Genomic DNA, 50,416 nt, shown 5'->3' on the forward strand with positions numbered 1-50,416 from the left:
GCGCGGGACTGACGGTTCGGGCTGGTCGGGGCTGGCGCGGGACTGACGGTTCGGGCTGGTCGGGGGCGGGCACCGGGGGCGTCGGTGCGCAGCCGATAGCCTTCCGGCGTGACCCCAACCCTCATCTGGATCCTCGTCGTCCTCGTCGCGAGCGGCGTGTACCTCAGCTGGACGGCCGGGCGGCTGGACCGGCTGCACGTGCGGATGGACGCCGCGCGGGCCGCCCTGGACGCCCAGTTGCTGCGGCGGGCCTCCGTGACGCAGGAGCTGGCCACCTCCGGTGTGCTGGACCCGGCCGCCTCGATCGTGCTGTACGAGGCGGCGCACGCGTCCCGGCAGGCCGAGGAGGAACAGCGCGAGGTCGCGGAGAGCGAGCTGAGCCAGGCGCTGCGCGCGGTCTTCGCCGACCCGGCCCAGGTGGAGGCCGTACGGGAGGCCCCGGGCGGCGAGGCGGCGGCCCATGAGCTGGCCGAGGCCGTGCGCCGGGTCCCGATGGCCCGCCGCTTCCACAACGATGCCGTGGGCGCCGCGCGCAGGCTCCGCGAGCACCGCAAGGTCCGCTGGTTCCGCCTCGCCGGCCACGCCCCGTTCCCGCTGGCCTTCGAGATGGACGACGAGCCGCCCGCGGCCCTCGTGGAGCGCGATGCCTGAGCACGTCCGCTGAACCCCGGGTGAACCAAAAGGATCCACCGGCTCCCCATTGGCCCTTGCTGTGGCCTGGTCCATTCGCGTTTCCTCGGTGGGGCAGTCACCCTCTTCCCTTCAGTGAGGTCACCCGTGTCCACCACCGAGAACCAGGCTCCCGAGACCGGCACCGCGCGCGTGAAGCGCGGCATGGCCGAGCAGCTCAAGGGCGGCGTGATCATGGACGTCGTCACGCCGGAGCAGGCGAAGATCGCCGAGGACGCGGGCGCGGTCGCCGTCATGGCGCTGGAGCGGGTCCCGGCCGACATCCGCAAGGACGGCGGCGTGGCCCGCATGTCCGACCCGGACATGATCGAGGGCATCATCGACGCCGTCTCCATCCCGGTCATGGCCAAGTCCCGCATCGGTCACTTCGTCGAGGCCCAGGTCCTCCAGTCCCTCGGCGTCGACTACATCGACGAGTCCGAGGTCCTGACCCCGGCCGACGAGGTCAACCACTCCGACAAGTGGGCCTTCACGACCCCGTTCGTCTGTGGCGCCACCAACCTGGGCGAGGCCCTGCGCCGCATCGCCGAGGGTGCCGCGATGATCCGCTCCAAGGGCGAGGCCGGCACCGGCAACGTCGTCGAGGCCGTCCGCCACCTGCGCCAGATCAAGGGCGAGATCGCCAAGCTGCGCGGCTGCGACAACAACGAGATCTACGCCGCCGCCAAGGAGCTGCGCGCCCCGTTCGAGCTGGTCAAGGAGGTTGCCGAGCTCGGCAAGCTCCCGGTGGTCCTCTTCTCCGCCGGCGGCGTGGCCACCCCGGCCGACGCGGCCCTGATGCGCCAGCTCGGCGCCGAGGGCGTCTTCGTCGGCTCCGGCATCTTCAAGTCCGGCGACCCGGCCAAGCGCGCCGCCGCCATCGTGAAGGCCACGACCTTCTACGACGACCCGAAGATCATCGCGGACGCCTCCCGCAACCTCGGCGAGGCCATGGTCGGCATCAACTGCGACACCCTTCCCGAGGCCGAGCGCTACGCCAACCGCGGCTGGTAAGGCACCGACACACATGAACACCCCCGTCATAGGCGTCCTGGCACTCCAGGGCGACGTACGGGAGCACCTCATCGCCCTGGCCGCGGCAGACGCCGTGGCCAGGCCGGTGCGGCGCCCCGAGGAACTCGCCGAGGTGGACGGTCTCGTGCTGCCCGGCGGCGAGTCCACCACCATCTCCAAGCTGGCCGTCCTCTTCGGAGTGATGGAGCCCCTCCGCGCGCGCGTGCGGGACGGCATGCCCGTCTACGGCACCTGCGCGGGCATGATCATGCTCGCCGACAAGATCCTCGACCCGCGCTCGGGCCAGGAGACCGTCGGCGGCATCGACATGATCGTGCGCCGCAACGCCTTCGGCCGCCAGAACGAGTCCTTCGAGGCCGCGGTCGACGTGCGGGGCGTCGCGGGCGATCCTGTGGAGGGCGTCTTCATCCGCGCTCCCTGGGTGGAGTCGGTGGGCGCCGGAGCCGAGGTGCTCGCCGAGCACGACGGTCACATCGTCGCCGTCCGCCAGGGCAACGTGCTCGCCACGTCGTTCCACCCGGAACTGACCGGAGACCACCGCGTGCACTCCCTGTTCGTGGACATGGTGCGCGCGAACCGCACGGCCGAGTCCTTGTAGGATCTCTGGCGTTCGTTATGTAGAGGGTTACGCGAAGGAGACAGGCAGATGTCCGGCCACTCTAAATGGGCTACGACGAAGCACAAGAAGGCCGTGATCGACGCCAAGCGCGGCAAGCTCTTCGCGAAGCTGATCAAGAACATCGAGGTCGCCGCGCGTATGGGCGGCGTCGACCTCGACGGCAACCCGACGCTCTACGACGCCGTCCAGAAGGCGAAGAAGCAGTCGGTCCCGAACAAGAACATCGACTCCGCGATCAAGCGCGGTGGCGGTCTCGAGGCCGGCGGTGCCGACTACGAGACGATCATGTACGAGGGCTACGGCCCGAACGGCGTCGCGGTGCTCATCGAGTGCCTCACCGACAACCGCAACCGCGCCGCCTCCGACGTCCGCGTCGCCATGACCCGCAACGGCGGCAACATGGCCGACCCCGGCTCGGTGTCGTACCTGTTCAACCGCAAGGGTGTCGTGATCGTCCCCAAGGGCGAGCTGACCGAGGACGACGTGCTCGGCGCCGTCCTGGACGCGGGCGCCGAGGAGGTCAACGACCTCGGCGAGTCCTTCGAGGTGCTCAGCGAGGCCACCGACCTGGTCGCGGTCCGCACCGCCCTCCAGGAGGCCGGGATCGACTACGACTCCGCCGAGGCCAACTTCGTCCCGACCATGCAGGTCGAGCTGGACGAGGACGGTGCCAAGAAGATCTTCAAGCTGATCGACGCGCTGGAGGACAGCGACGACGTGCAGAACGTCTTCGCCAACTTCGACGTCAGCGACGAGGTCATGGAGAAGGTCGACGCGTAACGCGGTCGCGGACCGAGCGGATCCGGCGGGCTGGTGGGACACGACCCACCAGCCCGCCGCCGTTGTCGGTGGCACCGGATAGCCTGCACAAACTGGGGGCACCGCCCAGCGGTAGCTGGGGGAGACCGAAGGGAGGGGGCACGTGCGCGTACTGGGGGTCGACCCCGGGCTGACCCGATGCGGTGTCGGGGTCGTCGAGGGCGTCGCCGGGCGGCCGCTCACCATGGTCGGCGTGGGGGTCGTACGGACACCGGCGGATGCCGAACTCGGCCGGCGTCTGGTCGCCATCGAGCAGGGCATCGAGCAGTGGCTGGACGAGCACCGGCCCGAATGCGTCGCCGTGGAGCGCGTGTTCAGCCAGCACAACGTACGGACCGTGATGGGCACCGCCCAGGCCAGCGCCGTCGCCATGCTGTGCGCCGCCCGCCGCGGCATCCCCGTCGCCCTGCACACACCCAGCGAGGTCAAGGCCGCTGTCACCGGCAGCGGACGGGCTGACAAGGCGCAGGTCGGCGCCATGGTCACCCGGCTGCTCCGGCTCGCCGCCCCGCCCAGGCCCGCCGACGCCGCCGACGCCCTCGCGCTCGCCATCTGCCACATCTGGCGCGCCCCCGCCCAGAACCGACTCCAGCAGGCCGTCGCCCTGCACGCAGCCAACGCAACGAAAGGCCGTACGGCATGATCGCCTTCGTCAGCGGCCCGGTCGCCGCCCTCGCCCCGGACTCCGCGGTCGTCGAGGTGGGCGGGATCGGCGTCGCCGTCCAGTGCAGCCCGAACACCCTGTCCGGGCTGCGCACGGGCCAGCACACCAAGCTCGCCACCTCGCTGGTCGTGCGCGAGGACTCGCTCACCCTGTACGGCTTCGTGGACGACGACGAGCGCCAGGTCTTCGAGCTGCTCCAGACCGCGAGCGGTGTCGGCCCGCGGCTCGCCCAGGCGATGCTCGCCGTGCACAGCCCGGACGCGCTGCGCCGCGCGGTCGCCACGGGAGACGAGAAGGCGCTCATCGCCGTGCCCGGCATCGGCAAGAAGGGCGCGCAGAAGCTGCTGCTCGAACTGAAGGACCGGCTCGGCGAGCCCATCGGCGCGCCCGCGGTCGGCGCCCCGGTCAGCCAGGGCTGGCGCGACCAGCTGCACGCGGCCCTGATCGGCCTCGGCTACGCCACCCGCGAGGCCGACGAGGCCGTCACCGCCGTGGCCCCGCAGGCCGAGGCGGCGGGCGGCACCCCGCAGGTCGGCCAGCTCCTGAAGGCCGCTCTCCAGACCCTCAACCGCGCCCGCTGACCCCACCACCGCTGAGGCACATCACTTATGAACTGGGACGACCCGACCGACACCGGCGCCGACGCGGAGCGGCTGGTGGGCGCCGTAGCCGACCGTGAGGACCAGGCCGTCGAAGCCGCCCTGCGCCCGAAGGACCTCGGCGAGTTCATCGGCCAGGAGAAGGTCCGCGAACAGCTCGACCTCGTGCTCCGCGCCGCACGCGCGCGCGGAGCCACCGCCGACCACGTGCTGCTCTCCGGCGCCCCCGGCCTCGGCAAGACCACGCTGTCGATGATCATCGCGGCCGAGATGGGCGCCCCCATCCGCATCACCTCGGGTCCCGCCATCCAGCACGCCGGCGACCTCGCGGCGATCCTCTCCTCCCTCCAGGAGGGCGAGGTCCTCTTCCTCGACGAGATCCACCGCATGTCCCGGCCCGCCGAGGAGATGCTGTACATGGCGATGGAGGACTTCCGCGTCGACGTCATCGTCGGCAAGGGCCCCGGCGCCACCGCCATCCCGCTCGAACTGCCCCCGTTCACCCTGGTCGGCGCAACCACGCGCGCGGGCCTGCTGCCACCCCCGCTTCGCGACCGCTTCGGTTTCACCGCGCACATGGAGTTCTACGAGCCCCGCGAGCTGGAGCGCGTCGTGCACCGCTCGGCCGGACTGCTCGACGTGGAGATCGAGCCGGACGGTGCCGCCGAGATCGCCGGGCGCTCCCGCGGCACGCCCCGTATCGCCAACCGCCTGCTGCGCCGCGTCCGCGACTACGCCCAGGTCAAGGCGGACGGCCTGATCACCCGGGAGATCGCCGGGGCCGCCCTCGCCGTGTACGAGGTCGACGCGCGCGGCCTCGACCGGCTGGACCGCGCCGTGCTCGAAGCCCTGCTGAAGCTGTTCGGCGGCGGCCCGGTCGGGCTGTCCACGCTCGCCGTCGCGGTGGGGGAGGAGCGGGAGACCGTCGAAGAGGTCGCCGAGCCGTTCCTCGTCCGGGAGGGCCTGCTCGCCCGCACCCCACGGGGCCGGGTCGCCACGCCCGCCGCCTGGGCGCACCTCGGCCTGACCCCGCCGCGCGGGCCGGTAGGGGGAAAGGGACAACAGGACCTGTTCGGGACCTGACACCCCGGTGACGGCGCCGCCGGGCGCCGAAGGGGCTGTGCCACTCGGTGACGGCGGGAGCACGGCGGGAAGCACCGCGAGAGCATTGTGGCCGCGGCAGGAACCCAGGTGCCATGCTGAGCGTTGTTCCATGCACGCGGACTCGCTTAGACTCCGCCGATGCCGCCCTTGTGGGCGGCGCCGACCACACCCCCGTCAACAGGCCGCTCTCCGTCGCGGTCGCGCGAAGGAACTTCCGTCCCGTGAATGCCTTTACCCTTCTCCCCTTCATCGTGCTCATCGCGGCCATGTTCCTGATGACACGTTCGGCCAAGAAGAAGCAGCAGCAGGCCGCCAGCATGCGGAACGAGATGCAGCCCGGCTCCGGTGTCCGCACGATCGGGGGGATGTACGCGACGGTCAAGGAGGTCCACGAGGACACCGTCCTCCTCGACGCCGGTCCCGGTGTCGAGCTCCTCTTCGCCAAGAACGCGATCGGCGCCGTCCTCACCGACGACGAGTACAACCGCATCGTCCACGGCATCGAGCACGACCTGAAGTCCGACGCCGACATCGTCCCGGACGACGTGTCCTCTCTCACCGAGACCGACGAGGCCGACTCGCCCGCTGCCGCCGCCTCCGACGACAAGGCCGTCGACCTCGGTAAGAAGGACGTTGCCGAGGACGGCACCGACGCGGCCGAGGCCGCCGAGGCCAAGGCCGACGACGAGCCGAAGAAGACCGACGGCGACTCCGACGCGAAGTAGTCACGCCCCGGTGGTGCGCCACGCGGCATAATCACGCCGCGCACCACCGGGCGCGTCTGTTTCACGGGAGCCCGACACCATGTCATGGCCGACCGCGCCGACCGGGCGCGGGGCGGCCCGAGAGGGAGTACGAGAAGGTGGCAGCACCTAAGAGGGGCCGGAGCGCGAGCGCCCAGAGCAAGCCAGGGCGCTCGCTGGCCCTCATCCTGATCGCCATCGTGGCGCTCACCGGAGGCATGTTCCTCTCCGGGCACACCACTCCGCGTCTCGGCATCGACCTCGCCGGTGGTACGAGCATCACGCTCAAGGCGAAGGCCGACCAGGGGTCCGCGATCAACAAGGCCAATATGGACACCGCGGTCGACATCATGAACCGCCGCGTCAACGGCCTCGGCGTCTCCGAAGCGGAGGTGCAGACCCAGGGGAACGACAACATCATCGTCAACATCCCCAAGGGCACCAACTCCAAGGAGGCCCAGCAGCAGGTCGGCACCACGGCCAAGCTGTACTTCCGGCCGGTCCTGGCCAGCGAGCCCAGCGGCGCCACGCCGAGCCCCTCGCCGAGCACGTCCTCCAGCGGCGGCTCCTCGCCGAAGCCGGGCGCGAGCGCCAGCCCCTCCGCGAGCTCCTCGTCCAAGGAGAAGGCCTCCTCCGGCTCCTCCGCGTCCCCGACGTCCTCCGCGACCTCCCAGGGCCGCGCCGTCACCGACGCGCTGAAGGCCGGCTCCACCCCCTCGCCCAGCACGTCCGCCTCCGGCAGCCCCAAGGCGTCGGCCACTCCCTCGGCCACCCCCTCCGCCTCGGCGAGCGGCGCCGCCGCGGACGCCGCCAAGCTCCAGGCCCAGTACGCGGCGCTGAACTGCACCAAGCCCGCGGACCGCGCCAACGCCGGCAAGAACACCAAGCCCGGTGACCCCACTCTGGCCTGCGGCCAGATCCGCGGCACCTGGTACAAGTACGTGCTCGGCCCGGTCGCCGTGGACGGCACCGAGGTCTCGAAGGCGCAGGCCGTCTTCGACACCCAGGGTGCCTCCGGCTGGCAGGTCCAGATGACCTTCACCTCCAGCGGCTCCAAGAAGTTCGCGGACGTCACCGGCACGCTGGCCAAGAACCAGTCCCCGCAGAACGAGTTCGCCATCGTGCTGGACGGTGACGTCGTCTCCAGCCCGTACGTGCAGTCGGCCATCACCGGCGGCCAGGCGGAGATCTCCGGCAGCTTCACCCAGCAGGAGGCCCAGAGCCTCGCCAACATGCTGTCGTACGGCGCCCTGCCGCTGTCCTTCCAGGAGCAGTCGGTCACGACCGTCACCGCCGCCCTCGGCGGTGAGCAGCTGCACGCCGGTCTGCTCGCCGGTGCGATCGGTCTCGCGCTGGTCGTGCTCTACCTGGTGGTCTACTACCGCGGTCTGTCGCTCGTCGCGATGGCCTCGCTGCTGGTCTCCGCGATCCTCACCTACGTGATCATGTCGCTGCTCGGCCCGGCCATCCACTTCGCGCTGAACCTGCCGGCCGTCTGCGGTGCCATCGTCGCCATCGGTATCACCGCCGACTCGTTCATCGTGTTCTTCGAACGCATCAGGGACGAGATCCGCGAGGGCCGCTCGCTGCGCCCCGCCGTCGAGCGGGCCTGGCCGCGCGCCCGGCGCACCATCCTCGTCTCCGACTTCGTGTCGTTCCTCGCCGCCGCCGTCCTGTTCATCGTCACCGTCGGCAAGGTGCAGGGCTTCGCCTTCACGCTCGGCCTGACCACCGTGCTCGACGTCGTGGTGGTCTTCTTCTTCACCAAGCCGCTGATGACCCTCCTCGCGCGCCGCCCGTTCTTCGCGAGCGGTCACAAGTGGTCCGGTCTCGACCCCAAGGGCCTGGGGGCCAAGCCGCCCCTGCGCCGTACCCGCCGTCCCGCCGGTCCCGCCGCCGGCTCTGTCGACCCGAAGGAGGCCTGAGCCATGTCGAAACTCGGCAACCTCGGCGCTCGACTGCACCGCGGCGAGATCTCGTACGACTTCGTCGGCAAGCGCAAGATCTGGTACGGCGTCTCCATCCTGATCACCATCACGGCCATCCTCGGCCTGGCGGTGCGCGGGCTGAACATGAGCATCGACTTCCAGGGCGGCGCGGTCTTCACCACGCCGACCGGGATGAGCACGTCCGTCGCCCAGGCGGAGACGTACGCCCACGACGCCTCCGGACAGGAAGCAGTCGTCCAGAAGCTCGGCAACGGCAGCCTGCGCATCCAGGTCGCCGGCATCGACACCGGCAAGGCCGACCAGATCAAGACGAAGCTGGCCGACGACCTGAAGATCAACCCCGAGAAGCTCGCCGCCGACCTGGTCGGCCCGAGCTGGGGCCAGGAGATCGCCAGCAAGGCCTGGGAGGGCCTGGCGATCTTCATGGTGCTCGTGGTGATCTACCTGGCGATCGCCTTCGAGTGGCGCATGGCCGTCGCCGCCCTCGTCGCGCTGATCCACGACATCACCATCACGACCGGCATCTACGCCCTCGTCGGCTTCCAGGTCTCGCCCGGCACGGTCATCGGTCTGCTCACCATCCTCGGTTACTCGCTCTACGACACGGTCGTCGTCTTCGACAGCCTCAAGGAGCAGACGAAGGACATCACCAAGCAGACCCGCTTCACCTACAGCGACATCGCCAACCAGTCGATCAACGGCACCCTGGTCCGCTCCGTCAACACCACCGTCGTCGCCCTGCTGCCGGTCGCCGGCCTGCTGTTCATCGGCGGCGGCTTCCTCGGCGCCGGTGACCTCAACGACATCTCGCTGTCGCTGTTCGTCGGCCTCGCGGCCGGTGCCTACTCCTCGATCTTCATCGCCACGCCGCTCGTCGCCGACCTCAAGGAACGCGAGCCCGCGATGAAGGCCCTCAGGAAGCGGGTCCTGGCCAAGCGCGCCCAGGCCTCCGCCGAGGACGACCTCGCGGCCGACCGCGCCGCCGGGGTGGACGACGACTCCGAGGACGCCCCCGCCGTCGTGGGCCCCCGCAACCAGCCCGCGTCCCGCACCCGCGGCCGTGGCCGACCCTCCGGGAAGCGACGATGACCGACATCAGGGAACTGCTGCTCAGCCGCATCCGCGACGTCGCCGACTACCCCGAGCCGGGCGTGCTGTTCAAGGACATCACCCCGCTCCTCGCGGACCCGGCCGCCTTCACGGCGCTCACGGACGCGCTGGCCGAGATCGCGGCCAACACCGGCGCGACCAAGATCATCGGCCTGGAGGCCCGGGGCTTCATCCTCGGCGCCCCGGTCGCCGTCCGCGCGGGCCTCGGCTTCATCCCGGTCCGCAAGGCCGGCAAGCTGCCCGGCGCGACCCTGCGCCAGGCCTACGACCTGGAGTACGGCTCGGCCGAGATCGAGGTGCACGCCGAGGACCTGACCGCAGGCGACCGCATCCTGATCGTGGACGACGTCCTCGCGACCGGCGGTACGGCCGAGGCGGCGATCCACCTCATCCAGCGGGCCGGCGCCCAGGTCTCGGGTCTGGCCGTCCTCATGGAGCTGGGCTTCCTCGACGCCCGCGCCCGCCTGGCGCCGGCGCTCGCGGGGGCCCCGCTGGAGGCACTGCTCCAGGTCTGACAGGCCCTGTCCCGATCGCCGTACGGCCGTCCCGGTACCGCTCCGGGGCGGCCGTACGCATGCGGCGGGGGCCCGCGACGACCGCCTTCCGGTCACCCGCCGCACGCCTCCCGCACACCCGCGATCCACCTCCCGGAATCCGGCGGTGGCCTCCGGTGTTTGCCTGGTGGACGGTTCTCGCAGCGGCCTGAAGGCGATGACCAGCCGCAGGATCGCTACCATGGGATCTCCGGAGCCTGACCGGGGGACCCGGATCGCGCACGAGGAGCCCTCTTGCCAGACGAGGCCCAGCCACTGACCGCCGCCAAGCCCGAGCCCGCCTCGGCGCCCGCGGCCAAGCCCGCGCCGAACGCGTCCGACGCGAAGAACGACACCCGCGGGCCGATCGAGCACGCCCAGTCCGCGCCCGTCGAGAAGGCTGCCGAGGCCACCCGTCCCAAGCCGGCCCCGCCCGAGCGCCCGGTGCAGCCGCCCGTGGTGCGCCAGCCCGCCGTGCAGAGCGCGCGCACCGGCTCCTCCAACCGCGTCCGTGCCCGCCTGGCCCGCCTCGGCGTCCAGCGCGCCAACCCGTACAACCCGGTCCTGGAGCCGCTGCTGCGGATAGTGCGCAGCAACGACCCCAAGATCGAGAACGCCACGCTGCGCCAGATCGAGCGCGCCTACCAGGTCGCCGAGCGCTGGCACCGCGGCCAGAAGCGCAAGAGCGGCGACCCGTACATCACGCACCCCCTCGCCGTGACCACGATCCTCGCCGAGCTGGGCATGGACCCGGCCACGCTCATGGCCGGCCTGCTGCACGACACCGTCGAGGACACCGAGTACGGCCTGGAGGACCTGCGCCGCGACTTCGGCGACGTGGTCACGCTGCTCGTCGACGGCGTGACCAAGCTGGACAAGGTCAAGTTCGGCGAAGCCGCGCAGGCCGAGACCGTGCGCAAGATGGTCGTGGCGATGGCCAAGGACCCGCGCGTCCTGGTCATCAAGCTCGCCGACCGCCTGCACAACATGCGCACCATGCGCTACCTCAAGCGCGAGAAGCAGGAGAAGAAGGCGCGCGAGACGCTGGAGATCTACGCTCCGCTCGCCCACCGCCTCGGCATGAACACCATCAAGTGGGAGCTGGAGGACCTCGCGTTCGCGATCCTCTACCCCAAGATGTACGACGAGATCGTGCGTCTGGTGGCCGAGCGGGCGCCGAAGCGCGACGAATACCTCGCGATAGTGACCGACGAGGTCCAGGCCGACCTGCGCGCCGCCCGCATCAAGGCGACCGTCACCGGCCGCCCGAAGCACTACTACAGCGTCTACCAGAAGATGATCGTCCGCGGCCGTGACTTCGCGGAGATCTACGACCTGGTGGGCATTCGTGTCCTGGTCGACACGGTCCGCGACTGCTACGCGGCCCTCGGCACCGTGCACGCGCGATGGAACCCGGTCCCGGGCCGGTTCAAGGACTACATCGCGATGCCCAAGTTCAACATGTACCAGTCGCTGCACACGACGGTCATCGGACCCAACGGCAAGCCCGTCGAGCTGCAGATCCGCACCTTCGACATGCACCGCCGCGCCGAGTACGGCATCGCCGCGCACTGGAAGTACAAGCAGGAGGCCGTGGCCGGCGCCTCCAAGGTGCGCACGGACGTGCCCAAGGCGGGCAAGGGCAAGGACGACCACCTCAACGACATGGCGTGGCTGCGGCAGTTGCTCGACTGGCAGAAGGAGACCGAGGACCCCGGCGAGTTCCTGGAGTCCCTGCGCTTCGACCTGTCCCGCAACGAGGTCTTCGTGTTCACCCCCAAGGGCGACGTCATAGCGCTCCCGGCCGGGGCCACCCCGGTCGACTTCGCGTACGCCGTCCACACCGAGGTCGGCCACCGCACCATAGGAGCACGGGTCAACGGCAGGCTCGTACCGCTCGAATCCACCCTGGACAACGGCGACTTGGTGGAGGTCTTCACCTCCAAGGCACCCGGCGCCGGGCCGTCCCGCGACTGGCTGGGCTTCGTCAAGTCGCCCCGCGCCCGCAACAAGATCCGGGCCTGGTTCTCCAAGGAGCGCCGGGACGAGGCCATCGAGCAGGGCAAGGACGCCATCGTCCGGGCGATGCGCAAGCAGAACCTGCCGATCCAGCGCATCCTCAACGGCGACTCCCTGATCACGCTCGCGCACGAGATGCGCTACTCGGACATCTCCGCGCTGTACGCGGCCATCGGCGAGGGGCATGTCTCCGCGCAGAACATCGTGCAGAAGCTCGTCCAGGCCCTCGGCGGCGAGGAGGCGGCCACCGAGGAGATCGACGAGGCGGTCCCGCCGTCCCGCACCCGCGGCCGCAAGCGCCGCTCCAGCGCCGACCCGGGTGTCGTCGTCAAGGGCGTCGACGACGTGTGGGTCAAGCTGGCCCGCTGCTGCACGCCCGTGCCCGGCGACCCGATCATCGGCTTCGTCACGCGCGGCAGCGGCGTATCGGTGCACCGCAGCGACTGCGTCAACGTCGAGTCGCTCTCGCGCGAACCGGAGCGCATCCTCGACGTCGAGTGGGCGCCCACCCAGTCCTCGGTCTTCCTGGTCGCCATACAGGTCGAGGCGCTGGACCGCTCCCGGCTGCTGTCGGACGTCACGCGCGTCCTGTCCGACCAGCACGTCAACATCCTCTCCGCGGCCGTCCAGACCTCCCGCGACCGGGTCGCCACCTCCCGGTTCACCTTCGAGATGGGGGACCCGAAGCACCTCGGCCACGTTCTGAAGGCCGTACGGGGCGTGGAGGGCGTGTACGACGTGTACCGGGTGACGTCGGGACGCAGCCGTTCGTAGCTGCGCCCGACGTCACGCCGACGGACTCACGGACAGCTGAAAGGGCCCCGTACGCGCGTACGGGGCCCTTTCGCGTCAGCAGCGGGGGATCAGCCGCCGAACTCCTGGAGGCCCTTCAGAGCCTGGTCCAGGAGTGCCTGGCGGCCCTCCAGCTCACGCTCCAGCTTGTCGGCCTTGGAGCTGTTGCCCTGGGCGCGGGCCTGCTCGATCTGCGCCTTCAGCTTGTCCACGGCGGCCTGGAGCTGACCGGTCAGCCCCGCGGCACGCGCGCGTGCCTCCGGGTTGGTCCGGCGCCACTCGGTCTCCTCGGCGTCCTGGATCGCCCGCTCGACGGCGTGCATCCGGCCCTCGACCTTCGGCCGCGCGTCCCGCGGGACGTGGCCGATGGCCTCCCAGCGCTCGTTGATCGAGCGGAACGCGGCCCGCACCGACTTCAGGTCGCCGATCGGCAGGAGCTTCTCGGCCTCCCCGGCCAGCTCCTCCTTCAGCTTCAGGTTCTCGGACTGCTCCGCGTCCCGCTCGGCGAACACCGAGCTGCGGGCGGCGAAGAAGACGTCCTGGGCGCCGCGGAAGCGGTTCCACAGATCGTCCTCGTGCTCGCGCTGGGCGCGGCCCGCGGCCTTCCACTCCGCCATCAGCTCGCGGTAGCGGGCCGCCGTCGGACCCCAGTCCGCCGACCCCGACAGCGCCTCGGCCTCGGCGACCAGCCGTTCCTTGGTCTGGCGGGCCTCCTCGCGCTGCGCGTCCAGCTGCGCGAAGTGCGCCTTGCGCCGCTTGGAGAACGCCGACCGCGCGTGCGAGAAGCGGTGCCACAGCTCGTCGTCGGACTTGCGGTCCAGACGCGGCAGCCCCTTCCAGGTGTCCACCAGGGACCGCAGCCGCTCACCGGCGGCCCGCCACTGGTCGGACTGCGCCAGCTGCTCCGCCTCGACGACCAGGTCCTCCTTGGCCTTGCGGGCCTCGTCGGACTGCTTGGCCCGCTGCTGCTTGCGCTCCTCGCGACGCGACTCGACGGTCTTCACGAGCTTGTCCAGCCGCTCGCGCAGGGCGGCCAGGTCGCCGACCGCGTGGTGCGCGTCCACCTGCTCGCGCAGGTGGTCGATCGCGGTCTGGGCGTCCTTCGCCGACAGGTCGGTGGTCTGCACTCGCTTCTCGAGGAGGCCGATCTCGACAACCAGGCCCTCGTACTTGCGCTCGAAGTAGGCAAGCGCCTCCTCAGGGGAGCCTGCCGCCCAGGAACCGACGACCTGCTCGCCGTCGGCCGTACGCACGTACACGGTCCCCGTCTCGTCGACGCGGCCCCACGGGTCGCTGCTCACAGCGCCTCCTCCACATGATGCCTGGCGGGGGGTTTCGGGCCCCGGGCATCGTCCACAGTTTCGTCACGGCCAACATAGGCGACCGGCGGGGATGCTGTCCGCATCCAGCGCGACCGAAATTTGGCGGCCGACAGGTCAGTCCTTCTTCACCGTCACGGTCTGGACCTTCACGGTCTTCTTCGGAGCACCGTCGGTCGGGCTCTGACCGCCGGCGGCCACACCGTTCTTGGCGATGTCCTCGACGGCCCTCAGCCCGGCCGCGTCCATCGTGCCGAACGGCGTGTACGACGGAGGCAGCTTGCTGTCCTTGTAGACGAGGAAGAACTGGCTGCCGCCGGTGTGGGGCTGACCGGTGTTCGCCATCGCCACGGTTCCGGCCGGGTACGTGACCGAGCCGTCCGAGCCGGCCTTGCCGAGCCCGTTCAGGTTCTCGTCCGGGATCGTGTAGCCGGGGCCGCCCGCGCCGGTGCCCTCGGGGTCGCCGCACTGCAGCACGTAGATGCCCTCGGTGGTGAGCCGGTGACACTTCGTGTTGTTGAAGAAGCCCTTGTCGGCGAGGTACTTGAACGAGTTGACGGTGTGCGGCGTCTTGGCCGCCTCCATGGCGATGTTCACATCGCCCTGGTTCGTCTTGATCGTCATCGTGTACGTGGCCTTCTTGTCGATGGCCATCTTCGGCTCGGGCTTCTCCGTGGAGGAGGCGCTCGGGCTCGGGCTCGCCGTGGAGCCCGCCGACGTGTCCTTCTTGTCGTCGCTCTTGAAGGCCCCGGCGGCGTACGCGCCACCAGCGCCCAGGACGGCCACCGCGAGCACGGAGGCGATCACGGTGTTGCGCATACGAGCCTTGCGGCGCGCCTGGGTGCGCCGCTGCTGCTGCCGCAAGAACTTCTCCCGGGCGAGCTGACGCCGCCGCTGCTCCTGGCTGACCACCGGGTTCTCTCCTCATGCGTGTCGTGTGTCGACCGGTACGCGTGCGGCTGCGTGCCTCTCGTGGGCCGACCGCCGCGTGTAGCCCCGTACCGTATATGGGTTCGCTGAGGAAACGGCAGCGCCGGTAGGCTCTGACTGCGGTTGACGCCGCCGGCAAGCCTTCCGCGAGCCGTCCGCAAGCCGTACCCCATCGACACAACGAAGGACGATCGTGCTCATTGCCGGGTTCCCCGCCGGGGCCTGGGGGACGAACTGTTATCTCGTCGCCCCCGCCCCCGGTGAGGAGTGCGTGATCATCGACCCGGGCCACCAGGCCGCCGAAGGCGTCGAGGAAGCACTGAAGAAGCATCGGCTCAAGCCCGTCGCCGTCGTCCTCACCCACGGCCACATCGATCACGTGGCCTCGGTCGTCCCGGTCTGCGGGGCCCACGACGTACCGGCCTGGATCCACCCCGAGGACCGGTTCATGATGAGCGACCCCGAGAAGGCGCTCGGCCGGTCCATCGGCATGCCGCTGATGGGCGAGCTGACCGTGGGGGAGCCGGACGACGTCCGCGAGCTGGCCGACGGCACCGCCCTCGACCTGGCCGGAATGGAGTTCTCCGTCGCGCACGCGCCGGGCCATACCAAGGGGTCGGTGACCTTCCGGATGCCCGAGACCGCCGACATCCCGTCGGTGTTCTTCTCCGGGGATCTGCTGTTCGCCGGCTCCGTCGGACGCACCGACCTGCCGGGCGGATCCACGGCGGACATGCTCGAGTCGCTGGCCCGCGTGTGCCTGCCGCTCGAGGACTCCACCGTGGTGCTGTCCGGCCACGGCCCCCAGACGACCATCGGCCAGGAGCGCGCCACCAATCCGTATCTGCGGCAGGTGGCGGCAGACCGTTCAGGTCCCGGCGCGGGTATGACTGCCGCTCCCCGACGAGGAATGTGACGAGAGAGCCTTCCGTGAGTACCTTCCAGGCCCCCAAGGGCACCTACGACCTGATTCCGCCGGAGTCCGCCAAGTACCTCGCGGTCCGCGAGGCGATCGCCGCTCCGCTGCGGAACTCCGGTTACGGCTACATCGAGACACCCGGCTTCGAGAACGTCGAGCTCTTCGCGCGCGGTGTCGGCGAGTCCACCGACATCGTCACCAAGGAGATGTACGCCTTCGAGACCAAGGGCGGGGACAAGCTCGCCCTGCGTCCCGAGGGCACGGCGTCCGTGCTGCGCGCGGCCCTGGAGGCCAACCTGCACAAGGCGGGCAACCTCCCGGTCAAGCTCTGGTACTCCGGCTCGTACTACCGCTACGAGCGTCCGCAGAAGGGCCGTTACCGTCACTTCTCGCAGGTCGGCGCCGAGGCGCTCGGCGTGGAGGACCCGGCGGTCGACGCAGAGCTGATCATCCTCGCCGACCAGGCGTACCGCTCGCTGGGCCTCAGCAACTTCCGCATCCTGCTGAACAGCCTGGGCGACAAGGAGTGCCGGCCGGTGTACCGGGGCGCGCTCCAGGACTTCCTGCGCGGCCTGGACCTCGACGAGGACACCCTGCGCCGCTCGGAGATCAACCCGCTGCGCGTCCTCGACGACAAGCGCGAGTCGGTCCAGAAGCAGCTGACGGGCGCGCCGCTGCTGCGTGACTACCTGTGCGACGCGTGCAAGGCGTACCACGAGGAGGTCCGCGAACTGCTGACCGGCGCGGGCGTGGCCTTCGAGGACGACCCGAAGCTGGTGCGCGGCCTGGACTACTACACCCGTACCACGTTCGAGTTCGTGCACGACGGTCTGGGCTCGCAGTCCGCGGTGGGCGGCGGCGGCCGCTACGACGGCCTGTCCGAGATGATCGGCGGCCCCGCGCTGCCCTCGGTCGGCTGGGCCCTGGGCGTCGACCGCACGGTTCTCGCCCTGGAGGCGGAAGGCGTGGAGTTGGCCCTGCCGTCCACCACGTCGGTCTACGCCGTCCCGCTCGGCGAGGAGGCCCGCCGACTGCTGTTCGCGAAGGTCACCGAGCTGCGCAAGTCCGGCATCTCCGCGGACTTCTCGTACGGCGGCAAGGGCCTGAAGGGCGCCATGAAGAACGCCAACCGCAGCGGCGCCCGCTACGCCCTCGTGGCCGGCGAGCGCGACCTCGCCGAGGGCGTCGTCCAGCTCAAGGACATGGAATCCGGCGAGCAGACGGCGATCGCGGTGGACGGGATCCTGGCCGAACTGCGGTCCCGCCTGGGCTAGTCGAGCGGTGAGAGGGGCGCCGGAGATCTCTCCGGCGCCCCTCTGCCTTCACTGCTCCGGCAACCCGTGCCGCAGCCCACTCGTCACCGCCGCCGCTGACCGCCGCGGGTGGTGACGGGCGAAGTGCCGCATCGTCTCGCGGATCGTCAACTCCGCGGGCGCCGATTCGTCCTGCCGGACGATTCCCGTCCGGTGGCTCCGCGCGCGCGTGCCGTCGCCGGGTCCGTGCCGAGGACGGAGACCTCGCCGCCGTCCCGGGACCGGTTGATCCGGCGGATCTCCACCGTGGTGCTCTGGCCCGCGTCGTCGGGCCCGAGCAGGCCGAACACCTTGCCGCGCAGGATTCCCAGGTCGAGAGCGTCGACGGCGGTCATGCCCCCGTACCGCTCGCGCAGCCCCCGGACGTTCACCGCGTGTTCGTTCGCCGTGCTGTCATGTCCCCGAGCATCGGCCAGAACCGAACGGTCCGTGACCGCCGTGCGTACCTCCTTATGTCCTTCGAACGGTGGACACACATGCGCGTGCGGCACAATGACCCGTGTCGGAAGATGGTCCAACTCTCAAGCGACGGAATCGGCGGATGAGTAAGACGACAGTCAACGACGTCTCCACAGAGCCCGGGTCCGAGCGTCCCGCCGACGCCCCCCGCACGGTGGGCGGCAGCCGCGCCTTCGCCCTGCTGATGGTGATCACCGGTGCGGCCGGTCTGCTGGCGGCCTGGGTCATCACGCTCGACAAGAACAAGATCCTCGAAGCGAAGATCGCGGGGAAGACGTTCACGCCGGGCTGCAGTGTCAACCCGATCGTGTCCTGCGGCAGCGTCATGGAGAGCAAGCAGGCGGCGGCCTTCGGCTTCCCGAACCCCTGGCTCGGCCTGGTCTGCTACGGCATCGTCGTCTGCGTCGGCATGAGCCTGCTGGGCCGCGCCCGCTTCCCGCGCTGGTACTGGCTGACCTTCAACTTCGGCACGCTCTTCGGTGTCTGCTTCGTCACCTGGCTCCAGTTCCAGTCCCTGTACCGGATCAACGCCCTGTGCCTGTGGTGCTCGCTCGCCTGGGTCGCCACGATCACCATGTTCTGGTACGTGACCTCGTTCAACGTCCGCAACGGCTTCCTGCCGGGGCCGGGCTGGCTCAAGCGGTTCCTCGGCGAGTTCACCTGGGTCCTCCCGGTGACCCACTGCGGCGTCATCGCCATGCTGATCCTGACCCGCTGGGGCAGCCAGCTCTGGGCCTGACCAGGCCCGATCTGCGGCCGGAGCCGGGTTGTCAGTGCGGTGATTTAGGGTTTTGGACGTGGAACCCGACCTCTTCACCGCAGCGGCGGAAGAACGCCAGGAGAAGGACCCGGCAGGCAGCCCCCTGGCGGTGCGGATGCGCCCGCGCACCCTCGACGAGGTCGTGGGCCAGCAGCATCTGCTGAAACCGGGCTCCCCGCTGCGCCGGCTGGTCGGCGAGGGCTCCGGCGGCCCCGCCGGACCCTCCTCGGTGATCCTCTGGGGCCCGCCCGGCACCGGCAAGACGACGCTGGCGTACGTCGTCTCCAAGGCGACGAACAAGCGCTTCGTGGAGCTGTCCGCGATCACCGCGGGCGTCAAGGAGGTCCGCGCGGTCATCGACGGCGCCCGCCGCGCCACCGGCGGCTTCGGCAAGGAGACCGTCCTCTTCCTGGACGAGATCCACCGCTTCAGCAAGGCCCAGCAGGACTCCCTGCTCCCGGCCGTCGAGAACCGCTGGGTGACCCTGATCGCGGCCACGACGGAGAACCCCTACTTCTCGGTGATCTCCCCGCTGCTCTCCCGCTCCCTCCTGCTCACGCTCGAACCGCTCACCGGTGACGACATCCGGGCACTGCTGGGCCGCGCCCTGAGCGACGAGCGCGGCCTGAAGGACGCCGTCGCGCTGCCCGACGACACCACGGAGCACCTGCTGCGCATCGCCGGCGGCGACGCCCGCCGCGCCCTGACCGCCCTGGAGGCCGCCGCCGGCGCCGCCCTCGACAAGGGCGAGGGCGAGATCAGCCTGCAGACGCTGGAGCAGACGGTCGACCGCGCGGCGGTGAAGTACGACCGCGACGGCGACCAGCACTACGACGTCGCCAGCGCCCTCATCAAGTCCATCCGGGGCTCCGACGTCGACGCGGCCCTGCACTACCTGGCCCGCATGGTCGAGGCCGGGGAGGACCCCCGCTTCATCGCCCGCCGCCTGATGATCTCCGCGAGCGAGGACATCGGCCTGGCCGACCCGGGTGCCCTGCCCCTCGCGGTCGCCGCCGCCCAGGCCGTCGCCATGATCGGCTTCCCCGAGGCCGCCCTCACCCTCAGCCACGCCACCATCGCCCTCGCCCTCGCCCCCAAGTCCAACGCCGCGACCACCGCGATCGGCGCCGCGATGGAGGACGTCCGGGCGGGCCTGGCCGGCCCTGTCCCGGCCCACCTGCGCGACGGGCACTACAAGGGAGCGGCCAAGCTCGGCCACGCGCAGGGGTACGTGTACCCGCACGACCTGCCCGAGGGCATCGCCGAGCAGCAGTACGCCCCGGACGCCCTGAAGGACCGCACGTACTACACCCCGACCCGGCACGGGACCGAGGCCAGATACGCCGACGCGGTCGAGTGGACCAGGAAACACCTCGGTCGCAAGCGCTCCTGAGCACCCTGTAGACTGCCCCGAAGTGCTGAGTCCCGCGCTGTCAGAGCAGGACAGTCAGCCGGAGATCCAGTCCCTCGCGGACTGACTCCAGGAGCGTCGCGCACCGTCGATCGGTGTCGCGGGCAGCCCACCACCACCCGGAGTCCCGGGACGGTCGGTGGGCCACTCGCGTGCTGCACGTATGTGCCCAGACCAGGGAAGCGGCTGCCCGGCAGGTCCCCTCGGGGATCCGGCGGGTTTTCCCGGCTGCGGATGCGACCTCCCTAACCCTGACGAGCCGAACACTACGAAAGAGATTGAGACAGTGGCGAACCAGTCCCGCCCCAAGGTCAAGAAGTCGCGTGCCCTCGGCATCGCGCTGACCCCGAAGGCCGTCAAGTACTTCGAGGCCCGCCCCTACCCGCCGGGCGAGCACGGCCGTGGCCGCAAGCAGAACTCGGACTACAAGGTCCGTCTGCTGGAGAAGCAGCGTCTGCGCGCGCAGTACGACATCTCCGAGCGCCAGCTGGTCCGCGCCTACGAGCGTGCGTCCAAGGTCCAGGGCAAGACCGGCGAGGCCCTGATCGTGGAGCTCGAGCGCCGTCTCGACGCCCTGGTCCTGCGTTCGGGCATCGCCCGCACCATCTACCAGGCCCGTCAGATGGTCGTCCACGGCCACATCCAGGTCAACGGCCAGAAGGTCGACAAGCCGTCCTTCCGTGTCCGTCCGGACGACGTCGTGCAGGTCCGCGACCGCTCCAAGGAGAAGACGCTCTTCACGATCGCCCGTGAGGGTGGCTTCGCCCCCGAGGGTGAGACCCCGCGCTACCTCCAGGTGAACCTCAAGGCCCTGGCGTTCCGCCTGGACCGCGAGCCGAACCGCAAGGAGATCCCGGTGATCTGCGACGAGCAGCTCGTCGTCGAGTACTACGCCCGCTGATCCCAGCCCCGGCGTACGTTCTCAGCCCGCCGTCTCCCTGCCCGGTCCTGCCGGGCGGGCGAGGCGGCGGGTTTGCGTTTCCCGTCGTCCGGGCAGCGCCGGTCGGCGGGGGCCAGGGCGCGTTTCCCCGCGCCCTCCGCGGGGCGCTCGTGCCCCAGCGCACGCGCCACCGCCGTGGCCCGGTCGAGCCGGGCCCCCTCCCGCACGCACTTCTCGTACCGCACGTCCCCCAGCTCCTGCCGGGCCAGCGCCGCGCAGCGCTCGTGCGGGGCGTTGTAGTGCGCCGAGCCGAACAGCGGCAGCCCCACCGAAGGCCACAGCCGGGCCGCCGCGCCCTGGAGCACGGCCGCCTCGGCCGCGTCGCCCTCGGTCACCGTCACCAGCGCCAGCAGCTCCAGCGTCAGCACCTCGGCGAGCAGATCACGGAACGCGTGCGCATGGCCGAGGCAGTCCGCCAGCAGCTCCCGCGCGCGGGCCGGCTCGCCGTCCAGCCAGGCGGCGTACGCCAGCACGTACAGCGCGTACGAGCGCGCCCAGCGCTCCCCGTGGTCCTCGCACACCTGCCGTACGTCCTGGCACAGGCGCACCGCGTCCGGCAGATCGCCCTGGAAGGCCCGGGTCATCGCCAGCTCGACCTGGGCCATCAGGACGTTGCTGTTCAGCTCGCCGATCTCCTGATAGCGCTCCAGCGCCGACCGCAGCAGCGTTTCTGCGCCCGCCATGTCGTCGCCGACCAGGGCGAGACAGCCGGAGCGGTGCTCGGCGTACGCCACCGCCGTCGCGTCCGCGGCCCGCTCCGCCTGCTCCCGGCACTCCCGCAGCGCCGCCAGCGCAGGCACGGTCTCGCCCTGGAGGATCGCCACATAGCCGAGCACCCACAGCGCCTTCAGCCGGGACTGCTCGTACTCCGACTCCAGCTCCACGCTGCGCTCCAGCCAGCGCCGCCCCTCCGCGAGCCGCCCGCACCCGACCCAGCAGAACCACAGTGACCCCGCCAGGCACTGGCCGAGATGCGCCTCGTCCGGCTCGGTCAGACAGAACTCCAGCGCCGCCCGCAGATTCGCCAGCTCCGCCTCGACCCGCCGGGCGATCTCGTGCTGCCGGGGCGAGAACCAGTCCAGCTCGCACCAGGTCGCGAGGCCCAGGTACCAGTCCCGGTGCAGCCTGCGCAGCCTGCCCGCGTCCCCGGCCGCCTCCAGCCAGTCGGCGCCGTAGTCCCGCACGGTGTCCAGCATCCGGTAGCGAGGGCCGGCCGGGGTGTCCTCGCGGGTCACGACGGACTGGACCAGCAGCGCCGACAGCACGTCGAGCACGTCCTCGGCGGGCAGCCCGTCCCCGCTGCACACGTACTCGGCCGCCTCCAGGTCGAAGGTCTGCGCGAACACCGACAGCCGCGCCCACAGCAGCCGTTCGGCCGGGGTGCACAGCTCATGGCTCCAGCCGATCGCCGTGCGCAGCGTCTGGTGCCGGGCGGGCGGCCCGCCCGGCACCGGGTGGGCGCCATCGCCGCGGGCGTCCGCGACCAGCAGCCGGAACCGGTCGTCCAGCCGCTGCGCCAACTGCGCGGGGGACAGGGCCCGCACCCGCCCGGCCGCCAGCTCCAGCGCGAGCGGGATCCCCTCCAGCCGACGGCACAGCTCGCGCACCTCAGGGCCTTCGGGCACCGTCAGCCCCTGCTCCCGGGCCCGGTCCGTGAACAGCTCCACCGCCTCGTCCGCGCCGAGCGGCGCCAGCGGGAACAGCCGCTCGCCCGCCAGCCCCAGCGGGCGCCGGCCCGCGGTCAGCACGCTCAGCTCAGGCAGCTTGCGCAGCAAATCCGCCGTCAGTTCGGCACAGGCCGCCGCCAGATGCTCGAACCCGTCCAGCACCAGCAGCGCCGGGCGGCCGGCGAGATGCTCCAGCAGCGTCTCGCGGGGCAGCCGCGCGGTGTGGTCGGTCAGACCGAGCGCCTCCACCACCGCGTACTCCACGAACTGCGGATCCCGTACGGCCGCCAGCTCGACGCGCCCGGCACCCGCACCCCACCCGGCGGCGGCCCGCGCGGCCAGCCGGGACTTGCCGACCCCGCCGACCCCGGTCACGGTCACCAGCCGCGCCTCGCCGAGGGCCGCCGCCAGCCCGGCGAGTTCGGACGATCGCCCGACGAAAGTGGTGAGTTCCAGGGGCGGATCGCCGTCGGGGAAGGGGGCTGGGCGCTGAGGACCTCGCATGGGACACGGAGCGTACTGAAGTGTGTTCATTCCGTACAATCGCTTCCCGCAACTCCGTCCGCACCACCCGGTAATCCGGTACGGAGCCCCGGCCCCGGCGCGATAGGCTCGGGACACTGGTTTTTCGATGTTTCCGATGTTGAGGCACGTTTCAGGGAGCGGGTGCGCACAGTGTCCGGTGGAGAGGTGGCCGGGATCCTGGTGGCCGTCTTCTGGGCGATCCTGGTCTCCTTTCTCGCGGTGGCACTCGCGAGGCTGGCCCAGACGCTCAAGGCGACGACCAAGCTCGTGGCGGACGTGACCGACCAGGCCGTCCCGTTGCTCGCCGACGCCTCCCAGGCGGTGCGCTCCGCGCAGACCCAGATCGACCGCGTCGACGCGATCGCCACGGACGTCCAGGAGGTCACCTCGAACGCCTCCGCGCTGTCGACCACCGTCGCCTCCACCTTCGGCGGCCCGCTGGTCAAGGTCGCGGCCTTCGGCTACGGCGTGCGCCGGGCGCTGGGCGGCCGCAAGGAGGACGTGCCCGCGAAGGCGCCCCGGCGTACCGTGATCGTGGGCCGCACGGTCCCCGCCGCGCGACGCAAGCGGAAGTAAGGACTGAGACCGAGCGATGTTCCGCCGTACGTTCTGGTTCACCACCGGCGTCGCCGCCGGTGTGTGGGCCACCACCAAGGTCAACCGCAAGCTGAAGCAGCTGACCCCCGAGAGCCTGGCCGCCACCGCGGCCAACAAGGCCTTGGAGACCGGTCATCGGCTGAAGGACCGCGCGGTGGGTTTCGCGCTCGACGTCCGCGACGGCATGGCGCAGCGTGAGGCCGAGCTGGGCGAGGCACTGGGCATCGACCGGGCCCCCGAGCTCCCCGCCCCGCGGCACCTCGCCGCCATCGAGAACAACCACAGCACCGACCGCACCACACCGAAGTACATCGAAACCGTGATTTCTTCGCAGACGAAGTACTCGTACAACCGGAATGAGGACCACTGATGGAGTCGGCTGAGATCCGCCGCCGCTGGCTGAGCTTCTTCGAGGAGCGCGGGCACACCGTCGTCCCTTCGGCGTCGCTCATCGCGGACGACCCGACTCTGCTCCTCGTCCCCGCCGGCATGGTGCCGTTCAAGCCCTACTTCCTGGGCGAGGTCAAGCCGCCGTTCGACCGCGCCACCAGCGTGCAGAAGTGCGTGCGCACGCCCGACATCGAAGAGGTCGGCAAGACCACGCGGCACGGCACGTTCTTCCAGATGTGCGGCAACTTCTCCTTCGGCGACTACTTCAAGGAAGGCGCCATCAGCTACGCCTGGGAGCTGCTCACCAGCCCCCAGGACAAGGGCGGTTACGGCCTGGAGCCGGAGAAGCTCTGGATCACCGTCTACAAGGACGACGACGAGGCCGAGCGCATCTGGCACGAGGTCGTCGGGGTGCCGAAGGAGCGCATCCAGCGCCTCGGCATGAAGGACAACTACTGGTCCATGGGCGTCCCCGGCCCCTGCGGGCCCTGCTCCGAGATCAACTACGACCGCGGCCCCGAGTTCGGCGTCGAGGGCGGCCCGGCCGTCAACGACGAGCGGTACGTGGAGATCTGGAACCTCGTCTTCATGCAGTTCGAGCGTGGCGAGGGCATCGGCAAGGACAACTTCGAGATCCTCGGCGAGCTGCCGAGCAAGAACATCGACACGGGCCTCGGCCTGGAGCGCCTCGCCATGATTCTGCAGGGAGTGCAGAACATGTACGAGATCGACACCTCCATGGCCGTCATCGAGAAGGCCACCGAGCTGACCGGCGTCCGCTACGGCGACGCCCACACCTCGGACGTCTCCCTGCGCGTGGTCACCGACCACATGCGCACGTCCGTGATGCTGATCGGCGACGGCGTCACCCCCGGCAACGAGGGCCGTGGCTACGTCCTGCGCCGCATCATGCGCCGCGCCATCCGCAACATGCGCCTGCTCGGCGCCACCGGTCCGGTCGTCAAGGACCTGATCGACACCGTGATCCACATGATGGGCCAGCAGTACCCCGAGCTGATCACGGACCGCGAGCGCATCGAGAAGGTCGCCCTCGCCGAGGAGAACGCCTTCCTCAAGACGCTGAAGGCCGGCACCAACATCCTCGACACCGCCGTCACCGAGACCAAGCAGTCCGGTGGCACGATCCTCTCCGGCGACAAGGCCTTCCTGCTCCACGACACCTGGGGCTTCCCGATCGACCTCACCCTCGAAATGGCCGCCGAGCAGGGGCTGTCCGTGGACGAGGACGGCTTCCGCCGCCTGATGAAGGAGCAGCGGGAGCGTGCCAAGGCCGATGCCCAGGCCAAGAAGACCGGGCACGCGGGCGCCGGTGCCTACCGGGAGATCGCCGACAAGGTCGGCGAGACCGACTTCATCGGCTACAGCGACACCGAGGGCGAGTCCACGATCGTCGGCATCCTGGTCGACGGCGCCTCCTCGCCGGCCGCCACCGAGGGCGACGAGGTCGAGATCGTCCTCGACCGCACTCCGTTCTACGCCGAGGGCGGCGGCCAGATCGGCGACACCGGCCGGATCAAGGTCGACTCCGGTGCCGTCATCGAGGTCCGCGACTGTCAGAAGCCGGTCCCGGGGGTCTACGTCCACAAGGGCGTCGTCCAGGTCGGCGAGGTCACCGTCGGTGCCAAGGCCCTCGCCTCGATCGACAACCGCCGCCGCAAGGCCATCGCCCGCGCCCACTCGGCCACCCACCTGACCCACCAGGCCCTGCGCGACGCCCTCGGCCCGACGGCCGCCCAGGCCGGTTCCGAGAACCAGCCCGGCCGCTTCCGCTTCGACTTCGGCTCCCCGTCCGCCGTTCCCACGGCCGTGATGACCGACGTCGAGCAGAAGATCAACGAGGTGCTGGCCCGCGATCTCGACGTGCACGCCGAGATCATGGGCATCGACGAGGCCAAGAAGCAGGGCGCCATCGCCGAGTTCGGCGAGAAGTACGGCGAGCGGGTCCGCGTCGTGACCATCGGCGACTTCTCCAAGGAGCTGTGCGGCGGCACGCACGTGCACAACACCGCCCAGCTGGGCCTGGTGAAGCTGCTCGGCGAGTCGTCGATCGGCTCGGGTGTCCGCCGTATCGAGGCCCTTGTCGGCGTGGACGCCTACCACTTCCTCGCCCGGGAGCACACCGTCGTCGCCCAGCTCCAGGAGCTGATCAAGGGCCGTCCGGAGGAGCTTCCGGAGAAGGTCTCCGCCATGCTCGGCAAGCTGAAGGACGCCGAGAAGGAGATCGAGAAGTTCCGCGCCGAGAAGGTGCTCCAGGCCGCCGCCGGTCTCGCCGAGTCCGCCAAGGACGTGCGCGGTGTGGCGGTTGTCACCGGTCAGGTCCCGGACGGCACCACGCCGGACGACCTGCGCAAGCTGGTCCTCGACGTGCGCGGCCGCATCCAGGGCGGCCGGGCTGCCGTGGTCGCCCTGTTCACGGTCACGGGCGGCAAGCCGCTGACCGTCATCGCCACCAACGAGGCCGCCCGCGAGCGCGGCCTCAAGGCCGGTGACCTGGTGCGTACGGCCGCCAAGACCCTCGGCGGCGGCGGTGGCGGCAAGCCGGACGTGGCCCAGGGCGGCGGTCAGAACCCGGCCGCCGTCGGCGAGGCCGTGGACGCCGTCGAGCGCCTCGTCGCCGACACCGCCAAGTAACGGGCACGCAAGGAAACGGTCAGAAATGCGCAGAGGACGTCGACTCTCGATCGACGTCGGGGATGCCCGGATCGGGGTCGCCTCGTGCGACCCCGATGGGATCCTCGCCACACCGGTGGAGACGGTCCCCGGCCGGGACGTCCCCGCCGCCCACCGCCGGCTGCGACAGCTGGTGGAGGAGTACGAACCGATCGAGGTCGTCGTCGGACTCCCTCGCTCCCTCAAGGGGGGCGAGGGCCCGGCCGCGGTCAAGGTCCGAGCCTTCGCCCAGGAGTTGGCCAAGGGCATCAAGCCGGTGCCGGTCCGCCTGGTGGACGAGCGGATGACGACCGTGACGGCCAGCCAGGGACTGCGTGCTTCGGGGGTGAAATCGAAGAAGGGCCGCTCCGTCATCGACCAGGCCGCCGCTGTGATCATCCTCCAGCAAGCCCTCGAATCCGAACGGGTGTCAGGTAAAGCCCCCGGAGAGGGCGTCGAAGTGGTCATCTGATCGCGATACGGTAACGTTCCGCGCGATGTGCCGGTGTTCGAACAGCCGGGACACCAAGAAGAGGCGGAACGGACGCCGGCCCACCGGCCACGCGACCGCTCGGCCTCGCGGCTCTAGGGGATCGATGACTGAGTATGGCCGGGGCCAGGGCTCCGAACCGTGGCATCCGCACGACCCGTTGTACGGGGACGGCGGATGGGGAGGGCAGCAGCCGCACGACGGCTCGCAGCCCTACGGCGGCCAGCCGCAGCACTACCCCCAGCAGCCGCAGCAGCAGTACGGCGACTGGAGCCAGGGGCAGCAGCCCGGGTACGGCCACGGGCAGTACCCGTACTACGACGAGCAAGGTCAGCAGCAGTACGCCGGTCACGCCCAGCAGCAGTACCAGCAGCAGGGCGCCTGGGACGCGACCGGCGCCCACGGCCAGGTACCGTACACGCCCGATCCCGGCGACCCCTACGGCCGGCAGCCCGGTGCCTACGGCGGGGAACAGCCCGATCTCTACGGCACCGACGACGCCTACCCGCCGCCGGAGCCGCCCGGCCGCAGGCGCCCCGAGCTGGATCCGGAGCTTGATCCCGAGGCCGTGCCCGAAGAGGAGACCCACCCCTTCTTCACGGGCGCCGACGATGACGACGACGATGAGCACGAGCTCGCCGACCGGTCGACGAAGCGCGGCAAGGGAAAGAAACCGGCCAAGGGCAAGAAACGCCGCACCGGCTGCGCCTGCATGGTGGTCGTCCTGGTCTTCGGCGGCGGCCTGGGCGGAGTCGGGTATTACGGCTACAAGTTCTACCAGAACCGTTTCGGCACGGCCCCGGACTACGCGGGCAGCGGCAACGGCGAACAGATCACGGTCGTCATCCCCAAGGGCGCCGGCGGCTGGACGATCGGCGACAAGCTGAAGGAGGCGGGCGTCGTCGAGAGCGCGGCCGCGTTCGTCTCCGCGATGCAGGCGAATCCGGACGGCAAGACGCTCCAGGACGGCGTCTACACGCTGCAGAAGCACATGTCCGCCGCGAGCGCCGTGCAACTGATGCTCAGCCCGAAGAGCCGCAGCAACCTGATCATCGCCGAGGGCCTGCGCAACACGGCGGTCTACAACCTCATCGACGCGCGCCTCGGCGTGGCGGCGGGAACCACGGCGGGCATCGCCAAGAAGGAGTACAAGCAACTGGGCCTGCCCGCCTGGGCGCTGAACCACGCGAACCTCAAGGACCCGCTGGAAGGCTTCCTCTACCCCTCCAGCTACGCGGTGACCAAGGGCCAGAAACCCGAGGACGTCCTCAAGAGCATGGTGTCCCAGGCCAGCGCCAAATACCAGGAACTGGGCCTGGCGGACAAGGCCAAGGCACTGGGCCTCGACAGCCCCTGGCAGCTGCTCACCGTGGCGAGCCTGGCGCAGGCCGAGGGCACGAGCCACGACGACTTCCGCAAGATGGCCGAGGTCGTCTACAACCGCCTCCAGCCCGAGAACCCGCAGACGTACGGGCGGCTGGAATTCGACTCCACGTACAACTACGTGAAGAACCAGAGCAAGATCGACCTGAGCGTCACCGAGCTACGCAAGTACGACAACCCGTACAACACGTACTTCGTCAAGGGCCTGCCGCCGGGCCCCATCGACAACCCCGGTGAGGAGGCCATCCAGGGGGCGCTCAACCCGACGCACGACGGCTGGTACTACTTCATCTCGATGGACGGCAAGACCAGCCAGTTCACCAAGACGCTCGCCGAACACGAGAAGTTGGTCAACGAGTGGAACGCGTCCAGGAACAAGGGCTGAGAACAATCCATGGCAGTGAAGACGACTGACGCCCGCCGGGCGGCCGTTCTCGGCAAGCCGATCGGTCACTCCCTCTCCCCGGTGCTGCACCGCGCGGCGTACGACGAGCTCGGGCTCACCGAGTGGTCGTACGAGCGCTTCGAGGTCGACGAGGCCGCACTGCCGGGCTTCTTCGACACCCTCGGGCCGCAGTGGGCCGGCCTGTCCCTGACCATGCCGCTCAAGCGGGCGGTCATCCCGCTGCTGGACGAGATCAGCGACACGGCCGCCTCGGTCGACGCGGTCAACACCGTCGTGTTCACTAAGGACGGCCGCCGCCGCGGCGACAACACCGATGTCCCGGGCATGGTGGCCGCCCTGCGCGAGCACGGCATCGCTCAGGTCGACTCCGCGGCGATCCTCGGCGCCGGCGCCACCGCCTCCTCCGCCCTCGCCGCCCTCGCCCGGATCTGCACCGGCGAGATCACCGTCTACGTCCGCAGCGGGGCCCGCGCCGCAGAGATGCGCCAGTGGGGCGAACGGCTCGACGTGGACGTCCGTACGGCGGACTGGGCCGACGCCGGGCAGGCGCTGCACGCCCCGCTGGTCGTCGCCACCACGCCCGCCGGTACCACCGACGCCCTGGCCACCGCCGTCCCCGAGCGCCCCACGACCCTCTTCGACGTGCTCTACGACCCCTGGCCCACCGAGCTGGCGGCCCGCTGGTCCATGTTCGGCGGCGCCGTCGTCAGCGGCCTCGACCTGCTGGTCCACCAGGCCGTCCTCCAGGTCGAGCAGATGACCGGCCGCTCCCCGGCGCCCCTGGAGGCCATGCGGCACGCCGGTGAGAAGGCGCTCGCCGCGCACTGAGCGCCCGCGCGCCCGCTCGCGCGTCCGCTTGCTGGACCGGCGGCCGGACAACGGCACCGGACGTGGGAGGATCAGAGGTGGCGTACCGGGGTCGCGCACCCGGTGACGCCGTCGCCGTACGCGAGGATGCGCGTACGCAGGGCAGTACCGGGCGCGAGCACTGAGGAGCAGACCGTTGAGCAGGCTGCGTTGGCTGACCGCGGGGGAGTCCCACGGTCCCGCACTTGTCGCGACGCTGGAGGGCCTTCCCGCCGGCGTGCCGATCACCACGGAGATGGTGGCGGACCACCTCGCGCGGCGGCGGCTCGGTTATGGCCGCGGTGCGCGCATGAAGTTCGAGCGGGACGAGGTCACCTTCCTGGGCGGCGTCCGGCACGGACTGACCCTCGGCTCCCCGGTCGCGATCATGGTGGGCAACACCGAGTGGCCCAAGTGGGAGCAGGTCATGGCGGCCGACCCGGTCGACCCCGAGATCCTCGCGGGCCTGGCCCGCAACGCGCCGCTGACCCGGCCCCGCCCCGGTCACGCCGACCTCGCCGGCATGCAGAAGTACGGCTTCGACGAGGCCCGCCCGATCCTTGAGCGAGCCTCCGCCCGCGAGACCGCCGCCCGGGTGGCGCTCGGCGCGGTCGCCCGGTCGTACCTGAAGGAGACGGCGGGCATCGAGATCGTCTCGCACGTGGTCGAGCTGGCCTCCGCCAAGGCCCCGCAGGGCGTCTACCCGACCCCGGCCGACGTCGGGAAGCTGGACGCCGACCCGGTGCGCTGCCTGGACGCGGACGCCTCGAAGGCGATGGTCGCCGAGATCGACCAGGCCCACAAGGACGGCGACACCCTCGGCGGCGTGGTCGAGATCCTGGCCTACGGCGTGCCGGTGGGCCTCGGCTCGCACGTGCACTGGGACCGCAAGCTGGACGCCCGCCTCGCGGGCGCCCTCATGGGCATCCAGGCGATCAAGGGCGTCGAGATCGGCGACGGCTTCGAGCTGGCACGGGTGCCGGGCTCGCAGGCGCACGACGAGATCGTGAAGACCGACGAGGGCATCAGGCGCGTCTCCGGCCGTGCCGGCGGCACCGAGGGCGGCCTGAGCACCGGCGAGCTGCTGCGCGTGCGTGCCGCGATGAAGCCGATCGCGACCGTGCCGCGCGCCCTGAAGACGGTCGACGTGACCACCGGCGAGGCCACCCAGGCCCACCACCAGCGCTCCGACGTCTCCGCGGTGCCGGCCGCCGGCATCGTCGCCGAGGCCATGGTGGCGCTGGTGCTGGCCGACGCGGTCGCGGAGAAGTTCGGCGGCGACAGCGTGGCCGAGACCAGCCGCAACGTCCGCTCGTACCTCGACAACCTCCACATCCGGTGAGCAGCGTGCCTGCGATCGTGCTGGTCGGCCCGATGGGTGTCGGCAAGTCCACCGTCGGACAGCTGCTCGCCGAGCGCCTCGGCCTCGGCTACCGGGACACCGACGACGACATCGTCGCCGAGCAGGGCCGGAGCATCGCCGAGATCTTCGTCGACGATGGCGAGCCCGCCTTCCGGGCGATCGAGAAGCTGGCGGTCGCCACCGCTCTCGCCGAGCACGAGGGCGTCCTCGCGCTCGGCGGCGGCGCCGTCCTCGACGTGGACACCCGCGCGCTGCTCTCCGGGCAGCGCGTGGTCTACCTGTCGATGGACGTGGAGGAGGCGGTCAAGCGCACCGGCCTGAACGCCGCCCGCCCGCTGCTCGCGGTCAACCCGCGCAAGCAGTGGCGCGAGCTGATGGAGGCCCGGCGGCACCTGTACGAGGAGGTGGCCTCCGCCGTCGTCGCCACGGACGGCCGCACCCCCGAAGAGGTCACGCAAGCGGCCCTGGACGCACTGGAGTTGAAGAAGGCATGAGCGAGGCAGTCACCCGGATCCAGGTCGCCGGCACGGCGGGCACCGAGCCGTACGAGGTGCTGGTCGGCCGCCAACTGCTGGGCGAGCTGGGCGGGTTGGTCGGCCCCAAGGCCAAGCGGGTCGCGGTGATCCACCCGGAGGCGCTGGCCGAGACCGGTGACGCGCTCCGCGCCGACCTGGCCGAGCAGGGCTACGAGGCGATCGCCGTCCAGGTGCCGAACGCGGAGGAGGCGAAGACCGCAGAGGTCGCCGCCTACTGCTGGAAGGCGCTCGGCCAGTCGAACTTCACCCGCACCGACGTGATCGTCGGCGTCGGCGGCGGCGCGACGACCGACCTCGCCGGATTCGTCGCCGCCACCTGGCTGCGCGGGGTGCGCTGGATCGCCATCCCCACCACCGTGCTCGCCATGGTGGACGCCGCGGTCGGAGGCAAGACCGGCATCAACACCGCCGAGGGCAAGAACCTCGTCGGCGCCTTCCACCCGCCGGCCGGCGTGCTGTGCGACCTCGCCGCGCTCGACTCGCTCACGGTCAACGACTACGTCTCCGGGCTCGCGGAGGTCATCAAGGCCGGTTTCATCGCCGACCCGGTGATCCTCGAACTGATCGAGTCCGACCCCGAGGGTGCCCGCAGCCCGGCGGGACCGCACACCGCCGAGCTGATCGAGCGCGCGATCCGGGTCAAGGCCGAGGTCGTCTCCTCCGACCTCAAGGAGTCGGGCCTGCGGGAGATCCTCAACTACGGCCACACGCTCGGCCACGCCATCGAGAAGAACGAGCGCTACACGTGGCGGCACGGCGCCGCGGTCGCCGTCGGCATGCACTTCGCCGCGGAACTGGGCCGTCTGGCGGGCCGGTTGGACGATGCGACGGCGGACCGCCACCGCACGATCCTCGAAGCCGTCGGCCTCCCGCTGCACTACCGCTACGACCAGTGGCCCAAGCTGCTGGAGACGATGAAGGTCGACAAGAAGTCCCGCGGCGACCTGCTGCGGTTCATCGTCCTCGACGGCCTGGCCAAGCCGACGGTGATGGAGGGCCCGGACCCGGCCGTCCTGCTCGCCGCCTACGGCGAGGTCGGACAGTAAGTACCCGACTGTTCCGTCCGTCCTCTTCCCGACCTCGACTTCCTTTGCGGAACGGGCACTTCGGGCCGCCCCCGGCCGTTTCACCAAACGACGGCCGGGGACGGTACCGTTCGGTGAACCAGCGGGGCGCACCCCCGCGACCAGCACCGATGGCCTGACGCTCGCCTGTCGCGCGTGAGCGGCGGCCGAGCCGAGGACGATGAGACGGAGTGGCAACGGATGCAGCACGCAGTGGGATCTCCGCTGCCGCCGCCCCACCGGCCGGGGCAGGGGCCGCACGCCGGCTGGGCGTCGGCCGCACACCCCCACCCGGGTCCGCACCCGGGCGCCGTCCCCGTGCCCGCGCCACCGGGCTTCCCGGCCCCGACCGGCGCCGTCCCGCCCGCACCCCCGCAGCCTCCCGCGCCCCAGCCCCCGGTCGTGCACCCCCCGGCCCCGCAGCACACCGCGGCGCCGCCCGCCCCCGAGACCACCGGCCATGTGCCGCTGCCGCCCGGCGGACCGGTCGGCGTGCCCACGGCACCCCCCGCGCAGGCCGCGGTGCCCGACCCGACGACCACGACCCTGGCCGTCCTGCTGATCGGCCCGGCGGGCGCGGGCAAGACCAGCGTCGCCAAGTTCTGGGCGGACCACCGCCGGGTGCCCACCGCGCACATCAGCCTGGACGACGTCCGCGAATGGGTCCGCTCCGGCTTCGCCGACCCCCAGTCCGGCTGGAACGACAACTCCGAGGCTCAATACCGCCTCGCCCGCCGCACCTGCGGCTTCGCCGCCCGCAACTTCCTCGCCAACGGCATCTCCTGCATCCTGGACGACGCGGTGTTCCCGGACCGCCCGGTCGTGGGCCTCGGCGGCTGGAAGAGGCACGTCGGCCCCGGCCTGCTCCCGGTCGTCCTCCTGCCGGGCCTGGACATCGTCCTGGAGCGCAACGCCGAGCGCTCCGGCAACCGCCGTCTCACCGACGAGGAGGTGGCCCGCATCCACGGCCGCATGGCCGGCTGGTACGGCTCGGGGCTGCCGATCATCGACAACTCCCAGCTGGACGTCCCGGGCACGGCCCGCGTGCTGGACGAGGTCCTGGCGCGGGCGATCGCGAGCCCGCCGAGCTGGTAGCCCTCCCGCGCAGGGCCCCGCACCCCACTCGGCCGTTCTCAAATCGGCACAACCGCAGCAAAACTTCTACGCTCGTCTCATGTCAGAGGTGTACGCGACCCGCCGATCCCGGCTGAGAGACCACTTCACCGCGGCCGGCACCGCGGCAGCGCTCGTCACCCGTCCGGCGAACGTGCGCTATCTCGCCGCCGCGGCCCCGCGGGGTTCCGCGCTGCTGCTCGGCAGACGCGAGGACCTCCTCGTCTGCGCCTGTCCGCCCGACGACCGCGTGGGCGACGGCCGCCCCGACGAGAACCTGCGCCTGTACGTCCTCCCGTCGAGCGGCGCCGGTGCCGACGGCGACGCGGCGGTCGGGGCGGCGGAACTCGCCGTGGGCCAGGACGCCGACTCCCTGGCCGTGGAGGAGCACCACCTCACGGTGGCCCGGCACCGGGCCGTCTCCTCCGTCGCCCCGGCGCTGCGCCTCACCGACCTCGGCGGAGCCGTCGAGCAGCTCAGGGTGGTCAAGGACGAGGAGGAGATCTCCTGTCTGCGCATCGGCGCCGAGATCGCCGACCAGGCCCTCGGCGAGCTGCTGGAATCCATCCTGGTCGGCCGCACCGAACGGCATCTCGCGCTGGAGCTGGAGCGCCGGCTGGTCGACCACGGGGCCGACGGCCCGGCCTTCCCCACCTCAGTGGCCACCGGTCCGCACTCCGGCCGGCGCGGGCACCGGCCCACCGACCGGCGCGTGGAGGAGGGTGATTTCCTCAGCGTGTCCTTGGGCGCGGCCTATCGCGGCTACCGCTGCGAGATCGGCCGTACGTTCGTGATCGGCACGTCGCCCGCCGACTGGCAGGTCGAGCTGTACGACCTGGTCTTCTCCGCCCAGCGCGCCGGGCGCGAGGCCCTGGCCCCCGGCGCCGCCTGCCGCGACGTGGACCGCGCGGCACGCCACGTACTGGACTCGGCCGGCTACACGGAGGCCCTGCCTCCGCTCACCGGACACGGTGTCGGACTCGAAATCGACGAGGACCCGCAGTTGGCGCCCTCGGCCATGGGTAAACTGGACGCTTGCGTGCCGGTCACCGTCGAACCGGGGGTCCACCTCCCGGGCCGGGGCGGTGTCCGGATCGATGACACGCTCGTCGTGCGCCCCGAGGCGGACGGCGGACCCGAGCTACTCACCATCACGACCAAGGAGCTGCTCGCGCTGTAGCGCGTGCCCCCGGGTCGTACGTCAGTCCAGGAGATTCCGCAACCGTGGCTTCCACGAACGACCTCAAGAACGGTTTGGTGCTCAAGCTCGAAGGCGGCCAGCTCTGGTCCGTCGTCGAGTTCCAGCACGTCAAGCCCGGCAAGGGCCCGGCCTTCGTGCGCACCAAGCTGAAGAACGTGCTGTCCGGCAAGGTCGTCGACAAGACCTTCAACGCCGGCGTCAAGGTCGAGACCGCCACTGTCGACAAGCGCGACATGCAGTTCTCGTACATGGACGGCGAGTACTTCGTCTTCATGGACATGCAGACCTATGACCAGCTCATGATCGACCGGAAGGCCGTCGGCGACGCCGCCAACTTCCTGATCGAGGGCTTCGAGGCCACCGTCGCCACGCACGAGGGCGAGGTGCTCTTCGTCGAGCTGCCGGCCGCCGTCGAGCTGGTCATCGAGCACACCGAGCCGGGCGTCCAGGGCGACCGCTCCACCGGCGGCTCCAAGCCCGCCAAGCTGGAGACCGGCTACGAGATCCAGGTCCCGCTCTTCATCACCACCGGTGAGAAGATCAAGGTCGACACCCGCACGGGCGACTACCTCGGCCGGGTGAACAGCTAACCGTGGCTGCCCGCAACACGGCCCGCAAGCGCGCCTTCCAGATCCTCTTCGAGGGTGACCAGCGCGGCGCCGACGTCCTGACGGTCCTCGCCGACTGGGTCCGGCTGTCCCGGTCCGACACCCGGCAGCCGCCGGTCAGTGAGTACACGATGCAGCTGGTCGAGGGCTACGCCGAGCACGCGAGGCGCATCGACGAGCTGATCGCCCAGTACGCGGTCGGCTGGACGCTCGACCGGATGCCGGTCGTGGACCGCAACATCCTGCGGCTGGGCGCGTACGAGCTGATCTGGGTCGACGGGACCCCGGACGCCGTCGTCCTGGACGAGATGGTGCAGCTGGCGAAGGAGTTCTCCACGGACGAGTCGCCCTCGTTCGTGAACGGCCTGCTGGGCCGTCTGAAGGAGCTCAAGCCGTCTCTGCGCCGGGACGAGGCGTAGAGCCCGTACGACACGCCGGAGGGCCCACAGCGCGCCGCTGTGGGCCCTCCGGCGTTCCTGTGCCTGTGCCTCCGCAGGCCCGCAGACCGCACACGCGAAACGCCGTCGGGGCAGCCGGAACCGCAAAGTTCCGGCCACCTCGACGGCACGTTTCTGCGCAGGTGTGAAGCGGCTCAGGCGTCTTCGTGCGAGGCCACCGCGCGGCGCGCGTCCGCGTCCAGCACACCCCAGCTGATCAGCTGCTCGGTCAGGACCGAGGGGGACTGGTCGTAGATGACGGCGAGCGTGCGCAGGTCGTCCTGGCGGATCGAGAGCACCTTGCCGTTGTAGTCACCGCGCTGGGACTGGATCGTCGCCGCGTAACGCTGGAGCGGGCCCGCCTTCTCGGCCGGCACGGTGGCCAGCCGCTCCAGGTCCAGGACCAGCTTCGGCGGGGGCTCGGCGGCGCCGCCCGGCGTCGTACCCGGCAGGAGCTCCTGGACCGGGACACCGTAGAAATCGGCCAGCTCGGCGAGCCGCTGTACGGTCACCGCACGGTCGCCACGCTCGTAGGACCCGACCACCACGGCCTTCCAGCGCCCCTGGGACTTCTCCTCGACACCGTGGAGGGAAAGGCCCTGCTGGGTGCGGATGGCCCGGAGCTTGGCCCCGAGCTGTTTGGCGTATTCGCTGGACATATAGCTCCCCGGACACTGTGTCGACGCGGCCGACTGGGTTGTCCACCGCGCGGCTGGTAACTCACTGTGAGGTTACGCAGCGTGACTCTTGCGCGTCAAGCCGAATGGTCCACACCGACTCTTCCGTGCTCACGGCAGCCGGTTGGGCCAAGCGGGTGAATGAGGGGGTGGTCGGGGTCCTCCCCATGACCTGCTACGGTAGATGGCGCAAATCCGACGTCCTTTAAGATCCGTCCCGTGAGGCGGAGAAGGGGGTCCGTTTCGTATGGACAAGCACGACTCGCCCGCCACCGCGCAGGCCTCCGATGCACGGCCCGTTCTCGAAGGTCCCGACATCGCGCGGGTGCTGACCCGCATCGCCCACGAGATCGTCGAGCGCGCCAAGGGCGCCGACGACGTGGTGCTCCTCGGCATCCCCACCCGCGGCGTCTTCCTCGCCCGGCGGCTCGCCGTCAAGCTGGCACAGATCACCGAGCGCACGATCCCGGTCGGCTCGCTCGACATCACCATGTACCGCGACGACCTGCGCATGCACCCGCCGCGCGCGCTGGCCCGCACCGAGATCCCCGGTGACGGCCTCGACGGCAAGCTGGTCGTCCTCGTCGACGACGTGCTCTTCTCCGGCCGTACGATCCGTGCCGCCCTCGACGCCCTGAACGACATCGGGCGCCCCCGCGCGGTGCAGCTCGCGGTCCTGGTCGACCGGGGCCACCGCGAACTGCCGATCCGCGCCGACTACGTCGGCAAGAACCTCCCCACGTCGCTGCGGGAGACGGTCAAGGTCCAGCTCGCCGAGGAGGACGGTCGCGACACCGTGCTGCTCGGTGTCAAGCCGGCCGACCAGTAGCACGTCAGGCGCGCACGCCCGCTTCGGCGTACCCGCGCACGCGCCCGACTGCCCCAATCCTCCCGATTGAACTGCCTTACGGAGCCTGACAGATGCAGCGTCATCTCATCTCGGCCGCCGACCTCACCCGCGACGACGCCGTCCTGATCCTCGACACCGCCGAGGAGATGGCCCGGGTCGCCGACCGGCCGATCAAGAAACTGCCGACCCTGCGCGGCCGCACGGTCTGCAACCTCTTCTTCGAGGACTCGACCCGGACCCGGATCTCCTTCGAGGCCGCCGAGAAGCGCCTCTCCGCCGACGTGATCAACTTCGCGGCCAAGGGGTCGAGCGTCTCCAAGGGCGAGTCCCTCAAGGACACCGCGCAGACGCTGGAGGCGATGGGCGTCGACGCCGTCGTCATCCGGCACGGCGCCTCCGGCGCCCCGTACCGCCTCGCGAACTCCGGCTGGATCGACGCGCCCGTCATCAACGCCGGCGACGGCACCCACCAGCACCCCACCCAGGCCCTGCTGGACGCGTTCACCATGCGCCGCCGGCTGATCGGCCGTGACGCCGGCCTCGGCAAGGACCTCGCGGGCAAGCGCGTCACCGTCGTCGGCGACGTCCTGCACAGCCGTGTCGCCCGCTCCAACGTCGACCTGCTGCACACGCTCGGCGCCGAGGTCACCCTGGTCGCCCCGCCCACCCTGGTGCCGGTCGGCGTCGAGACCTGGCCCTGCGAGGTGTCCTACGACCTCGACGCCGTCCTGCCGAAGTCCGACGCGGTGATGATGCTCCGCGTCCAGCGCGAGCGGATGAACGCCGCCTTCTTCCCCACCGAGCGCGAGTACTCGCGGCGCTACGGCCTCGACGGCGAGCGCATGGCGAAGATGCCCGGGCACGCCATCGTGATGCACCCCGGCCCGATGGTCCGCGGTATGGAGATCACCGCCGAGGTCGCCGACTCCGACCGCTGCACGGTCGTCGAGCAGGTCGCCAACGGCGTCTCGATCCGGATGGCCGTCCTGTACCTGCTGCTCGGCGGCAACGAGCCCGCCGTCACCCACGCCCGCACCACCGAGGAGAAGTAAGAACCATGAGCAAGATCCTGATCCGTGGTGCGAAGGTGCTCGGCGGCGAGCCGCAGGACGTGCTGATCGACGGCGAGGTCATCGAGGCGGTCGGCACCGGCCTGTCCGCCGAGGGCGCGGAGGTCGTGGAGGCCGGCGGCAAGGTGCTGCTGCCGGGCCTGGTCGACCTGCACACCCACCTGCGCGAGCCCGGCCGCGAGGACTCCGAGACGGTGCTGACCGGCACGCGCGCGGCCGCCTCCGGCGGCTACACGGCCGTGTTCGCCATGGCCAACACCTTCCCGGTCGCCGACACCGCCGGTGTCGTCGAGCAGGTCTACCGGCTCGGCCGGGAGCACGGCTACTGCGACGTGCAGCCGATCGGCGCCGTCACCGTCGGCCTGGAGGGCAGGAAGCTCGCCGAGCTCGGCGCCATGCACGAGTCGGCCGCCGGGGTCACGGTCTTCTCCGACGACGGCAAGTGCGTGGACGACGCCGTGATCATGCGCCGCGCCCTGGAGTACGTGAAGGCCTTCGGCGGGGTCGTCGCCCAGCACGCGCAGGAGCCGCGGCTGACCGAGGGCGCCCAGATGAACGAGGGCGTCGTCTCCGCCGAGCTGGGGCTCGGGGGCTGGCCGGCGGTGGCCGAGGAATCGATCATCGCCCGGGACGTCCTGCTCGCCGAGCACGTCGGCTCCCGCGTCCACATCTGCCACCTGTCGACCGCCGGCAGCGTCGAGATCGTCCGCTGGGCCAAGTCCCGCGGCATCGACGTCACCGCCGAGGTCACCCCGCACCACCTGCTCCTCACCGACGAGCTGGTCCGCACGTACAACCCGGTCTACAAGGTCAACCCGCCGCTGCGCACCGAGCGGGACGTGCACGCCCTGCGCGAGGCCCTGGCCGACGGCACGATCGACATCGTCGCCACCGACCACGCCCCGCACCCGCACGAGGACAAGGACTGCGAGTGGGCCGCGGCCGCCATGGGGATGGTGGGGCTGGAGACCGCGTTGTCGGTGGTCCAGGAGACCATGGTCGACACGGGCCTGCTGGACTGGGCCGGCGTCGCCGACCGGATGTCCGCCAAACCCGCGCAGATCGGACAGGCCACCGGGCACGGCCGTTCCGTCTCGGCCGGTGAGCCCGCCAACCTCACCCTCGTCGACACGGAATACCGTGGTCAGGTGGACCCCGCGGGCTTCGCCTCGCGCAGCCGCAACACCCCCTACCAGGGGCGTGAGCTGCCGGGCCGTGTGACGCACACGTGGCTGCGGGGCAAGGCCACGCTCGTCGACGGGAAGCTCACGTGACACCTCTCATCCTGCTGGCCGAGGCCAAGAAGTCGGCCGACGTCACCGACTGGCCGGCCCGCATCGGCTGGCTCGTCGGACTCGTCCTGTTCATCGCGCTCGTCTACTGGCTGATGCGCGAGGGCTGGAAGTGGCGCGGCACGCTCCAGAGCGACCTCCCGGAGCCGCCCGCCGCGCCGGAGGAGACCGGCCCGGCCAAACTGAAGCTGAGCGGCCGCTACCACGGCTCCACCACCGCCGGGCAGTGGCTGGACCGGATCGTGGCCCACGGCCTGGGCACCCGCAGCCGGGCCGAGCTGACCCTGACCGACGCGGGCCTGGAGGTGGCGCGCCCCGGAGCGTCCGACTTCTTCGTCCCCGTCACCGCACTGCGCGGAGCCCGGCTGGACAAGGCCATCGCCGGCAAGGTCCTCCCCGAGGGCGGCCTGCTGGTGGTGACCTGGGCGCTCGGCGACAAGCTGATCGACTCCGGCTTCCGCTCCGAGCGGGCGGCCGAGCACACCGAGTGGGTCGACACCCTGAACCACATGATCAACGACACGGAAGGCGCACGATGACGACCTCCACCAGGGGAGCCGCCAGGGTTCCCGCCGTACTCGTCCTGGAGGACGGCCGGATCTTCCGCGGCCGTGCCTACGGGGCCGTGGGGGAGACCTTCGGCGAGGCCGTGTTCTCCACCGGCATGACCGGCTACCAGGAAACCCTGACCGACCCGTCGTACGACCGCCAGATCGTCGTCGCGACCGCCCCGCAGATCGGCAACACGGGCTGGAACGACGAGGACGACGAGTCCAGCCGCATCTGGGTCTCCGGCTACGTCGTGCGCGACCCCGCGCGCGTGCCGTCCAACTGGCGGGCCGAGCGCTCCCTGGACGACGAGCTGGAGCGGCAGGGCGTGGTCGGCATCTCCGGCATCGACACCCGCGCGCTCACCCGCCACCTGCGCGAGCGCGGCTCGATGCGCTCCGGCATCTTCTCCGGCGCGGCGATCGCCGCCGAGGCGGAGCTCCTCGCGCGCGTGCAGGCCCAGCCGCACATGAAGGGCGCCTCGCTGTACGAGGAGGTCGCCACCAAGGAGGCCTACGTCGTCCCGGCCGTCGGTGCGAAGAAGTTCACCGTCGCCGCGATCGACCTCGGCATCAAGGGCATGACCCCGCACCGCATGGCCGAGCGCGGCATCGAGGTGCACGTCCTGCCCGCCACCGCCACGGCCGACGACATCTACGCCGTCGCGCCGGACGGCGTGTTCTTCTCCAACGGCCCCGGCGACCCGGCCACGGCCGACGGCCCGGTGGCGCTCATGACCGCCGTACTGGAGCGGAAGACCCCGTTGTTCGGCATCTGCTTCGGCAACCAGATCCTCGGCCGCGCCCTCGGCTTCGGCACCTACAAGCTGAAGTACGGCCACCGGGGCATCAACCAGCCGGTCCAGGACCGCACGACCGGCAAGGTCGAGGTCACCGCGCACAACCACGGCTTCGCCGTGGACGCGCCGCTCGACAAGGTCAGCGAGACGAGGTTCGGCCGTGCCGAGGTCTCGCACGTCTGCCTGAACGACGACGTCGTGGAGGGGCTGCAGCTGCTCGACCAGCCGGCCTTCTCCGTCCAGTACCACCCCGAAGCGGCAGCGGGCCCGCACGACGCCGCCTACCTGTTCGACCGCTTCGTTTCCCTGATGGAGGGCCAGCGTGCCTAAGCGCACCGATATCCAGTCCGTCCTGGTCATCGGCTCCGGCCCGATCGTCATCGGCCAGGCCGCCGAGTTCGACTACTCCGGCACCCAGGCGTGCCGCGTGCTCAGGGCCGAGGGCCTGCGCGTCATCCTCGTCAACTCCAACCCGGCGACGATCATGACCGATCCGGAGATCGCCGACGCGACCTACGTCGAGCCGATCACCCCCGAGTTCGTCGAGAAGATCATCGCCAAGGAGCGCCCCGACGCCCTGCTGCCCACCCTGGGCGGCCAGACGGCCCTGAACACCGCGATCTCGCTGCACGAGAACGGTGTCCTGGAGAAGTACGGCGTCGAGCTGATCGGCGCCAAGCCCGAGGCCATCCACAAGGGCGAGGACCGCGACCTGTTCAAGGACGTCGTGGAGGAGGTCCGGCGCAAGACCGGCCACGGCGAGTCCGCCCGCTCGGTCATCTGCCACTCCATGGACGACGTCCTGCAGGGCGTCGAGACCCTCGGCGGCTACCCGGTCGTCGTCCGCCCGTCCTTCACCATGGGCGGCGCCGGTTCCGGCTTCGCGCACGACGAGGAGGAGCTGCGCCGCATCGCCGGCCAGGGCCTCACGCTCTCCCCGACCACCGAGGTGCTCCTGGAGGAGTCCATCCTCGGCTGGAAGGAGTACGAGCTGGAGCTGATGCGCGACAAGCACGACAACGTCGTGGTCGTCTGCTCCATCGAGAACTTCGACCCGATGGGCGTGCACACCGGTGACTCGATCACCGTCGCGCCCGCGATGACGCTGACCGACCGCGAGTACCAGGTCCTGCGCGACATCGGCATCGCCGTGATCCGCGAGGTCGGCGTCGACACCGGCGGCTGCAACATCCAGTTCGCGGTGAACCCCGAGGACGGTCGTGTGATCGTCATCGAGATGAACCCCCGCGTGTCCCGCTCGTCCGCCCTCGCCTCCAAGGCCACCGGCTTCCCGATCGCGAAGATCGCCGCCAAGCTGGCCGTCGGCTACACGCTGGACGAGATCCCGAACGACATCACGCAGGAGACCCCGGCCTCCTTCGAGCCCACGCTCGACTATGTGGTCGTCAAGGCCCCGCGCTTCGCGTTCGAGAAGTTCCCGCAGGCCGACTCCACGCTGACCACCACCATGAAGTCGGTCGGCGAGGCCATGGCCATCGGCCGCAACTTCACCGAGGCCTTCCAGAAGGCGCTGCGCTCGCTGGAGAAGAAGGGCAGCCAGTTCACCTTCGTCGGCGAGACGGGTGACAAGGCGGCCCTCCTGGCGGAGTCCGTACGGCCCACCGACGGCCGTATCAACACGGTCATGCAGGCCATCCGCGCCGGCGCCACGCCCGAGGAGGTCTTCGAGTACACGAAGATCGACCCCTGGTTCGTGGACCAGCTCTTCCTGATCAAGGAGGTCGCGGACGAGCTGGCCGAGGCCCCCGAGCTGACCGCCGGACTGCTCGCCGAGGCCAAGCGCCACGGCTTCTCCGACCAGCAGATCGCCGAGCTCCGCGGCCTGCGCGAGGACGTCGTCCGCGAGGTGCGGCACGCCCTCGGCATCCGCCCGGTCTACAAGACGGTCGACACCTGCGCCGCCGAGTTCGCCGCGAAGACGCCGTACTTCTACTCCTCCTACGACGAGGAGTCCGAGGTCGCGCCCCGCGAGAAGCCGGCCGTCATCATCCTGGGCTCCGGCCCGAACCGCATCGGCCAGGGCATCGAGTTCGACTACTCCTGTGTCCACGCCTCCTTCGCGCTGAGCGACGCGGGCTACGAGACGGTGATGGTCAACTGCAACCCGGAGACCGTCTCCACGGACTACGACACCTCCGACCGCCTGTACTTCGAGCCGCTGACGCTGGAAGACGTGCTGGAGATCGTCCACGCCGAGCAGCAGGCCGGCCCGGTGGCGGGCGTGATCGTGCAGCTGGGCGGCCAGACCCCGCTGGGCCTCGCCCAGGCCCTGAAGGACAACGGCGTACCGGTCGTCGGTACCTCGCCGGAGGCCATCCACGCCGCCGAGGACCGCGGCGCCTTCGGCCGGGTCCTCGCCGAGGCGGGCCTGCCCGCCCCGAAGCACGGCACGGCCACCGCCTTCGAGGGCGCCAAGGCGATCGCCGACGAGATCGGCTACCCGGTGCTCGTCCGGCCCTCGTACGTGCTCGGCGGCCGCGGCATGGAGATCGTCTACGACGAGGCCCGCCTCGCGTCCTACATCGCGGAGTCGACCGAGATCAGCCCCTCCCGGCCGGTGCTCGTCGACCGCTTCCTGGACGACGCGATCGAGATCGACGTCGACGCCCTCTACGACGGCGAGGAGCTGTACCTCGGCGGTGTCATGGAGCACATCGAGGAGGCCGGCATCCACTCCGGCGACTCCGCCTGTGCCCTGCCCCCGATCACCCTGGGCGGCTACGACATCAAGCGCCTGCGGGCCTCGACGGAGGCCATCGCCAAGGGCGTCGGTGTGCGCGGCCTGATCAACATCCAGTTCGCGATGGCCGGCGACATCCTCTACGTCCTGGAGGCCAACCCGCGCGCCTCGCGCACCGTGCCCTTCACCTCGAAGGCGACCGCGGTGCCGCTGGCCAAGGCCGCAGCCCGGATCTCGCTGGGCGCGACCGTCGCCGAACTGCGCGCCGAGGGCCTGCTCCCGGCGAACGGCGACGGCGGCGAACTGCCGCTGGACGCGCCGATCTCCGTCAAGGAGGCCGTCATGCCGTGGTCGCGCTTCCGCGACATCCAGGGCCGCGGCGTCGACACGGTCCTCGGCCCGGAGATGCGTTCCACGGGCGAGGTCATGGGCATCGACTCGGTCTTCGGCACGGCGTACGCCAAGTCCCAGGCCGGCGCCTACGGCCCGCTGCCCACCAAGGGCCGCGCGTTCATCTCGGTCGCCAACCGCGACAAGCGCTCGATGATCTTCCCGGCGCGCGAACTGGTCGCGCACGGCTTCGAGTTGCTCGCCACCTCCGGCACCGCCGAGGTCCTCAAGCGCAACGGCATCAACGCCACGGTCGTGCGCAAGCAGTCCGAGGGCGCCGGCCCGAACGGCGAGAGGACCATCGTCCAGCTCATCCACGACGGCGAGGTCGACCTCATCGTCAACACCCCGTACGGCACCGGCGGCCGCCTCGACGGCTACGACATCCGTACGGCGGCAGTGGCCCGTTCGGTGCCGTGCCTGACGACGGTGCAGGCCCTCGCCGCGGCCGTCCAGGGCATCGACGCCCTCAACCACGGTGACGTGGGCGTCCGTTCGCTCCAGGAACACGCGGAACACCTGACCGCGGCCCGCGACTAGCAGCCCTGAGGGGGACACCGGAAACGGTGTCCCCCTCTGTACGAGGACCCCCCTCAGGACCCCCGAGGACTTTTCCGAGATGTACAAGCTCTTCTTCCGTCTGGTGTTCCGGCGGATGGACGCCGAGAAGGCCCACTACACGGCCTTCCGCTGGATCCGTCTGACCGTGCGCATTCCGGTGCTGCGCACCTTCGTCGCCGCCGCCCTCGCCCCCCGCCACAAGGAACTGCGCACCGAGGCGCTCGGGCTGCGCATGCACGGCCCCTTCGGGCTCGCCGCGGGCTTCGACAAGAACGCCGTCGCGATCGACGGCATGTCGATGCTCGGCTTCGACCACGTCGAGATCGGCACGGTGACGGGGGAGCCGCAGCCCGGCAACCCCAAGAAGCGGCTGTTCCGCCTCGTCGCGGACCGCGCGCTGATCAACCGCATGGGCTTCAACAACGACGGCTCCCTGGCCGTGGCGGCCCGTCTCGCGACCCGCAGGCCGGTCTTCAGGACCGTCGTGGGCGTCAACATCGGCAAGACCAAGGTCGTCCCGGAGACGGAGGCCGTCGGCGACTACGTGAAGTCCGCCGAGCGGCTCGCGCCGTACGCCGACTACCTGGTCGTCAACGTCTCCTCGCCGAACACACCCGGCCTGCGCAACCTCCAGGCCACCGAGTCGCTGCGCCCGCTGCTGACCGCCGTGCGCGCGGCCGCCGACCGCACGGTCGCGAACCGCCGCGTCCCGCTGCTGGTGAAGATCGCCCCGGACCTCGCCGACGAGGACGTCGACGCCGTCGCCGACCTGGCCGTGGAGCTGGGCCTGGACGGCATCATCGCCACGAACACCACCATCGCGCGCGAGGGCCTCGGCCTGCGTTCCGCGCCCTCGCTCGTGCAGGAGACCGGCGGCCTGTCCGGCGCCCCGCTCAAGGAGCGTTCCCTGGAGGTCCTGCGCCGCCTGTACGAGCGCGTGGGCGACCGGATCACCCTGGTGGGTGTCGGCGGCATCGAGACCGCCGAGGACGCCTGGCAGCGCATCCTGGCCGGGGCCACGCTGGTCCAGGGCTACAGCGCCTTCATCTACGAGGGACCCTTCTGGTCCCGCGCGATCCACAAGGGCCTCGCCGCGCGCCTGCGCACCAGCCCCTACGCCACCCTCGCCGACGCGGTCGGCGCCGACGTGAGGAAGTCCGCATGACCGTTCTGGAGCCCTTCGGCGCCCGGCTGCGCCGCGTCATGGACGAGCGCGGCCCGCTGTGCGTCGGCATCGACCCGCACGCCTCGCTGCTCGCCGGGTGGGGTCTGAACGACGACGTGGCCGGTCTGGAGCGGTTCAGCCGCACCGTCGTCGAGGCCGTGGCCGACCGGGTCGCCGTGATGAAGCCGCAGAGCGCCTTCTTCGAGCGCTTCGGCTCGCGCGGCGTCGCCGTCCTGGAGACGGTCGTCCGGGAGGCGCGCGCGGCCGGCACGCTGGTCGTGATGGACGCCAAGCGCGGCGACATCGGTTCCACCATGGCCGGGTACGCGGAGGCGTACCTGCACCAGGACGCCCCGCTGTTCTCGGACGCCCTGACGGTCTCGCCGTACCTCGGCTACGGCTCGCTCAGCCCGGCCGTGGCCCTCGCCCGCGAGAGCGGCGCCGGCCTGTTCGTGCTGGCACTGACCTCGAACCCGGAGGGCCCCGAGGTGCAGCACGCGGTGCGTGCGGACGGCCGCAGCGTGGGGGCGACCATGCTCGCCCACCTGGCCGCCGAGAACGCCGGGGAGGAGCCGCTGGGCTCCTTCGGCGCCGTCGTCGGCGCGACGGTTGGCGACCTGTCGTCGTACGACCTCGCGATCAACGGCCCGCTGCTGGCGCCCGGCGTCGGCGCGCAGGGGGCGACGGCGGCCGACCTTCCGAAGGTCTTCGGCCCGGCGTTGCGCAACGTCGTGCCGAACGTGAGTCGGGGTGTTCTGCGTCACGGTCCCGACACGGGGGCGCTGCGCGCGGCCGCGGAGCGGTTCGCCGAGGAGATTCAGGCCGTCGTCGCAGGTTCCTGAGCCCTCCGAGGCATGGCCGGGCAGGCGGCGGGCCGGCGACTTGAGTGTGAATACATCCTCAAATCGGGGGCATTATGTCTGAAATGTCCGTCCTGGCGGAGGCTGACCAGGACTTTTCCGCTGTTCTCGCTGACTCTGGCGGACTTGCCCGCTAGTCTCCGAGCAGTGGGAGCCCTTCCCGCGCCCTTCAGGCAGTGGGGGAGAACGGGCAGCGTGTTGCTCGTGGCTCCCCAGGTGTGGGGCGACTAGGTTCCTCACCGGTCCGTATCCGACAGTTCGACATCCGAGGTGACGTAGGCGTGGCTCTTCCGCCCCTTACCCCTGAACAGCGCGCAGCCGCGCTCGAAAAGGCCGCCGCGGCTCGCCGGGAGCGGGCCGAGGTCAAGAATCGACTCAAGCACTCCGGCGCCTCCCTGCACGAGGTGATCAAGCAGGGCCAGGAGAACGACGTCATCGGCAAGATGAAGGTCTCCGCACTGCTCGAGTCGCTGCCCGGCGTGGGCAAGGTCCGCGCCAAGCAGATCATGGAGCGTCTGGGCATCTCCGAGAGCCGCCGCGTGCGGGGTCTCGGTTCCAACCAGATCGCCTCCCTGGAGCGTGAGTTCGGCAGCACCGGCTCCTGAGTCCGGCTCCCCGGTCCACGGGGAGCCGGCCGGGCGTCCCGGGCACCCCGGGATTGCTGGAATAATCGCTGCATGAGTGAACGTCCGCGGCTGACCGTGCTCTCCGGCCCCTCGGGGGTCGGCAAGAGCACGGTCGTCGCCCATATGCGCAAGGAACACCCCGAGGTCTGGCTCTCGGTGTCGGCCACCACCCGCAAGCCCCGTCCCGGTGAGCGGCACGGAGTCCACTACTTCTTCGTCACCGACGAGGAGATGGACAAGCTGATCGCCAACGGCGAGCTGCTGGAGTGGGCCGAGTTCGCCGGGAACCGCTACGGCACGCCGCGCGCGGCCGTGCTGGAGCGGCTGGAGAACGGCGCGGCCGTTCTGCTGGAGATCGATCTCCAGGGCGCCCGGCAGGTGCGGGAGTCGATGTCCGACGCCCGGCTGGTGTTCCTGGCTCCCCCCTCCTGGGAGGAGCTGGTGCGCAGGCTGACCGGCCGGGGCACCGAGTCGCCCGAGGTCATCGAGCGCCGCCTGGAGGCGGCCAGGACCGAGTTGGCGGCCGAGCCGGAGTTCGACATGACCTTGGTCAACACCTCCGTCGAGGACGTGGCGCGCGAGCTGCTAGCCTTGATGGACGTTGTGTGATCGTTCTCGATCTTTTTCCCTCTTTCGGAAGGTAGAGCGTGTCCTCTTCCATCACCGCGCCCGAGGGCATCATCAACCCGCCGATCGACGAGTTGCTTGAGGCCACCGACTCGAAGTACAGCCTCGTGATCTACGCCGCCAAGCGGGCGCGTCAGATCAACGCGTACTACTCCCAGCTGGGCGAGGGTCTCCTCGAGTACGTCGGTCCCCTCGTCGACACCCACGTGCACGAGAAGCCGCTCTCGATCGCCCTGCGTGAGATCAACGCGGGTCTGCTGACGTCCGAGGCCATCGAGGGCCCCGCGCAGTAGTACTTTCAGATCGCGATTGACTTATCCACAGGCCCGGCAGTCACACTGCCGGGCCTGTGGTGTGTGATGGTCCCGTAGGTTCCGAGCCGGGGAGAGACGGTGGACAAGCCGAAGGTCGTTCTGGGGGTCAGTGGCGGAATCGCCGCGTACAAGGCCTGTGAGCTGCTGCGCAGACTGACGGAGTCGGGCCATGACGTACGCGTCGTCCCCACCGGCTCGGCGCTGCACTTCGTCGGTGCCGCCACCTGGTCCGCGCTGTCGGGCAACCCCGTCTCGACGGAGGTCTGGGACGACGTCCACGAGGTCCCGCACGTCCGTATCGGCCAGGGCGCCGACCTCGTCGTCGTCGCGCCCGCCACGGCCGACACGCTCGCCAAGGCCGCCCACGGCCTCGCCGACGACCTGCTGACCAACACGCTCCTGACCGCCCGCTGTCCGGTCGTCTTCGCGCCCGCCATGCACACCGAGATGTGGGAGCACCCGGCCACCCAGGAGAACGTGGCCACGCTGCGCCGCCGCGGCGCCGTCGTCATCGAACCCGCCGTCGGCCGGCTCACCGGCGTCGACACGGGCAAGGGCCGGCTCCCCGACCCGGCCGAGATCTTCGAGGTCTGCCGCCGGGTGCTGGCCCGGGGCACCGCCGTGCCCGACCTGAAGGGCCGCCATGTGGTCGTGTCGGCCGGCGGCACCCGTGAACCCCTCGACCCGGTCCGCTTCCTCGGCAACCGCTCCTCCGGCAAGCAGGGCTACGCCCTCGCCCGCACCGCCGCCGCCCGCGGCGCCCGCGTCACGCTGATCGCGGCCAACACCGTCCTGCCCGAGCCGGCGGGCGTGGACGTCGTCCCGGTCGGCACGGCGGTCCAGTTGCGCGAGGCCGTCGTGAAGGCGTCGGCGGACGCCGACGCGGTCGTCATGGCCGCAGCCGTCGCGGACTTCCGCCCGGCGGCCTACGCCGCCGGGAAGATCAAGAAGAAGGACGGCCAGGAGCCCGAGCCGATCGTCCTGGTGCGGAATCCGGACATTCTTGCGGAGATTTCCGCCGATCGTGCCCGGCCGGGACAGGTGGTCGTCGGCTTCGCCGCCGAGACCGACGACGTCCTCGCCAACGGCCGCACCAAACTCGCCCGCAAGGGCTGTGACCTGCTCGTCGTCAACGAGGTGGGGGAGCGCAAGACGTTCGGCGCCGAGGAGAACGAGGCCGTCGTGCTGGGCGCCGACGGCAGCGAGACCCCCGTGCCGCACGGGCCCAAGGAAGCCCTGGCCGACACCGTGTGGGACCTGGTCGCCGAGCGCCTGCGCTGAGCCCCGGCGCGCCCCCGCGGACGCCCGCTGGGGGCGCGCACGAGCACTTCTCGATCACCCCTCGATTCGGGTGTGGTGACCCTGGTCAATGCCACCGGGCATTGGGCAGAATGCCCGTGCCGCAGGTCACAGCGCTCCCGAGAGGTGAGACTGTGGCCCATCGGCCGAGTGCGACCGATAAACTGTTCCAGGTCGGCATCAGGCGCAGCCCTCGTGCCGACAGCAAATGATCAGCCAGCAGCCGCTGCAACCACAGGGAGCGTTGTGTCCCGTCGCCTGTTCACCTCGGAGTCCGTGACCGAGGGCCACCCCGACAAGATCGCTGACCAGATCAGCGACACCATTCTCGACGCGCTTCTGCGCGAGGACCCGACCTCCCGGGTCGCCGTCGAGACGCTGATCACCACCGGCCTGGTGCACGTGGCCGGCGAGGTCACGACCAAGGCCTACGCACCGATCGCGCAGCTCGTCCGCGACAAGATCCTGGAGATCGGCTACGACTCCTCCAAGAAGGGCTTCGACGGCGCCTCCTGCGGCGTGTCGGTGTCCATCGGCGCGCAGTCCCCGGACATCGCGCAGGGCGTCGACACGGCCTACGAGAACCGGGTCGAAGGCGACGACGACGAGCTGGACAAGCAGGGCGCGGGCGACC

General features: G+C 70.7%; 47 protein-coding genes and 1 pseudogene. 43 read left to right on the forward strand and 5 right to left on the reverse strand.

Annotation, left to right across the window (positions count from 1 at the left end; all coding sequences use genetic code 11):
- Positions 1-108: 108 nt before the first annotated feature.
- The 12 genes from BIV25_RS44260 (at position 109) to relA (ending at position 12,637) form a co-directional block, all read left to right on the forward strand.
- Entirely contained in the window at positions 109-651 is a 543-nt protein-coding gene (locus tag BIV25_RS44260; RefSeq protein ID WP_071378263.1) for a hypothetical protein, read from the forward strand.
- A 126-nt stretch (positions 652-777) separates the two neighbouring features.
- Positions 778-1,683: a pyridoxal 5'-phosphate synthase lyase subunit PdxS gene (pdxS, locus tag BIV25_RS44265; protein ID WP_071378264.1), complete on the forward strand. Its 906-nt coding sequence runs from the start codon at positions 778-780 to the stop codon at positions 1,681-1,683.
- Between the two features lie 13 nt (positions 1,684-1,696).
- Positions 1,697-2,302 (forward strand): pyridoxal 5'-phosphate synthase glutaminase subunit PdxT, encoded by a 606-nt coding sequence (pdxT, locus tag BIV25_RS44270; protein WP_071378265.1) that lies wholly within the window; start codon positions 1,697-1,699, stop codon positions 2,300-2,302.
- A gap of 48 nt (positions 2,303-2,350) precedes the next feature.
- The gene (locus BIV25_RS44275) at positions 2,351-3,103 is read left to right on the forward strand and encodes a YebC/PmpR family DNA-binding transcriptional regulator (RefSeq protein WP_071378266.1); all 753 of its coding nucleotides are present in this window, start codon (positions 2,351-2,353) and stop codon (positions 3,101-3,103) included.
- 142 nt (positions 3,104-3,245) lie between these two features.
- The gene (ruvC, locus tag BIV25_RS44280) at positions 3,246-3,785 is read left to right on the forward strand and encodes a crossover junction endodeoxyribonuclease RuvC (RefSeq protein ID WP_071378267.1); all 540 of its coding nucleotides are present in this window, start codon (positions 3,246-3,248) and stop codon (positions 3,783-3,785) included.
- The gene (gene ruvA / locus BIV25_RS44285; RefSeq protein WP_071378268.1) at positions 3,782-4,387 is read left to right on the forward strand and encodes a Holliday junction branch migration protein RuvA; all 606 of its coding nucleotides are present in this window, start codon (positions 3,782-3,784) and stop codon (positions 4,385-4,387) included. The genes ruvC and ruvA overlap by 4 nt, the downstream gene beginning before the upstream one ends.
- Before the next feature lie 27 nt (positions 4,388-4,414).
- The gene (gene ruvB, locus BIV25_RS44290) at positions 4,415-5,488 is read left to right on the forward strand and encodes a Holliday junction branch migration DNA helicase RuvB (RefSeq protein ID WP_071378269.1); all 1,074 of its coding nucleotides are present in this window, start codon (positions 4,415-4,417) and stop codon (positions 5,486-5,488) included.
- A gap of 242 nt (positions 5,489-5,730) precedes the next feature.
- On the forward strand, positions 5,731-6,234 hold the full coding sequence (gene yajC, locus BIV25_RS44295; RefSeq protein WP_071378302.1) for a preprotein translocase subunit YajC: 504 nt from the start codon (positions 5,731-5,733) through the stop codon (positions 6,232-6,234).
- A 137-nt stretch (positions 6,235-6,371) separates the two neighbouring features.
- Positions 6,372-8,177, forward strand: a complete 1,806-nt coding sequence (gene secD, locus BIV25_RS44300) for a protein translocase subunit SecD (protein WP_177235644.1) — start codon at positions 6,372-6,374, stop codon at positions 8,175-8,177.
- A gap of 3 nt (positions 8,178-8,180) precedes the next feature.
- Complete coding sequence (secF, locus tag BIV25_RS44305) at positions 8,181-9,290, forward strand: protein translocase subunit SecF (protein WP_071378271.1); 1,110 nt, start codon at positions 8,181-8,183, stop codon at positions 9,288-9,290.
- Positions 9,287-9,826 carry an adenine phosphoribosyltransferase gene (locus tag BIV25_RS44310; protein WP_071378272.1) on the forward strand — a complete coding sequence of 180 codons (540 nt, stop codon included), beginning with the start codon at positions 9,287-9,289 and terminating at the stop codon, positions 9,824-9,826. The genes secF and BIV25_RS44310 overlap by 4 nt, the downstream gene beginning before the upstream one ends.
- 273 nt (positions 9,827-10,099) lie before the next feature.
- Positions 10,100-12,637 (forward strand): GTP pyrophosphokinase, encoded by a 2,538-nt coding sequence (gene relA / locus BIV25_RS44315; RefSeq protein ID WP_071378273.1) that lies wholly within the window; start codon positions 10,100-10,102, stop codon positions 12,635-12,637.
- Positions 12,638-12,726: 89 nt separating this feature from the next.
- On the opposite strand, the gene BIV25_RS44320 is transcribed toward relA, so the two are convergent.
- Together BIV25_RS44320 and BIV25_RS44325 are read right to left on the reverse strand one after the other, a co-directional pair.
- Positions 12,727-13,956, reverse strand: coding sequence for a DUF349 domain-containing protein (locus BIV25_RS44320; RefSeq protein ID WP_071378274.1), 1,230 nt, complete (start codon positions 13,954-13,956; stop codon positions 12,727-12,729).
- Positions 13,957-14,091: 135 nt separating this feature from the next.
- The gene (locus tag BIV25_RS44325) at positions 14,092-14,886 is read right to left on the reverse strand and encodes a peptidylprolyl isomerase (protein WP_071378275.1); all 795 of its coding nucleotides are present in this window, start codon (positions 14,884-14,886) and stop codon (positions 14,092-14,094) included.
- Positions 14,887-15,097: 211 nt separating this feature from the next.
- On the opposite strand from BIV25_RS44325, the gene BIV25_RS44330 reads away from it, so the two are divergent.
- Together BIV25_RS44330 and hisS are read left to right on the forward strand one after the other, a co-directional pair.
- Positions 15,098-15,820 carry an MBL fold metallo-hydrolase gene (locus BIV25_RS44330; RefSeq protein WP_071378276.1) on the forward strand — a complete coding sequence of 241 codons (723 nt, stop codon included), beginning with the start codon at positions 15,098-15,100 and terminating at the stop codon, positions 15,818-15,820.
- A gap of 14 nt (positions 15,821-15,834) precedes the next feature.
- Positions 15,835-17,097: a histidine--tRNA ligase gene (gene hisS, locus BIV25_RS44335; RefSeq protein WP_071378277.1), complete on the forward strand. Its 1,263-nt coding sequence runs from the start codon at positions 15,835-15,837 to the stop codon at positions 17,095-17,097.
- Positions 17,098-17,199: 102 nt separating this feature from the next.
- Here the strand turns inward: hisS and BIV25_RS44340 are convergent.
- Positions 17,200-17,471, reverse strand: a pseudogene (locus BIV25_RS44340) (ATP-binding cassette domain-containing protein); the annotation flags it as partial.
- A 206-nt stretch (positions 17,472-17,677) separates the two neighbouring features.
- Here BIV25_RS44340 and BIV25_RS44345 point away from each other — a divergent pair.
- From BIV25_RS44345 to rpsD, 3 genes are all read left to right on the forward strand, one after another.
- Complete coding sequence (locus tag BIV25_RS44345; protein WP_071378278.1) at positions 17,678-18,334, forward strand: vitamin K epoxide reductase family protein; 657 nt, start codon at positions 17,678-17,680, stop codon at positions 18,332-18,334.
- A gap of 58 nt (positions 18,335-18,392) precedes the next feature.
- Complete coding sequence (locus BIV25_RS44350; RefSeq protein ID WP_071378303.1) at positions 18,393-19,748, forward strand: replication-associated recombination protein A; 1,356 nt, start codon at positions 18,393-18,395, stop codon at positions 19,746-19,748.
- A gap of 304 nt (positions 19,749-20,052) precedes the next feature.
- Positions 20,053-20,667, forward strand: a complete 615-nt coding sequence (rpsD, locus tag BIV25_RS44355) for a 30S ribosomal protein S4 (RefSeq protein ID WP_031161776.1) — start codon at positions 20,053-20,055, stop codon at positions 20,665-20,667.
- On the opposite strand, the gene BIV25_RS44360 is transcribed toward rpsD, so the two are convergent.
- Positions 20,655-22,877, reverse strand: coding sequence for a regulator (locus BIV25_RS44360; protein ID WP_071378279.1), 2,223 nt, complete (start codon positions 22,875-22,877; stop codon positions 20,655-20,657). The genes rpsD and BIV25_RS44360 overlap by 13 nt on opposite strands.
- 162 nt (positions 22,878-23,039) lie before the next feature.
- Here BIV25_RS44360 and BIV25_RS44365 point away from each other — a divergent pair, with 162 nt between their 5' ends.
- The 13 genes from BIV25_RS44365 to nusB all read left to right on the forward strand — a co-directional run bounded on the left by BIV25_RS44365 (position 23,040) and on the right by nusB (position 35,984).
- Positions 23,040-23,474: a DUF948 domain-containing protein gene (locus BIV25_RS44365; RefSeq protein WP_177235645.1), complete on the forward strand. Its 435-nt coding sequence runs from the start codon at positions 23,040-23,042 to the stop codon at positions 23,472-23,474.
- Between the two features lie 16 nt (positions 23,475-23,490).
- Entirely contained in the window at positions 23,491-23,865 is a 375-nt protein-coding gene (locus BIV25_RS44370) for a hypothetical protein (RefSeq protein WP_071378281.1), read from the forward strand.
- Positions 23,865-26,537, forward strand: coding sequence for an alanine--tRNA ligase (gene alaS, locus BIV25_RS44375; RefSeq protein ID WP_071378282.1), 2,673 nt, complete (start codon positions 23,865-23,867; stop codon positions 26,535-26,537). Before BIV25_RS44370 ends, alaS begins: the two co-directional genes overlap by 1 nt.
- Before the next feature lie 25 nt (positions 26,538-26,562).
- Positions 26,563-27,027, forward strand: a complete 465-nt coding sequence (ruvX, locus tag BIV25_RS44380; protein ID WP_071378283.1) for a Holliday junction resolvase RuvX — start codon at positions 26,563-26,565, stop codon at positions 27,025-27,027.
- Positions 27,028-27,151: 124 nt separating this feature from the next.
- On the forward strand, positions 27,152-28,813 hold the full coding sequence (gene mltG / locus BIV25_RS44385; protein ID WP_177235646.1) for an endolytic transglycosylase MltG: 1,662 nt from the start codon (positions 27,152-27,154) through the stop codon (positions 28,811-28,813).
- A gap of 9 nt (positions 28,814-28,822) precedes the next feature.
- Positions 28,823-29,662, forward strand: coding sequence for a shikimate dehydrogenase (locus BIV25_RS44390; protein ID WP_071378284.1), 840 nt, complete (start codon positions 28,823-28,825; stop codon positions 29,660-29,662).
- Between the two features lie 175 nt (positions 29,663-29,837).
- Positions 29,838-31,022 carry a chorismate synthase gene (gene aroC, locus BIV25_RS44395; protein WP_071378285.1) on the forward strand — a complete coding sequence of 395 codons (1,185 nt, stop codon included), beginning with the start codon at positions 29,838-29,840 and terminating at the stop codon, positions 31,020-31,022.
- Between the two features lie 32 nt (positions 31,023-31,054).
- Positions 31,055-31,537, forward strand: a complete 483-nt coding sequence (locus BIV25_RS44400; protein ID WP_107486710.1) for a shikimate kinase — start codon at positions 31,055-31,057, stop codon at positions 31,535-31,537.
- Positions 31,534-32,625 carry a 3-dehydroquinate synthase gene (aroB, locus tag BIV25_RS44405; RefSeq protein WP_071378287.1) on the forward strand — a complete coding sequence of 364 codons (1,092 nt, stop codon included), beginning with the start codon at positions 31,534-31,536 and terminating at the stop codon, positions 32,623-32,625. The genes BIV25_RS44400 and aroB overlap by 4 nt, the downstream gene beginning before the upstream one ends.
- A 219-nt stretch (positions 32,626-32,844) precedes the next feature.
- Complete coding sequence (locus BIV25_RS44410; protein ID WP_071378288.1) at positions 32,845-33,738, forward strand: Pro-rich N-terminal domain-containing protein; 894 nt, start codon at positions 32,845-32,847, stop codon at positions 33,736-33,738.
- A gap of 79 nt (positions 33,739-33,817) precedes the next feature.
- Complete coding sequence (locus BIV25_RS44415) at positions 33,818-34,936, forward strand: aminopeptidase P family protein (protein WP_071378289.1); 1,119 nt, start codon at positions 33,818-33,820, stop codon at positions 34,934-34,936.
- 44 nt (positions 34,937-34,980) lie between these two features.
- Positions 34,981-35,547, forward strand: a complete 567-nt coding sequence (gene efp / locus BIV25_RS44420) for an elongation factor P (protein WP_071378290.1) — start codon at positions 34,981-34,983, stop codon at positions 35,545-35,547.
- A 2-nt stretch (positions 35,548-35,549) separates the two neighbouring features.
- Positions 35,550-35,984, forward strand: a complete 435-nt coding sequence (gene nusB / locus BIV25_RS44425; protein WP_071378291.1) for a transcription antitermination factor NusB — start codon at positions 35,550-35,552, stop codon at positions 35,982-35,984.
- A 173-nt stretch (positions 35,985-36,157) separates the two neighbouring features.
- Here the strand turns inward: nusB and bldD are convergent, their stop codons facing one another.
- Complete coding sequence (gene bldD, locus BIV25_RS44430) at positions 36,158-36,661, reverse strand: transcriptional regulator BldD (RefSeq protein WP_006131213.1); 504 nt, start codon at positions 36,659-36,661, stop codon at positions 36,158-36,160.
- A gap of 265 nt (positions 36,662-36,926) precedes the next feature.
- On the opposite strand from bldD, the gene pyrR reads away from it, so the two are divergent.
- The 13 genes from pyrR to BIV25_RS44495 all read left to right on the forward strand — a co-directional run.
- Entirely contained in the window at positions 36,927-37,508 is a 582-nt protein-coding gene (gene pyrR / locus BIV25_RS44435; RefSeq protein WP_071378292.1) for a bifunctional pyr operon transcriptional regulator/uracil phosphoribosyltransferase PyrR, read from the forward strand.
- Positions 37,509-37,600: 92 nt separating this feature from the next.
- A complete protein-coding gene (locus BIV25_RS44440) occupies positions 37,601-38,581 on the forward strand; it encodes an aspartate carbamoyltransferase catalytic subunit (protein WP_071378293.1) in 981 nt (326 codons plus the stop codon).
- Positions 38,582-38,586: 5 nt separating this feature from the next.
- Positions 38,587-39,873: a dihydroorotase gene (locus BIV25_RS44445; RefSeq protein ID WP_071378294.1), complete on the forward strand. Its 1,287-nt coding sequence runs from the start codon at positions 38,587-38,589 to the stop codon at positions 39,871-39,873.
- Complete coding sequence (locus tag BIV25_RS44450) at positions 39,870-40,430, forward strand: hypothetical protein (protein WP_071378295.1); 561 nt, start codon at positions 39,870-39,872, stop codon at positions 40,428-40,430. The genes BIV25_RS44445 and BIV25_RS44450 overlap by 4 nt, the downstream gene beginning before the upstream one ends.
- Positions 40,427-41,569, forward strand: a complete 1,143-nt coding sequence (gene carA, locus BIV25_RS44455; RefSeq protein ID WP_071378296.1) for a glutamine-hydrolyzing carbamoyl-phosphate synthase small subunit — start codon at positions 40,427-40,429, stop codon at positions 41,567-41,569. The genes BIV25_RS44450 and carA overlap by 4 nt, the downstream gene beginning before the upstream one ends.
- Positions 41,562-44,870 carry a carbamoyl-phosphate synthase large subunit gene (gene carB / locus BIV25_RS44460; RefSeq protein WP_071378297.1) on the forward strand — a complete coding sequence of 1,103 codons (3,309 nt, stop codon included), beginning with the start codon at positions 41,562-41,564 and terminating at the stop codon, positions 44,868-44,870. The genes carA and carB overlap by 8 nt, the downstream gene beginning before the upstream one ends.
- A 79-nt stretch (positions 44,871-44,949) precedes the next feature.
- Positions 44,950-46,056: a quinone-dependent dihydroorotate dehydrogenase gene (locus tag BIV25_RS44465; RefSeq protein ID WP_071378298.1), complete on the forward strand. Its 1,107-nt coding sequence runs from the start codon at positions 44,950-44,952 to the stop codon at positions 46,054-46,056.
- The gene (gene pyrF, locus BIV25_RS44470; protein WP_071378299.1) at positions 46,053-46,898 is read left to right on the forward strand and encodes an orotidine-5'-phosphate decarboxylase; all 846 of its coding nucleotides are present in this window, start codon (positions 46,053-46,055) and stop codon (positions 46,896-46,898) included. The genes BIV25_RS44465 and pyrF overlap by 4 nt, the downstream gene beginning before the upstream one ends.
- A 299-nt stretch (positions 46,899-47,197) precedes the next feature.
- On the forward strand, positions 47,198-47,521 hold the full coding sequence (locus tag BIV25_RS44475) for an integration host factor (protein WP_003977346.1): 324 nt from the start codon (positions 47,198-47,200) through the stop codon (positions 47,519-47,521).
- A 72-nt stretch (positions 47,522-47,593) separates the two neighbouring features.
- A complete protein-coding gene (gmk, locus tag BIV25_RS44480; RefSeq protein ID WP_071378300.1) occupies positions 47,594-48,151 on the forward strand; it encodes a guanylate kinase in 558 nt (185 codons plus the stop codon).
- A 38-nt stretch (positions 48,152-48,189) separates the two neighbouring features.
- Positions 48,190-48,462 carry a DNA-directed RNA polymerase subunit omega gene (gene rpoZ, locus BIV25_RS44485; protein ID WP_005319902.1) on the forward strand — a complete coding sequence of 91 codons (273 nt, stop codon included), beginning with the start codon at positions 48,190-48,192 and terminating at the stop codon, positions 48,460-48,462.
- Positions 48,463-48,561: 99 nt separating this feature from the next.
- A complete protein-coding gene (coaBC, locus tag BIV25_RS44490; protein WP_071378301.1) occupies positions 48,562-49,764 on the forward strand; it encodes a bifunctional phosphopantothenoylcysteine decarboxylase/phosphopantothenate--cysteine ligase CoaBC in 1,203 nt (400 codons plus the stop codon).
- Positions 49,765-50,028: 264 nt separating this feature from the next.
- Positions 50,029-50,416, forward strand: a 388-nt coding sequence (locus BIV25_RS44495; protein WP_305729344.1) for an S-adenosylmethionine synthetase N-terminal domain-containing protein, incomplete at its 3' end; no start/stop codon positions are given.

Source organism: Streptomyces sp. MUSC 14 (assembly GCF_001866675.1).
GTDB lineage: Bacteria > Actinomycetota > Actinomycetes > Streptomycetales > Streptomycetaceae > Streptomyces.

What these genes read in the sequence shown, in the direction of transcription:
- pyrF (WP_071378299.1), top strand. Translation starts at nt 46,053, where the DNA reads ATGACCGTTCTGGAGCCCTTCGGCGCCCGGCTGCGCCGCGTCATGGAC.
- BIV25_RS44410 (WP_071378288.1), top strand. Translation starts at nt 32,845, where the DNA reads ATGCAGCACGCAGTGGGATCTCCGCTGCCGCCGCCCCACCGGCCGGGG.
- BIV25_RS44370 (WP_071378281.1), top strand. Translation starts at nt 23,491, where the DNA reads ATGTTCCGCCGTACGTTCTGGTTCACCACCGGCGTCGCCGCCGGTGTG.
- BIV25_RS44445 (WP_071378294.1), top strand. Translation starts at nt 38,587, where the DNA reads ATGAGCAAGATCCTGATCCGTGGTGCGAAGGTGCTCGGCGGCGAGCCG.
- BIV25_RS44360 (WP_071378279.1), bottom strand. Translation starts at nt 22,877, where the DNA reads ATGCGAGGTCCTCAGCGCCCAGCCCCCTTCCCCGACGGCGATCCGCCC.
- BIV25_RS44415 (WP_071378289.1), top strand. Translation starts at nt 33,818, where the DNA reads ATGTCAGAGGTGTACGCGACCCGCCGATCCCGGCTGAGAGACCACTTC.
- BIV25_RS44465 (WP_071378298.1), top strand. Translation starts at nt 44,950, where the DNA reads ATGTACAAGCTCTTCTTCCGTCTGGTGTTCCGGCGGATGGACGCCGAG.
- bldD (WP_006131213.1), bottom strand. Translation starts at nt 36,661, where the DNA reads ATGTCCAGCGAATACGCCAAACAGCTCGGGGCCAAGCTCCGGGCCATC.
- pdxT (WP_071378265.1), top strand. Translation starts at nt 1,697, where the DNA reads ATGAACACCCCCGTCATAGGCGTCCTGGCACTCCAGGGCGACGTACGG.
- BIV25_RS44440 (WP_071378293.1), top strand. Translation starts at nt 37,601, where the DNA reads ATGCAGCGTCATCTCATCTCGGCCGCCGACCTCACCCGCGACGACGCC.
- mltG (WP_177235646.1), top strand. Translation starts at nt 27,152, where the DNA reads ATGACTGAGTATGGCCGGGGCCAGGGCTCCGAACCGTGGCATCCGCAC.
- ruvX (WP_071378283.1), top strand. Translation starts at nt 26,563, where the DNA reads ATGCGCAGAGGACGTCGACTCTCGATCGACGTCGGGGATGCCCGGATC.
- gmk (WP_071378300.1), top strand. Translation starts at nt 47,594, where the DNA reads ATGAGTGAACGTCCGCGGCTGACCGTGCTCTCCGGCCCCTCGGGGGTC.
- BIV25_RS44345 (WP_071378278.1), top strand. Translation starts at nt 17,678, where the DNA reads ATGAGTAAGACGACAGTCAACGACGTCTCCACAGAGCCCGGGTCCGAG.
- secF (WP_071378271.1), top strand. Translation starts at nt 8,181, where the DNA reads ATGTCGAAACTCGGCAACCTCGGCGCTCGACTGCACCGCGGCGAGATC.
- carA (WP_071378296.1), top strand. Translation starts at nt 40,427, where the DNA reads ATGACGACCTCCACCAGGGGAGCCGCCAGGGTTCCCGCCGTACTCGTC.
- BIV25_RS44400 (WP_107486710.1), top strand. Translation starts at nt 31,055, where the DNA reads ATGGGTGTCGGCAAGTCCACCGTCGGACAGCTGCTCGCCGAGCGCCTC.
- pyrR (WP_071378292.1), top strand. Translation starts at nt 36,927, where the DNA reads ATGGACAAGCACGACTCGCCCGCCACCGCGCAGGCCTCCGATGCACGG.
- ruvB (WP_071378269.1), top strand. Translation starts at nt 4,415, where the DNA reads ATGAACTGGGACGACCCGACCGACACCGGCGCCGACGCGGAGCGGCTG.
- ruvA (WP_071378268.1), top strand. Translation starts at nt 3,782, where the DNA reads ATGATCGCCTTCGTCAGCGGCCCGGTCGCCGCCCTCGCCCCGGACTCC.
- aroB (WP_071378287.1), top strand. Translation starts at nt 31,534, where the DNA reads ATGAGCGAGGCAGTCACCCGGATCCAGGTCGCCGGCACGGCGGGCACC.
- BIV25_RS44275 (WP_071378266.1), top strand. Translation starts at nt 2,351, where the DNA reads ATGTCCGGCCACTCTAAATGGGCTACGACGAAGCACAAGAAGGCCGTG.
- alaS (WP_071378282.1), top strand. Translation starts at nt 23,865, where the DNA reads ATGGAGTCGGCTGAGATCCGCCGCCGCTGGCTGAGCTTCTTCGAGGAG.
- BIV25_RS44310 (WP_071378272.1), top strand. Translation starts at nt 9,287, where the DNA reads ATGACCGACATCAGGGAACTGCTGCTCAGCCGCATCCGCGACGTCGCC.
- BIV25_RS44390 (WP_071378284.1), top strand. Translation starts at nt 28,823, where the DNA reads ATGGCAGTGAAGACGACTGACGCCCGCCGGGCGGCCGTTCTCGGCAAG.